Origin of the sequence: Paraburkholderia sp. 22099, from assembly GCF_052045835.1 — a bacterium.
GTDB lineage: Bacteria > Pseudomonadota > Gammaproteobacteria > Burkholderiales > Burkholderiaceae > Paraburkholderia > Paraburkholderia terricola.
In genome coordinates this window covers 171459-227779 of the sequence record NZ_JBQEPU010000007.1, presented here as the reverse complement: position 1 = coordinate 227779, position 56321 = coordinate 171459, and the positions used below count along the sequence as shown (strand labels likewise).

General features: G+C 64.4%; 52 protein-coding genes (1 of these 52 only partly in view). 23 read left to right on the top strand and 29 right to left on the bottom strand.

Features of this window, described 5'->3' with window-relative positions; translation table 11 throughout:
* On the top strand, positions 1–347 hold the 3' portion of the coding sequence (locus ACTJLC_RS09725) for an aspartate carbamoyltransferase (RefSeq protein ID WP_073427326.1). Its footprint begins 946 nt before the window's first position; 347 of the gene's 1293 nt are visible here — the last part of the coding sequence; the start codon falls outside the window, past its left edge; it ends in the stop codon at positions 345–347.
* 107 nt (positions 348–454) lie between these two features.
* Here ACTJLC_RS09725 and ACTJLC_RS09720 read toward each other — a convergent pair whose 3' ends face one another.
* Positions 455–1231: an NAD(P)H-dependent oxidoreductase gene (locus tag ACTJLC_RS09720; protein WP_310318410.1), complete on the bottom strand. Its 777-nt coding sequence runs from the start codon at positions 1229–1231 to the stop codon at positions 455–457.
* A 96-nt stretch (positions 1232–1327) separates the two neighbouring features.
* On the opposite strand from ACTJLC_RS09720, the gene ACTJLC_RS09715 reads away from it, so the two are divergent.
* On the top strand, positions 1328–2221 hold the full coding sequence (locus ACTJLC_RS09715; RefSeq protein WP_374709889.1) for a LysR family transcriptional regulator: 894 nt from the start codon (positions 1328–1330) through the stop codon (positions 2219–2221).
* A gap of 49 nt (positions 2222–2270) precedes the next feature.
* On the opposite strand, the gene ACTJLC_RS09710 is transcribed toward ACTJLC_RS09715, so the two are convergent.
* Together ACTJLC_RS09710 and ACTJLC_RS09705 are read right to left on the bottom strand one after the other, a co-directional pair.
* Positions 2271–3452, bottom strand: a complete 1182-nt coding sequence (locus ACTJLC_RS09710; RefSeq protein WP_114164267.1) for an acyltransferase family protein — start codon at positions 3450–3452, stop codon at positions 2271–2273.
* 152 nt (positions 3453–3604) lie between these two features.
* Positions 3605–4489: an aldo/keto reductase family oxidoreductase gene (locus ACTJLC_RS09705; protein ID WP_310318407.1), complete on the bottom strand. Its 885-nt coding sequence runs from the start codon at positions 4487–4489 to the stop codon at positions 3605–3607.
* A gap of 103 nt (positions 4490–4592) precedes the next feature.
* On the opposite strand from ACTJLC_RS09705, the gene ACTJLC_RS09700 reads away from it, so the two are divergent.
* From ACTJLC_RS09700 to ACTJLC_RS09685, 4 genes are all read left to right on the top strand, one after another.
* The gene (locus ACTJLC_RS09700; RefSeq protein WP_114164266.1) at positions 4593–5531 is read left to right on the top strand and encodes a LysR family transcriptional regulator; all 939 of its coding nucleotides are present in this window, start codon (positions 4593–4595) and stop codon (positions 5529–5531) included.
* A 278-nt stretch (positions 5532–5809) separates the two neighbouring features.
* Entirely contained in the window at positions 5810–7057 is a 1248-nt protein-coding gene (locus ACTJLC_RS09695) for a sensor histidine kinase (protein ID WP_114164265.1), read from the top strand.
* 117 nt (positions 7058–7174) lie between these two features.
* Entirely contained in the window at positions 7175–9145 is a 1971-nt protein-coding gene (locus ACTJLC_RS09690; RefSeq protein WP_310318402.1) for an acid phosphatase, read from the top strand.
* 333 nt (positions 9146–9478) lie between these two features.
* A complete protein-coding gene (locus ACTJLC_RS09685) occupies positions 9479–9859 on the top strand; it encodes a DUF2917 domain-containing protein (protein WP_310318399.1) in 381 nt (126 codons plus the stop codon).
* A gap of 73 nt (positions 9860–9932) precedes the next feature.
* Here ACTJLC_RS09685 and ACTJLC_RS09680 read toward each other — a convergent pair whose 3' ends face one another.
* The 9 genes from ACTJLC_RS09680 to ACTJLC_RS09640 all read right to left on the bottom strand — a co-directional run bounded on the left by ACTJLC_RS09680 (position 9933) and on the right by ACTJLC_RS09640 (position 19243).
* Positions 9933–10523, bottom strand: a complete 591-nt coding sequence (locus ACTJLC_RS09680; RefSeq protein ID WP_083081209.1) for a hypothetical protein — start codon at positions 10521–10523, stop codon at positions 9933–9935.
* 170 nt (positions 10524–10693) lie between these two features.
* Positions 10694–11896 carry a 3-oxoadipyl-CoA thiolase gene (gene pcaF, locus ACTJLC_RS09675; protein ID WP_073427318.1) on the bottom strand — a complete coding sequence of 401 codons (1203 nt, stop codon included), beginning with the start codon at positions 11894–11896 and terminating at the stop codon, positions 10694–10696.
* A 430-nt stretch (positions 11897–12326) separates the two neighbouring features.
* Positions 12327–13307, bottom strand: a complete 981-nt coding sequence (gene denD, locus ACTJLC_RS09670) for a D-erythronate dehydrogenase (protein ID WP_083081213.1) — start codon at positions 13305–13307, stop codon at positions 12327–12329.
* Between the two features lie 17 nt (positions 13308–13324).
* Positions 13325–14113: a 2-oxo-tetronate isomerase gene (otnI, locus tag ACTJLC_RS09665; RefSeq protein WP_310318396.1), complete on the bottom strand. Its 789-nt coding sequence runs from the start codon at positions 14111–14113 to the stop codon at positions 13325–13327.
* Between the two features lie 70 nt (positions 14114–14183).
* Complete coding sequence (locus ACTJLC_RS09660; protein ID WP_073427315.1) at positions 14184–15518, bottom strand: MFS transporter; 1335 nt, start codon at positions 15516–15518, stop codon at positions 14184–14186.
* 72 nt (positions 15519–15590) lie between these two features.
* Positions 15591–16253: a 3-oxo-tetronate 4-phosphate decarboxylase gene (gene otnC / locus ACTJLC_RS09655; protein ID WP_083081215.1), complete on the bottom strand. Its 663-nt coding sequence runs from the start codon at positions 16251–16253 to the stop codon at positions 15591–15593.
* The gene (gene otnK, locus ACTJLC_RS09650; protein ID WP_310318393.1) at positions 16250–17560 is read right to left on the bottom strand and encodes a 3-oxo-tetronate kinase; all 1311 of its coding nucleotides are present in this window, start codon (positions 17558–17560) and stop codon (positions 16250–16252) included. The genes otnC and otnK overlap by 4 nt, the downstream gene beginning before the upstream one ends.
* Before the next feature lie 15 nt (positions 17561–17575).
* Positions 17576–18511, bottom strand: a complete 936-nt coding sequence (gene ltnD / locus ACTJLC_RS09645; RefSeq protein WP_374709888.1) for an L-threonate dehydrogenase — start codon at positions 18509–18511, stop codon at positions 17576–17578.
* Between the two features lie 27 nt (positions 18512–18538).
* On the bottom strand, positions 18539–19243 hold the full coding sequence (locus tag ACTJLC_RS09640) for a FadR/GntR family transcriptional regulator (protein WP_083081219.1): 705 nt from the start codon (positions 19241–19243) through the stop codon (positions 18539–18541).
* A 208-nt stretch (positions 19244–19451) separates the two neighbouring features.
* Here ACTJLC_RS09640 and ACTJLC_RS09635 point away from each other — a divergent pair, with 208 nt between their 5' ends.
* A complete protein-coding gene (locus tag ACTJLC_RS09635) occupies positions 19452–20276 on the top strand; it encodes an IclR family transcriptional regulator (RefSeq protein ID WP_073427310.1) in 825 nt (274 codons plus the stop codon).
* A gap of 54 nt (positions 20277–20330) precedes the next feature.
* On the opposite strand, the gene ACTJLC_RS09630 is transcribed toward ACTJLC_RS09635, so the two are convergent.
* Complete coding sequence (locus tag ACTJLC_RS09630) at positions 20331–21521, bottom strand: M20 aminoacylase family protein (protein ID WP_310318388.1); 1191 nt, start codon at positions 21519–21521, stop codon at positions 20331–20333.
* Positions 21522–21706: 185 nt separating this feature from the next.
* On the opposite strand from ACTJLC_RS09630, the gene ACTJLC_RS09625 reads away from it, so the two are divergent.
* Entirely contained in the window at positions 21707–22615 is a 909-nt protein-coding gene (locus ACTJLC_RS09625) for a LysR family transcriptional regulator (RefSeq protein WP_073427308.1), read from the top strand.
* A 6-nt stretch (positions 22616–22621) separates the two neighbouring features.
* On the opposite strand, the gene phnN is transcribed toward ACTJLC_RS09625, so the two are convergent.
* Genes phnN through phnF form a run of 3 tightly spaced genes read right to left on the bottom strand, consistent with a single transcriptional unit; the run spans position 22622 to position 24655 of the window.
* On the bottom strand, positions 22622–23176 hold the full coding sequence (phnN, locus tag ACTJLC_RS09620; protein ID WP_073427307.1) for a phosphonate metabolism protein/1,5-bisphosphokinase (PRPP-forming) PhnN: 555 nt from the start codon (positions 23174–23176) through the stop codon (positions 22622–22624).
* A gap of 7 nt (positions 23177–23183) precedes the next feature.
* A complete protein-coding gene (locus tag ACTJLC_RS09615; protein WP_440843724.1) occupies positions 23184–23900 on the bottom strand; it encodes a DUF1045 domain-containing protein in 717 nt (238 codons plus the stop codon).
* Positions 23897–24655 (bottom strand): phosphonate metabolism transcriptional regulator PhnF, encoded by a 759-nt coding sequence (phnF, locus tag ACTJLC_RS09610; RefSeq protein WP_073427305.1) that lies wholly within the window; start codon positions 24653–24655, stop codon positions 23897–23899. Before phnF ends, ACTJLC_RS09615 begins: the two co-directional genes overlap by 4 nt.
* Before the next feature lie 159 nt (positions 24656–24814).
* Between phnF and phnG the strand changes: the two genes are divergently transcribed.
* Genes phnG through ACTJLC_RS09575 form a run of 7 tightly spaced genes read left to right on the top strand, consistent with a single transcriptional unit; the run spans position 24815 to position 30716 of the window.
* Positions 24815–25300, top strand: coding sequence for a phosphonate C-P lyase system protein PhnG (gene phnG, locus ACTJLC_RS09605; RefSeq protein WP_073427304.1), 486 nt, complete (start codon positions 24815–24817; stop codon positions 25298–25300).
* Complete coding sequence (phnH, locus tag ACTJLC_RS09600) at positions 25300–25923, top strand: phosphonate C-P lyase system protein PhnH (protein WP_310318381.1); 624 nt, start codon at positions 25300–25302, stop codon at positions 25921–25923. The genes phnG and phnH overlap by 1 nt, the downstream gene beginning before the upstream one ends.
* Positions 25923–27068 carry a carbon-phosphorus lyase complex subunit PhnI gene (locus ACTJLC_RS09595; protein WP_114164261.1) on the top strand — a complete coding sequence of 382 codons (1146 nt, stop codon included), beginning with the start codon at positions 25923–25925 and terminating at the stop codon, positions 27066–27068. The genes phnH and ACTJLC_RS09595 overlap by 1 nt, the downstream gene beginning before the upstream one ends.
* Entirely contained in the window at positions 27065–27997 is a 933-nt protein-coding gene (locus ACTJLC_RS09590) for an alpha-D-ribose 1-methylphosphonate 5-phosphate C-P-lyase PhnJ (RefSeq protein ID WP_310318378.1), read from the top strand. The genes ACTJLC_RS09595 and ACTJLC_RS09590 overlap by 4 nt, the downstream gene beginning before the upstream one ends.
* Entirely contained in the window at positions 27994–28764 is a 771-nt protein-coding gene (phnK, locus tag ACTJLC_RS09585) for a phosphonate C-P lyase system protein PhnK (protein WP_083081245.1), read from the top strand. Before ACTJLC_RS09590 ends, phnK begins: the two co-directional genes overlap by 4 nt.
* Before the next feature lie 8 nt (positions 28765–28772).
* Positions 28773–29525, top strand: coding sequence for a phosphonate C-P lyase system protein PhnL (gene phnL / locus ACTJLC_RS09580; RefSeq protein WP_083081247.1), 753 nt, complete (start codon positions 28773–28775; stop codon positions 29523–29525).
* A 57-nt stretch (positions 29526–29582) separates the two neighbouring features.
* Positions 29583–30716: an alpha-D-ribose 1-methylphosphonate 5-triphosphate diphosphatase gene (locus tag ACTJLC_RS09575; protein WP_083081249.1), complete on the top strand. Its 1134-nt coding sequence runs from the start codon at positions 29583–29585 to the stop codon at positions 30714–30716.
* A gap of 56 nt (positions 30717–30772) precedes the next feature.
* On the opposite strand, the gene ACTJLC_RS09570 is transcribed toward ACTJLC_RS09575, so the two are convergent.
* The 4 genes from ACTJLC_RS09570 to manD form a co-directional block, all read right to left on the bottom strand.
* Positions 30773–31609 (bottom strand): GntR family transcriptional regulator, encoded by an 837-nt coding sequence (locus ACTJLC_RS09570; protein ID WP_083082934.1) that lies wholly within the window; start codon positions 31607–31609, stop codon positions 30773–30775.
* Between the two features lie 92 nt (positions 31610–31701).
* Positions 31702–32994, bottom strand: a complete 1293-nt coding sequence (locus ACTJLC_RS09565) for an MFS transporter (protein WP_083081251.1) — start codon at positions 32992–32994, stop codon at positions 31702–31704.
* A 105-nt stretch (positions 32995–33099) separates the two neighbouring features.
* Entirely contained in the window at positions 33100–34146 is a 1047-nt protein-coding gene (locus tag ACTJLC_RS09560) for an L-idonate 5-dehydrogenase (protein WP_083081252.1), read from the bottom strand.
* 101 nt (positions 34147–34247) lie between these two features.
* Entirely contained in the window at positions 34248–35456 is a 1209-nt protein-coding gene (manD, locus tag ACTJLC_RS09555) for a D-mannonate dehydratase ManD (protein WP_083081253.1), read from the bottom strand.
* 237 nt (positions 35457–35693) lie between these two features.
* Here manD and ACTJLC_RS09550 point away from each other — a divergent pair, with 237 nt between their 5' ends.
* Entirely contained in the window at positions 35694–37181 is a 1488-nt protein-coding gene (locus ACTJLC_RS09550; protein ID WP_083081255.1) for a mannitol dehydrogenase family protein, read from the top strand.
* Between the two features lie 18 nt (positions 37182–37199).
* Here the strand turns inward: ACTJLC_RS09550 and ACTJLC_RS09545 are convergent, their stop codons facing one another.
* Positions 37200–39014: a GGDEF domain-containing protein gene (locus tag ACTJLC_RS09545; RefSeq protein WP_073427293.1), complete on the bottom strand. Its 1815-nt coding sequence runs from the start codon at positions 39012–39014 to the stop codon at positions 37200–37202.
* Positions 39014–40084: an extracellular solute-binding protein gene (locus ACTJLC_RS09540; protein WP_374709887.1), complete on the bottom strand. Its 1071-nt coding sequence runs from the start codon at positions 40082–40084 to the stop codon at positions 39014–39016. Before ACTJLC_RS09540 ends, ACTJLC_RS09545 begins: the two co-directional genes overlap by 1 nt.
* Positions 40085–40561: 477 nt before the next feature.
* Here ACTJLC_RS09540 and ACTJLC_RS09535 point away from each other — a divergent pair, with 477 nt between their 5' ends.
* The 4 genes from ACTJLC_RS09535 (at position 40562) to ACTJLC_RS09520 (ending at position 44793) form a co-directional block, all read left to right on the top strand.
* Complete coding sequence (locus tag ACTJLC_RS09535) at positions 40562–40807, top strand: hypothetical protein (protein ID WP_227470446.1); 246 nt, start codon at positions 40562–40564, stop codon at positions 40805–40807.
* Between the two features lie 358 nt (positions 40808–41165).
* Positions 41166–41948, top strand: coding sequence for an ABC transporter substrate-binding protein (locus ACTJLC_RS09530; RefSeq protein ID WP_073427291.1), 783 nt, complete (start codon positions 41166–41168; stop codon positions 41946–41948).
* Positions 41949–42207: 259 nt separating this feature from the next.
* On the top strand, positions 42208–43323 hold the full coding sequence (locus ACTJLC_RS09525) for a succinylglutamate desuccinylase/aspartoacylase family protein (RefSeq protein ID WP_083082937.1): 1116 nt from the start codon (positions 42208–42210) through the stop codon (positions 43321–43323).
* Between the two features lie 306 nt (positions 43324–43629).
* Positions 43630–44793 carry a porin gene (locus ACTJLC_RS09520; RefSeq protein WP_073427290.1) on the top strand — a complete coding sequence of 388 codons (1164 nt, stop codon included), beginning with the start codon at positions 43630–43632 and terminating at the stop codon, positions 44791–44793.
* A gap of 137 nt (positions 44794–44930) precedes the next feature.
* Here ACTJLC_RS09520 and ACTJLC_RS09515 read toward each other — a convergent pair whose 3' ends face one another.
* Together ACTJLC_RS09515 and ACTJLC_RS09510 are read right to left on the bottom strand one after the other, a co-directional pair.
* Entirely contained in the window at positions 44931–45791 is an 861-nt protein-coding gene (locus ACTJLC_RS09515; protein ID WP_083081259.1) for an SIS domain-containing protein, read from the bottom strand.
* Between the two features lie 137 nt (positions 45792–45928).
* Complete coding sequence (locus tag ACTJLC_RS09510) at positions 45929–46081, bottom strand: hypothetical protein (protein ID WP_161553726.1); 153 nt, start codon at positions 46079–46081, stop codon at positions 45929–45931.
* 286 nt (positions 46082–46367) lie between these two features.
* On the opposite strand from ACTJLC_RS09510, the gene murQ reads away from it, so the two are divergent.
* The 3 genes from murQ to ACTJLC_RS09495 all read left to right on the top strand — a co-directional run bounded on the left by murQ (position 46368) and on the right by ACTJLC_RS09495 (position 50121).
* Entirely contained in the window at positions 46368–47321 is a 954-nt protein-coding gene (gene murQ, locus ACTJLC_RS09505; RefSeq protein ID WP_208645260.1) for an N-acetylmuramic acid 6-phosphate etherase, read from the top strand.
* Between the two features lie 2 nt (positions 47322–47323).
* The gene (gene murP / locus ACTJLC_RS09500) at positions 47324–48787 is read left to right on the top strand and encodes a PTS N-acetylmuramic acid transporter subunit IIBC (RefSeq protein ID WP_073427287.1); all 1464 of its coding nucleotides are present in this window, start codon (positions 47324–47326) and stop codon (positions 48785–48787) included.
* A gap of 158 nt (positions 48788–48945) precedes the next feature.
* Positions 48946–50121 carry a porin gene (locus ACTJLC_RS09495; RefSeq protein WP_440843714.1) on the top strand — a complete coding sequence of 392 codons (1176 nt, stop codon included), beginning with the start codon at positions 48946–48948 and terminating at the stop codon, positions 50119–50121.
* A 16-nt stretch (positions 50122–50137) separates the two neighbouring features.
* On the opposite strand, the gene ACTJLC_RS09490 is transcribed toward ACTJLC_RS09495, so the two are convergent.
* The 5 genes from ACTJLC_RS09490 to ACTJLC_RS09470 form a co-directional block, all read right to left on the bottom strand.
* Positions 50138–50362 carry a hypothetical protein gene (locus ACTJLC_RS09490; RefSeq protein ID WP_073427285.1) on the bottom strand — a complete coding sequence of 75 codons (225 nt, stop codon included), beginning with the start codon at positions 50360–50362 and terminating at the stop codon, positions 50138–50140.
* Positions 50363–50422: 60 nt separating this feature from the next.
* Positions 50423–51715 (bottom strand): NAD(P)/FAD-dependent oxidoreductase, encoded by a 1293-nt coding sequence (locus ACTJLC_RS09485; protein WP_073427284.1) that lies wholly within the window; start codon positions 51713–51715, stop codon positions 50423–50425.
* 98 nt (positions 51716–51813) lie between these two features.
* Positions 51814–53364, bottom strand: a complete 1551-nt coding sequence (locus tag ACTJLC_RS09480; RefSeq protein ID WP_083081263.1) for a DHA2 family efflux MFS transporter permease subunit — start codon at positions 53362–53364, stop codon at positions 51814–51816.
* Positions 53365–53377: 13 nt separating this feature from the next.
* On the bottom strand, positions 53378–54592 hold the full coding sequence (locus ACTJLC_RS09475; protein ID WP_114164257.1) for an HlyD family secretion protein: 1215 nt from the start codon (positions 54590–54592) through the stop codon (positions 53378–53380).
* A 16-nt stretch (positions 54593–54608) separates the two neighbouring features.
* Positions 54609–56129, bottom strand: coding sequence for an efflux transporter outer membrane subunit (locus ACTJLC_RS09470; protein WP_073427281.1), 1521 nt, complete (start codon positions 56127–56129; stop codon positions 54609–54611).
* Positions 56130–56321: the final 192 nt, after the last annotated feature.

Below are 56321 nucleotides of genomic sequence, written 5' to 3'. Positions count from 1 at the left end.
CGCGCATTCAGAAAGAGCGTTTCACCGACGAATCGTTCGAGGGCTATACGCCGGATTTCCAGATCAATCAGGCGCTGGTGGACAGCGTGTGCGGCACCGATACGCTGATCATGCACCCGCTGCCGCGCGACAGCCGGCCGGGCGCGAACGACCTGAGCGTCGATCTGAATCACGATTCACGGCTGGCGATTTTCCGGCAGACCGACAACGGCATTCCGGTGCGGATGGCGATTTTCGCGGTGCTGCTGGGCGTCGAAAAGCTGGTCCAGCATTCGATGCGCGACGCCGCATGGCGCCCGCCCGCGTATCTCGGCCCGGACGACGCCGTGTTTCACGGCATCGATTGATACGGCAGAGCGCATGTCGCAGGCGGCGAGCGTGAACCGCGCATCGCGAACGGTGCGACGCTCCGGTTGCGCTTGAGCGCCCCGACAAGAAGCGACACCTGTCACGTTCAGGCGACATGGGCCGCGAAACCGGTCTGTCCCGGCGCAATCTCGTCCCGCAGCGTCAGCGCCGGAATCCTGTACGCGCCGCCGTTCTGTGGCCGGAACGGTATCGGCGCGGTTGTGCCCAATGCGTCCAGACGTTGGCCGAGCGCATCGCGCGCTTCTGCGTATTTCGCTTCGTCGATCCGGCTCGTCCGATAGATCACGAATGGCGGCAACACGTCGAAGCCGGGGTAATACAGAATGCCGTGCTGAATCGGAAACAAGATATCGTCGATCGGACCATTGATGCCGCGCGGACCATAATGCGACTCCCATCCGCCCGTCGTGACGACCAGCATCGCGCGCTTTCCCGCCAGCGTGCCTTCGCCGTAGCGTTCGCCCCAGCGCGTGTCGGAGTGCTCCCCCACCCCATACGCGAAGCCGTATGCATAGACGCGCTCCACCCAGCCCTTGAGAATCGCCGGCATCGAAAACCACCACAGCGGAAACTGCAGGATGACGGCATCGGCCCATCTGAGCTTTTCCTGTTCGAGCGCGATGTCCTGACTCTGCGAGCCATTCTCGAACGCATGCTTCGAGTCGAGCGATGGATCGAAACGTGCGCCGGTCTGCCTGCCGGGAAAATCGTCCGCATCGAGCGACGCTTTCCAGTTCATCGCATACAAATCGGATACCTGCACGACGTGCCCCGCACGCTCGAGACGTTTGACCGAAAAGTCCTTGAGCGACCCATTCAACGATTTGGGTTCGGGGTGAGCGTAGACAATAAGAACATTCATGATCGTGGCCTTCATTGCTGATCGTGGTGAGAAGCAAACACGATAGTTCCCGCCACGGTATATTGGAAATGAATTACCGATATTGCAGGTATTGCAATGAATAATCTCAGAAGGCTCGACCTCAACCTGCTGGTCACGCTCGACGTGTTGCTCTCCGAGCACAACGTCACCCGCGCGGCGGAACGTCTGAACTTCTCGCAGCCGTCGGTCAGCGTGCATCTCGCCAAACTCAGGGATGTCCTCGGCGACCCGCTGTTGCTGCCGGGACCGCGCGGCATGCGGCCCACGGCGCGAGCCGAGGCGCTGCGCGAACCCTTGCGGCAAGCGCTGGAGGCGCTCGAACGCGCGGTGGCGCCCGCCAGGCCTTTCGATCCCGCCGAGGCGACCCACACGTGGCGCCTCGCCGCCACCGACTACGCCGAATCGACCATCGTCCTGCCCGCGTTGGCCGGCCTGCGGGCGGCCGCCCCCGGCACGCGTCTCGCGGTCGTGGAAGCTGTCCCGCCGCGCATCGCGAGGCAAGCGGAACAGGGCGAGATCGACCTCGCATTCCATACGAGCGAAGGGTCGCCCGCCGGGCTGCGAAGACGCGTGCTCTTCGCGGAGCGGTATGTGCTCGCGGGCCGCGCCGGCCACCCGCGCTTGAAGCGCCGGCCGACGCTCGCGCAGTTCCGCAAGCTGGAGCATGTGATCGTGTCGCCGGATGGCGGCGGCTTCGTCGGCATCACGGACCAGGTGCTTGCAAAGGCCGGCCTCACGCGCAAGGTCGTGCTGTCGGTGCCGCACTTCCTGTTCGCGATCTCCGCGCTGGCGAGCACGGACCTCGTGGCGATGGTGCCCGCGCGGCTGGTACGCGGCACCGGCGCGCTGCGAACCGTCGAGCCGCCCGTGGAAGTGCCGGGCTATGAGATGGCGATGCTATGGCATGAGCGCGCGCATCGCGACCCGGCGCATCAATGGCTGCGGGAACACATCGCGGCCTCGGTTTGAGAGCGCGCCACGCACGGCGTGTCAGCCAGCGCGCCGCCCTTCGATCGGATCAACCGGAGTCCATTCCGTGCGTCGGTCGAGCCACGGACTGCCCCGGCTTGCCGACGGAAAGCGGTGTCATCACCCTCGCGAGGCGCGCCTTGAGGCGCCTGCGCATCGGCTCTTCGTATAGTTTGAAGCAGAGCAGGCTCGCCACGATGCAGAACACGATCACCATCCAGCCGTTCGACGGTCCGAATCCAAGCATCAGCGACCAGAGCGCGAGGGGCATGTGAATGAGATACAGCGAATAGCTCGCGTCGCCCAGCCGAACGAGCGGCCGCCAGTTCAATAGGCCCACGACCGGCCGCTCCAGCAACGCGAGGCCGAGTATCAGCGCGGCGAACAACGGCGCGTCGAGAAAAAATGACGGCGCCGCCGGCCGCCATGCGCTGAGCCCCGTCAAGGCAAACGATGCCACGCCGATCAGCACCACGCCTCTACCGTGTTGCGACGTGCCGCTCGCCCGAAGCCGCAAATAGAAAATGGCCGCGGCGATCCCCATGACAAACTCGGAGAGCCGCGACAATGGCATCGAGTAGATCATCGCGCCGCTGCGCGAGACCGGCATATAGGCATGCAGAAGCGCGATCCACACGCCCGTCGCGAGCCACAGCGCGAGCGAGACAAGCGCGATCCGCGCTGCGCGCATGCGCGTGATCCGGCGCAGCAGAAACGGGAACAGCAGATAAAAGAACACCTCGCAGGAGACGCTGTCGGACGGCCCGTTCCACGGCTGCTTGATCGCCGAAAACGGAAACCAGCCGTTGATCAGCAGTAACTGGCATACGAGGCTAACGACGAGCGCCGGATAGACCGCTTCCTTGATTGCATACCACTTCAGCATCAGGGAGGCGTCGCCGGTATAAAGAAGATAGGCCACCACGGGAACGCACAGCAGCAGACCGAGCAGGATCATCGGATAGATCCGCGCGATCCGCGCTTCGTAGAACGTGCGCACGCCGCCGTGCCCGAGTTTGTCGCGATACGTGAAGGTGAGAATGAAGCCCGACAGCACGAAGAACAACGACACCGCCGAACGGCCGCCGTCGATGAAATCGAATATCGCCGACGGCAACGGCAGCAGATTGTTTTCCGAGTAGTGAGAGACGACGACCGCGAATGCCGCGATGAACCGGATACTCGTCAATGCGGGAAACGCACTGCCCGACTGATTTGAGTCCATCGCCATAGACCTCGCCTCCCGATTGCGCGCAACTCAATTTACCATTCGCAGCCGGGAAAACTCAGGCGCCGCCAAGTCATTCTTGCAGCAATGGCGGTAACGCCTGGTAGTTTGGCGTGACGCGGCTATCGGCGTGCGTCGGACTTCGCGCGGCGCGATTACGCTTTGTGGTCGGCTTTGCCGATTGCATCGAGTTCCGCATACACGTCATCGGTCAAACGCAATTGCGCGGCCTGCAGGTTTTCGTGCAAATGCTGGACCGACGACGTGCCTGGAATCAACAGAATGTTGGGCGCGCGATGCAGAAGCCATGCGAGCGCGGCCTGCATCGGCGTCGCGCCGATCGCTTGCGCGATGCCGGACAACGCCGACGATTGAATCGGCGTGAAGCCGCCCAGCGGGAAGAACGGCACGTAAGCGATCTCCTTGCCCGCCAGATCGTCGATCAGCGCATCGTCCTCACGATGAACCAGGTTGTACTGGTTCTGCACGCAGACGACCTCCGCGATCCGCCGCGCCTCGTCGATCTGTGCGGCGGTCACGTTGCTCAAACCGATATGGCGAATGAGCCCCCGCTGTTGAAGCTCGGCGAGCGCCGTCACCTGCTTTTCGATCGAGCCTTCGGCGGGAGCGTGCACGCTGCCCATGATCCGCATATTGACGACGTCGAGCACGTCGAGCCCGAGGTTGTGCAGATTGTCGTACACCCCGCGCTCGATATCTTGCGGCTCGGACGCCGGCAGCCACGCGCCGTCGCTGCCACGCACCGCGCCCACCTTCGTGACGATCGTCAGGTTGTCCGGGTAGGGATGCAGCGCTTCGCGAATCAACTGGTTGGTGATGTGCGGTCCATAAAAGTCGCTGGTATCGATGTGATCGACGCCCGACGCCACGGCTTCGCGCAGTACCGCGAGCGCCGCGTCGCGATCTTTCGGCGGCCCGAAGACGCCGGGCCCGGCAAGTTGCATCGCGCCGTACCCCATGCGCCGCACGGGTCGGCCGGCAAGCGAAAAGGTGCGGGTGGCGGAAGTGAAATTCGGCATGGCGCTCTCCTTGATGAACGATTGAGCGGCAGTATGAGCCGGTTGCGTTGTTAGATAAATCGGCTTAACGTGCACGGGTTGTTTAAAAATATGCACAATCGCCATGGAACTGAACGACCTTGCCGCCTTCGTTTCAGTCGCCCGCGCCGGCGGCTTTCGCGACGCCGCGCGCAGCAGCGGCGTGTCGGCATCGAGTCTGAGCGTCGCCGTGCGCCGTCTCGAGTCGAAGCTCGGCCTGCGCCTGCTGAACCGCACCACGCGCAGCGTGGCCCCGACCGAAGCCGGCCTTCGTCTCATCGAAAAGCTGACGCCCCTGTTCAGCGAAATGGAAGCCGCGCTCGACGTTCTGAACGGCTTCAGGGACAAGCCCACCGGCACGCTCAAGCTCAACGTTCCGCTGAGCGCGGCGCGCATCGACTTGCCCGAGGTCATCGCGCCGTTCCTGAAGGCGTACCCCGACATTCGCGTGGAAGTCGTGGTGGAAGACGGCTTCGTCGACGTACTCTCGATCGGCTGCGACGCCGGCATTCGCTACGACGAGCGGCTCGAACAGGACATGATCGCGGTGCCGATCGGACCACGCGCGCAGCGCTTCGCCACCGCCGCCGCGCCGGGCTATCTCGACGCGCACGGCCGGCCCGGGCACCCGCGCGAGCTGCTTTCGCATGCCTGCCTGCGCGTGCAATTCGCGGGAGGCGCCACGCCGGCGTGGTATTTCGAGCGCGACGGCGAAGTGCTGCAGTTGAATCCGTCGGGGCCGCTGCTCGTGCGCCCCAGCGCCGCGATCGACCTGGCGATCGATGCGGCCATCGCGGGCGTGGGCGTGATTCATCTGTTCGAGCACATGCTGCGCCCGCATCTCGACAGCGGGGCGCTGGAGCCGATGCTCGAGCCCTGGTGGCAACGCTTTTCGGGGCCCTTTCTGTACTATCCGGGGCGCCGTCATCTGCCCGCGCCGTTACGCGCGTTCGTGGATTTTCTAAAGGCGCGTGACGCCGACGCGCACGCGCCCGCGGTGATCCACGCTGCAAGGCGCGCTTGAGCTCGCCCATCGCGGGCGGCGGAGTCGAACCTCATCGCGGTTGCGTCACCGCCACGCGAGCGCTGTTCCGCGAACGCCCATTGCGGCGATAATGACGCCAATCATCGGCGGCGGCGACGCGCTCTCGAACACCGGAGCGCAGCGCCCGGCGGCCAGGCGCCCACTCATCCCAGCCGAAAGTGCTTGCTCGCGAGGCGTCATGACCCGCCTTCCGTTCGACGCGTCCGGTGTGGTTCGAGCATAGACAAGTAGTAGAAACCCGATCCCGATGCATCATCATGACCGACACACGCGTTAGCCCGCTGCACCAATTCGCCGACTTCGTTCGCTCGGAGCGGACCCGACTGACCGGGCAATGGATGAAAGCCGTGTTCGGCGACGCCGACCTGGTCGAAGCGGACAAACTCACTTATCAGCAACTTGCGGATCACCTGCCCGACATTCTCGACGGTCTGTGCACCGCGCTCGATCTCGAGGATCTCGAACGGGTCGAGCCGGCGATCGAACGCAATGCGAGACAACACGGCAAGGTCCGCTGGCGCCAGGGTTACCGGATCGAGGAACTCGTGCGTGAGCTCGATCTCTTCCACCAGGTGCTCGTGGAAGCGCTCGAACAATTCGCCGAGCGTGACAGCACGTTCACGCGCCGCCACGAAAGCCGCGCCCGTCGCCTGATTGCGGAGACGCTCAGCATGGTCACGCTCACGTCGATCCGCGAGGTGGTCAGCGAGCGCGACCGCAAGATCGACGAGTACACCGGCCGGCTCGAACGCGCGAACCACGAACTGACGCTGAAACAGCGGCTCGTCAGCGATCTTTATGAATCGAGGATGCAGATCACGCGTAGCGTGGTGCACGATCTGCGCAACTTCCTGAATGCGTTTTCGATCGCGCTGCAATTGATCGAACGCGCGCCCGCCAAGGCCGACACCGCGTTGGCGCTCGCCAATCGCCAGGCCGCCGACATGAAACAGCTCGTCGACCAGATGGTCGAGTACTCCGTCGTACTCGGCGACGGCGCGCCGCTCACCCTGGAGCAGGTCGAACTGCGCGAGCTTTACGACGAGCTCGCCGCCGCATCGCGCCCGGCGATCGAGGCCAAGGGGCTGGTGCTGCGCACATCGTTCGATCCGGCGCTGGGCGCGGTCACGTCCAATCGGCTCAAGCTGAAGCAGATCGCGGTCAACCTGTTGTCGAACGCGACCAAGTACACGACCTCGGGGCAAATCGAATTCAGCTTCGCGCTGGCCGGCGCCGATCACTGGTCGATTCGCGTGTCGGATACCGGCGTGGGCATCGCGCCTTCGGACAAGGACCGCGTATTCGACGAATTCGAACGCGCCGCGGGCGAGGACATTCCCGGCACGGGACTCGGGCTCGCGATCGTCAAGGAGCTGTGCCGCGTGCTGAACGGGCAGATCGATTTTGCGTCCCGCCAAGGCGTGGGCACCACGTTCGAAATCCGCTTCCCGTTGATGATCGTCGAGCCGCCGGTGGTGGATGCGCCAGCCGTCGATCCCCGGTAAAACCGCGGCGTTCATGCGGCCTGCAAGGTCCGGGATGCGTCGGCAAGTGTAACGTTAGCTTCATGCGGCCCCGCTAGACTGCGCGCTTTCTTGCGCAACCTTACGGACACGGCCACCATGCATTCGTCGCAATTCCTTCGCTTCAGTCTACTGCTCGTCGCCACGAGCTCCGCACTTCTGCTCGGTGCCTGCGGCGGCGACGGCATCGACGACGGCACCCGTTCGGCCGCGACGGTCGCGGCCGTGCCCGCTGCGCCCGCCGACCCCGGCTTTGTCGACAGCGCGCCGGTACAAAGTTCGGTGGCCGCGTTCGTCGACAACGCGTTCAGCAACCAGCGCGGCGACGCGCGCTACGCGACGATGGAAACCAACGCGGGCGTGCGCGTGCTCAACGGCTTTCGCACCTTGTGGCAACCGTTGACGGATATCGTCGACGCCGGCGTCAGCGCGCCCGCCGTGGGCAGTTTCCCGGCCGTCGTGGCTTCCACCTGGACCGGCGTGCCGAGCGACGGCACACCGAACGGCACCGCGTTGAACCCCACGGTGCTGAACGCGAACGTCCAGTATGTGGTCACCGCCACCACGCAGCGCACGGCCGCGCAAGCCGAGGCCGCGTATTACGACGACCGCCGCGGCAAGGGCTACAGCGTCTCCGACGGCATGGGCCCGCTCACCGCCGCATGGCGCAGCGCCGCGCAGCAAACCAGCAGCATCACGAGCATTCCGGCGAACGCGACCACCACCGTGTACAACGACAGCGGCAACAATACCGGCGTGAGCGGCACCGCGAATGCGCAGTTCGGCTCGGTCGTCAGCTTCATCAATGCGATCGGCACCAACGGTTCCACGGAACCCGCGAAGCGCTTCTACAAATATGCGCGACCGTACCGCTGGAGCAGCAGCGTGATCGTCGCGCCGACGCTCGTGCCCGCCGAGAGCGCCACGCCGTCGACCGATGGCGGCTTCCCGAGCGGCCATTCCGCCGAAGGCGTGCGCGACGCGCTCGCGATGGCTTACGCGTTGCCCGAGCGCTACCAGGAAATGCTGAGCCGCGGCCTCGAACTGGGCGAGAACCGCATTCTCGCCGGCATGCATTCACCGCTCGACGTGATCGGCGGACGCATCCTCGGCGAAGCGGTGGTCGCCGCGAACCTCGTCGATCCGAACAACGCGACGCTCAAGCAGGCGGCCTTCAGGCAAGCGCATGACACGCTGTACACGCTGACCGGCACGAACGCCGCCACGTTCCGCGCGTTCGCCGAATCGGGCACGCCGGCGAGCGACCGCTTCGCGGATTACGCGGCCAACAAGGCCAACTATCTGCGCCGCCTGACGTTCGGCTTCGCGCCGAGCGCCGCGACCACCACGCCCGCCGTCGTGCCGAAAGGCGCGGAGGTGCTGCTCGAAACGCGCCTGCCGTATCTGAGCGCCGACCAGCGCCGCGTCGTACTCAAGACCACCGCCCTGCCGTCCGGTTTTCCCGCACTCGATGACGCCGAAGGCTGGGGGCGTCTGAACCTGTTCGCCGCCGCCGACGGTTATGGCGCGTTCGCGGGCAACGTCGTCGTGTCGATGGACGCCGCGCAAGGCGGCTTCAACGCAGCCGACACGTGGCGCAACGACATCTCGGGCGCCGGCAAGCTGACCTTCAACGGCACGGGTTCGCTCACGCTCGCGGGCTCGAATACGTATGGCGGCGGCACCCAGGTGCAGGGCGGCGTGCTCGTGGCCGGATCGGCAAACGCATTCGGCACGGGCGACGTGTATGTGAGCGGCGGCACCGTGGCCGTGAACGCAACGTCGCGTGTGAAGATCGGCGGCAAATACACGCAACTGGCGGGCGGCACGCTGGAAATCAATCGCGGTGCCGGTGACCAGGGACGGCTTGCGGTAGGCGGGCAAACGTCGATCGTCGGCGGCACGCTGCATGTGAAGTTCGCCGCCGGCTTCACGCCGAAGGTTGGCGACACGATCGCCCTGCTCGATTGCAACGGGCTGCAAGGCCGCTTCTCGACGGTCACGGTGGACGGCTTCAAGGCCACCGCGCTTTATAGCGCGTCGGGCTTGCAGATTCATCTCGACGCGTGAGCACAAGCATTCGCGGGCAACTCGACTGCACCGCGACATATCCCCGACATGGATTGTTGCAAGCCGCGGCGCGCGCGCCGATGAACGAACTACGGCAATCTGTCATTGACAAGCCATGCGGCAAAACGGCACACTCGTTTTCATGTTGACGCACACCTCCATCGCCCTAGCGATTAAAAACCCAAAGCGAGCCATCATCGGCTGGCCATTGGGAGCATGTGCGCGTTAGCAGTCTGAATCTGCGACACAAGACCCCAAAGGCCCCGCCGGTAACGGAAGGGGCCTTTTGTTTTGTGGGCGCCTCTGTCTGCCGGCTCAATGACGGAGAGCAAGATGGATCAGGCAAGCCCGCAGTGCATGGACGACGATTCGAGTCTGTATGCGTGTCAGCGGGACGAACGTCTGCCGAAAGTGGTGGTGCATTTTTCCGTGATGCCAGGCGCCACGCTGACATGGCGCGTCGACGCCGACAGCACGCTCGCCGTACAGGGCGCGCGCCTCTGGCTCACCCGGGTCAGCTCCCCTTACGATCATTGGCTCGGTCCCGGTGAGGAGTTTCGGCTGCAACGCGGCGAACGCGTTTGGCTCAGCACGGACGGCGAACGCGCCGCGCGCGTCTCGCTCACGAGTGCGCTGCCGGCGAAAACCGGTGCGTTCAGGCGTTGGCTGGGGCGTCTCGCATGGTTGAGCCTGGGCCCGCCCGCGCCGCGTTAGCCTGCCCGGCGCACCGCGAATCGGTGCGCCTTATGGGCGGCCCTATGGCGTCTCATTGCGACTTATGTGCGCCTCATTGCGCCGCTTGTTGCGGCGTCACCTGCACGGCCGCAGCCGAGACGAATACCGCGTGTATCGTGTCGCCGGCCTTGATGTCTGCCAGATCGACCTCGGGACTGACTTCGAGCGTTTGCGTCCGGGATGCGCCGCGCAGCGTGACGAGTCGCCTGGTCCGATCGATCTTCTGCACGGTGGCGAGTGTTTCGATCTCGCGCGTCGAATCGAGACCGCCCGAGGCCGGCGCGTATGCCTGCGTATCGACGCGCTCACGACTGCCCTTTCCCTTGCCCTTCGCGGTCACTTTTTCCGCCTTCACGAGCAGGGCATTCTTGTAGAGCACGTCTACCCGATCGCCCACCTTCAGTTGATCGAAAGCGGCGACTTGCTGGCCCACCAGCACGATCACCGTGTTGCCTTGCGGACCCTTGAGCGTGAGCGCACGGCTGCCCGGATCGATGCCGACGATCTCCGCCTTCACGTGCACCGGCTCCACGGCGAGCGCGTGTCCTTGCGCGGCGCTGGCCATCGCATCTTGCGCGCACGCCGGCTGAGCCACCGCGAGCGCCGCCGCTATCAGCGTTGCGGTAATCGTCGCTAGTTTCATTGACGCTCTCCTTGAAAAATCGGTTCGATCCGGCATGATGGCGATCGTGAATCAAGCATAGATCCATCGAGCCGCGAACCCATGCGCCGCATCAAATGAAACAGCCCCGTCGCATGCGTGACGGGGCTGTTCAATGAGGCTGCGCTTCGGCTCGAATAACGCCTAAACCATCACACGCGTTCAATAGCAATCGCAATGCCCTGGCCGACGCCGATACACATCGTGCACAGCGCGAACCGGCCCTGCGTGCGCTGCAACTGATACATCGCGGTGGTCACCAGACGCGCGCCGCTCATGCCAAGCGGATGGCCGAGCGCGATCGCGCCGCCGTTCGGGTTCACGCGGGCGTCGTCGTCGGCAACGCCGAGCGTGCGCAGCACCGCAATGCCTTGCGAGGCGAATGCCTCGTTCAGCTCGATCACGTCGAACTGGCCGATGCTCATGTTCAACCGCGCGAGCAGCTTTTGCGTAGCGGGCGCCGGGCCGATGCCCATCACGCGCGGCGCGACGCCGGCGGTTGCAATGCCCAGCACGCGCGCGCGCGGCGTGAGGCCGAAGCGCCTGGCCGTTGCTTCGTTGGCGAGCAGCAGCGCCGCCGCGCCGTCGTTCACGCCCGACGCATTGCCCGCGGTCACCGTGCCGTCCGCGCGCACCACGCCCTTCAGTTTGCCTAGCGCTTCGAGGCTGGTTTCGCGCGGATGTTCGTCCTGCAACACCGTGATCGGATCGCCCTTCTTCTGCGCGATCGTCACGCCGACGATTTCCTGCGCGAGCGTGCCGTCGCGTTGCGCGCGCGCCGCCTTCTGCTGGCTGCGCAGCGCGAACGCGTCCTGATCGGCGCGGCTGATCTTGTAATCGGTCGCGACGTTTTCGCCGGTCTCCGGCATCGAATCGACGCCGTACATCTGCTTCATCAACGGGTTGACGAAACGCCAGCCGATCGTGGTGTCGTGAATGTCGGCCTGGCGCGAAAACGCGCTGGCCGCCTTGCCCATTACGAACGGCGCGCGGCTCATGCTTTCGACGCCGCCCGCCACCATCAACGCGGCCTCGCCCGACTTGATCGCGCGCGCGGCGATGCCGACCGCGTCCATGCCCGAACCGCACAGGCGGTTCACCGTCGAGCCCGGCACGTCTTGCGGCAAACCGGCCAGCAGCAGCGACATGCGCGCAACGTTGCGGTTGTCTTCACCGGCCTGGTTCGCGCAGCCGTAGATCACGTCGTCGATCGCGCTCCAGTCGACGTTCCGGTTGCGCTCCATCAGCGCCTTGAGCGGCACGGCGCCCAGGTCGTCGGCGCGCACCGACGACAGCGAACCCGCATAGCGGCCGATGGGGGTGCGAATCGCGTCGCACAGGAATGCTTCGGTCATGTGATGTCTCCAGTTGATAGGCTGCGTGCGCCGCGCCGTGATGGACCCGCACCCCGGACCCGCACCCCGCGGTGCGAGAGGTAAGCACGGCGGCGCGGGCGAGATGCGCCGACGTACCGGCTCCGCGAACGCAACGGAAATCGGCTGCGGGGCAGCGGTGACGTTGGATCAGCTTAGCGCAGGATGGTGGGCGACGCGTTCGGGATTTACCAGAAAGTTCGTTATATGAACGCAATGGCCGTATATCGAACAACTTGGCACGATAATAGGCGCGTGGCCGAAAGCATGTCAAGCGCGGTCAGGCCCGCACCAGGGAATACGTGCGGGCCGTCTATTGTTGTGACGAGAGTCGGAGAAGGATCGGAAGATCGACGCGTTCGCGCCGGCGAAAGTGCGCTCAGGGCCGCCGGCACGAAGCTTTTGAAGTGTTTCAGCGAATCTGAATCTGTTCGTCCGCGATATAGCTGCGGATCACGTCGGCAAAACTGCGCTCGCCGGTGAGGCCCAGGCTTTCGGCGCGCGACGTATCCCACCGCCCTGGCCAACTGCCGACGATCTTTTCCACGCGCGCATCGCGCTCCCACACGATCCGCTTCACGGCCTCCTCGCCCGCGACCTCGCGCAACGCGGCCACCATCTCGTCGACGCTCACCGAGATGCCCGGCAGGTTCAGCACGCGCTGGTTGCCGAGCAACGCGGCGTCGAGTTCGAGCCCGGCGATCAGGCTCTCGATCGCCTTGCGCGGCGACAGCAGCCACAAGCGCGTCGCGCCCGCCACCGGACACACGGCCGCCTCGCCGTTCAACGGCTCGCGAATGATGCCGCTCGCAAACGACGACGCCGCCGCGTTCGGCTTGCCCGGCCGCACGCTGATGGTGGGCAGCCGCACCACGCGGCCGTCGACGAAACCGCGCCGCGCGTAATCGTTGAGCAGGAGTTCCGCGATCGCCTTCTGCGCGCCATACGACGACTGCGGCTTCAACGCGGTATCGTCCCGCACCATATCGGGCAACTCGCCGCCATACACCGCCACCGAACTCGTGAAGAGCACGCGCGGTTGGTGCCCGCGTTGCCGGCAAACTTCGAGCAGCAGCCGCGACGCATCCAGATTGATGCGCATGCCGAGATCGAAATCGGCTTCGGCTTGCCCGCTCACGATCGCGGCCAGATGAAAGATCGCCGAGGTCCGCTCGTCGATCACGCGTTCCAGCACGCTACGCTCGGCGATGTCGCCCACTTCCGCGCGCACGCGGCTGTCGCCGAAATCGCTTGCGCGCACCACGTCGAGCAGCACGAGTTCGGTAATGGCTTGCGGCTTGCCGTCCGCGCCCTTCAACGAACCGCGCGCCAGCAGTTCACGTGCGAGGCGCTGGCCGAGAAAACCCGCGCCGCCGGTAATCAGTACTTTCATGATGTTTTTCGTCTCTCTTAACAGGCGTTATGCAGATACGGTTTCAGCCAGCCGAGGCCCGCTGACGTGCCGGCGCGCGGCCGGTATTCGCAACCGATGTAGCCGTCATAGCCGAGCGAGTCGATCAGATCGAACAGGTACGGGTAGTTCAATTCGCCGACGTCGGGCTCGTGCCGCTCCGGCACGCCGGCGATCTGAATGTGGCCGATGCCCGCCATATCGCGTTTGAGTTTCACCGCGAGATCGCCTTCGACGATCTGGCAGTGATAGCAGTCGAACTGCACCTTCAGATTCGGCGCGCCCACTTCCGCGCAAATCGCCTGGGCGTCGTCCTGACGGTTCAGGAAGAAGCCGGGGATATCGCGCGTGTTGATCGGCTCGATCACCACCGTGACGCCGTCGGCTTGCGCGGCCTTCGCGGCATGGGCGAGATTCTTCAGATACACGTCGCGATGCCGGGCGCGCGATTCGTCCGCGCCGATCAGCCCGGCCATCACGTGCAGTTTGCGATTGCCGATGACTCGCGTGTAGTCGAGCGCCGTATCGACGCTGCGGCGAAATTCGTCCTCGCGGCCCGGCAGCGAGGCAATGCCGCGCTCGCCCGCGGCCCAGTCGCCGGGCGGCGCATTGAAGAGGGCCTGAGTCAGATGGTTCGCATCGAGCCGCGCCTTGATTTCGCCGGCGCGGAAATCGTAGGGAAACAGAAACTCGACCGCCTTGAAGCCGTCTTTTGCCGCGGCGGTGAAACGGTCGAGGAAGGCGTGCTCGTTGTACATCATCGTCAGATTGGCGGCGAAGCGAGGCATGGCAGCAACTCCTTTGAAACGGATCGGCGCGCGGCAACGAAAACGATCGGTGCGCCGCGCGCGACCCGGTTTAGCGATTGACCAGTTTGGCCGGCGTGAGCCAGGTGGCGATCGCGCCGATCACCAGCATGCCGGCCAGCACATACATGCCGGTTTGCGTGCTATGCGTGAGGTCCTTCAGATAACCGATCATGTAAGGACTCGCAAAACCCGCGAGATTGCCGATCGAATTGATGATCGCGATGCCGGCCGCGGCGGTCGCACCCGACATGAAGGCGGTGGGCAGCGACCAGAACAACGGCGCGCAGGTCAGCACACCAGCGGCGGCAAGCGAGAGAAACGTGATCGACACCACGGTGTTCTCCGCGAACGAAGCGGCCACCGTAAAGCCGATTGCACCGAACAGCGCCGGCACGATCAGATGCCAGCGGCGTTCACGGCGCTTGTCCGCGCTATGTCCCATCAGGTTCATCACGACGATCGCGCACAGGAACGGAATCGCGCTCAACAGGCCGATATTGAACGCACCGCTCACGCCAGTCGATTTAACGAGCGTCGGCATCCAGAACGTCAGGCCGTATTGCCCCGTGACGAACGCGAAGTAGATCAGCGACATCCACCACGTGCGCGGATCGCGGAACACCGCGCCGAGCGAATGCGCTTGCGTTTTCTCTTGCGGTTGCGCGGCGGCGATTTCATCGGTGAGCAGGCGCTTTTCGCGCTCGCTCAGCCACTTCGCGCTGGCAATGCCGTTGTCGAGATACAGGATCGTGGCGATGCCGATGGCGAGCGCGGGCAGCGCTTCGATCAGGAACATCCATTGCCAGCCGGCGAAACCGCTGCTGTTGTGGAAGCGCTGCATGATCCAGCCCGACAGCGGATTGCCGAAAATGCCCGAGACCGGAATCGCCGACATGAACACGGCAATGATCTTCGCGCGCCGATGCGACGGGAACCAGTACGTCAGATACAGGATCACGCCGGGATAGAAACCCGCTTCGGCGAGACCCAGCAGGAAGCGCAAGGTGTAGAACTGCATCGGTGTTTTCACGAACACGAACAGCGCCGAGAGCAAGCCCCAGGTAATCATGATCCGCGCGATCCAGATTCGCGCGCCGATCTTGTGCATCAGAATGTTGCTCGGCAATTCGAACAGGAAGTAGCCGATAAAGAACACGCCGGCGCCGAGACCGAACACGGTCTCGCTGAACGCGAGATCCTGCGACATCTGCAGCTTCGCGAAGCCGACGTTCACGCGGTCCAGATATGCGACCACGTAGCACAGCATCAGAAACGGCACGATGCGCCAGAACACTTTCTTGTAAGTGCGCTCGACTTCGTCAGCGCCGGGTTGCCCCACGGCCGCTGCAAGCGGGCGGCTGGATGCGGACTGATAGGAACTCATGCATTGTCTCCTTCGATGTATTGCCGTGCGCACCGCATCGCGGTGTCGTCCGGCATTGTGTATGTCAGGTTCTTACCAGCGCGCGCCGAACACGGTGCGCAGTTCTTCGAGCGCTGCTTCATCAAGCGGCGCGGGCCGCGGATTCGTCATCAACCACAGGCGCGCGGTCTCTTCGAGTTCTTCCAGCGCATAGGCGGCGTGCGCCACCGAGCGCTCCCACACCACCGGACCGAGCCGTTCGAGCAGAACCGCGCGCACGGTATCGGCAAGCGCGGCGATCTGTTCGGCCACTTGCGGGTCGCCTGGGCGTCGATAACGAATCAGGGGGACGTGGCCCACTTTCATCACGTAGTACGGCGTGATGGGCGGCAATACGTCGGTGTCGCGCCATACGCCCGCGAGCGTCAACGCGACCAGATGCGTCGAGTGCGTGTGGACGATGCCGCGCGCCTCGCCGTTGCGCGCATAAATGCCGCGATGCAGCGCGAGTGTTTTCGACGGCTTGCCGCCCGACACCGCGTTACCGTTGAAATCGACCTTGGCGATCTCGGCGGGATCGAGCCGGCCGAGACAGGCGTCGGTGGGCGTGATCAGCCAGCCGTCGTTCAGGCGCGCGCTGATGTTGCCGGCGGTGCCCACGGTGTAGCCGCGCTGATAAAGACTCGCGCCGCTCACGCAGATTTCCTCGCGGACCCTGGCTTCATCGTTGACGTGCAGTGCGGGCGCGCCGGTCATGGCGCGGCTCCTTCGAGATGACGCAGCGCTTTTTCGAAGAAATCGGTCGTGCCGAAGTTGCCTGATTTCAACGCGAGCGCAAGCGGTTCCGCGCCGGTCGTCGCGGTAGCCGGCACGCCCGGGTCGATTTGCGCGCCGATGCGCAGCGTGCGCACGTCGAGCGCCTGCACCACCGCGCCGGATGTTTCGCCGCCCGCCACCACGAACTTGCGCACGCCGCGTTCGCGCAAGCCGCGTGCGATCGACGCCAGCGTCGTTTCCACCAGATGCCCCGCTTCGTTGACGCCGAGTTCGCGCTGCACCGCCTTGACTTCGTCGGGCGTGGCGGTCGCGTAGATCAGCACGGGTTGCGCCTTATCGAAGTGCTCCTGTGCGAACGCCAGCGCCTGTTCGACCACCGGCTCGCCGCGCGCGACCGCTAGCGGATCGATGCGAAACGACGAGCGCGTCTCGCGCCATGCCGCCACTTGCGCGTTGGTCGCCTTGGACGCGCTGCCGGCCAGCACGACCGACCAGCCTTCGACGCGCGGCAATTGCGCGGCGTCGGCCTGTTCCGCGAGCAAGCCGGCGCGCCAGAAATTCGCGGGCAAACCCAGCGCGACGCCGGAACCGCCCGTGATCAGCGTGAGGTCGGCGCAGGCTTCGCCGAGCACGTACAGATCCGCGTCGGAGACCGCGTCCGCGATCGCCATCCGCACGCCGTCGCCGCGCAGTGCGCCGAACGCTTCACGTACCTTAAAAACGCCCTGCGCGACGGCGTCGTAACGCACGAGACCGACCTTCGATTGCGTCTGCCGTTGCAGCACGCGCACGAGGTTCGCGTCGCGCATCGGCGTGAGCGGATGGTTTTCCATGCCCGATTCGTTCAGCAACGCATCGCCGACGAACAGATGACCGCGATAAATCGTGCGGCCGTTCTCGGGGAATGCCGGGCATGCAATCGTAAAGGCCGCGCTTGCCGCGTCGACGGATAACGCGTCGAGCAACGCATCCGTCACCGCGCCGATATTGCCGGCGTCGGTTGAATCGAACGTCGAGCAGTATTTGAAAAAGAACTGGCGGCAGCCTTGCGCGCGCAGCCAGTGGAGCGCGGCGAGCGATTGCGCGACCGCGTCGGCGGCGGGAATCGTGCGCGATTTCAGCGCGACCACCAGCGCGTCGGCTTCAATGGTTTCATTCGACTCGGGCACGCCGATGGTCTGCACCGTGCGCAGGCCGCCGCGCACCAGCATGTTGGCGAGATCGGTGGCGCCGGTGAAATCATCGGCGATGCAGCCCAGAAGCGCGCGTTTCGATGGGGACGTCATGGCTCGCTCCCGTGCTTACTGCGCCGCCGGCACGTCGATGCCGGGGAAGATCTTGATCACCGCGGAGTCGTCCTCGCCGCCGTGGCCGGCGGTCGACGCCATCATGAACATCTGATGCGCGGCCGCCGAAAGCGGCAGCGGGAATTTCGAACGACGCGCGGTATCGAGCACGAGGCCGAGATCCTTGACGAAAATATCGACCGCCGACAGCGGCGTGTAATCGCCCTTCAGAATGTGCGGCACGCGGTTCTCGAACATCCACGAATTGCCCGCGCTGTGCGTGATGACCTCGTACAGCGCGTCGGGATCGACGCCTTCGCGCAAGCCGAGCGCCATCGCCTCGGCGGCCACCGCGATATGCACGCCGGCCAGCAACTGATTGATGATCTTCACTTTCGAGCCGGCGCCATGCGCCGAGCCGAGGCGGTACACCTTGCCCGCCATCGCCGCGAGCACGTCCTCGCACGCGGCATAGGCGGCGTCGGGACCGGAGGTCATCATCGTCATCTCGCCCGACGCGGCGCGCGCCGCGCCACCCGAAACCGGCGCGTCGAGCATCTGCAAACCGGCCGCCTCGACGCGCTTGCCGAGTTCGATCGCGAAGTCCGGCGCGACCGTCGCGCTCGAAATCACCACGGCGCCTGGCTTCATCGCCGGGACCGCGCCCTGGTCGCCGAACAGCACCGCCTCGGTTTGCGCGGCATTGACCACGAGCGTGACGACCACTTCGCATTGCGCGCCGAGTTCGGCGGGCGTCGCACAGGCCACACCGCCTTCCGCGACGAACGCCTGCAGGACCTCGCTGCGCAGATCGCATGCGTGAACCCGAAAACCCGCGCGCAGCAGCGAGCGCGCGACACCCAGGCCCATTGCACCAAGACCGATGACACCGACATTTCTGGACATGCTTGACCTCTGAAAATTCGTTAACCGCTGATGCGCCCGCGGCACCTGGACCGGCTCAGTTCCGCGCTCGGTTCAGCAGATCCCCGCTTCCGCGAGACGCCGCGCCGCGTTGTACATGTGCGTGCGCGCCGCGTTGCGCGCCGCCATCGGATCGCCCGCGCGGATCGCGGCGGCGATCGCCGCGTGCTCCTCGCGCACCTGACGCGAAAAGTCCTCGCGCAAGGCTTCGTTACGCCGCGTCACGAACGTGCCGGCTTCGAGGTATTGATTCAGGAACGTGAGTGTCTTGAGGAAATACGGATTGCCTGTTGCCGCCGCGATCGCACGATGGAACGCCACGTCCTCGGCGACGCCCTCCTCGCCCTCGGCCACCGCCTGGTCGATTTTGGCGAGGGCGCTGTCGATCGCCATCATGTCGGCATCGCTGCGGCGCATCGCGGCCTCGGAGGCCACTTCCGCCTCGATCGCGCGCCGCAGCGCGAGGATCTGCACCACCGAGCCGGGCTCGACGGCTTCCGCGTAGTCGATGCGCAGCGGCCGGACCGCGCCGTGCGCCGCGATGAACACGCCGCTGCCCTGGCGCGGCTCGACCACGCCTTCGTTCTTCAGCCGCGAGATCGCCTCGCGAATCACCGTGCGGCTCACGCCGAACTGCTGCGCCAGCACGGCCTCGGTCGGCAGCTTGCCGCCGCGCGGGAACGCGCCTTTGTCGATCTGCTTGAGCAGCTGCTGGGCAACCGTGTCGCTCAGTGCCCGGGCAGGAATCTTGTCGAACATCGATGCCTCGATTTGTCATGTCGTCGGGTCATCATACAAATTTTCGATGCAGCGTGCATCCATGCAAACCCTGAGTGTTTTGAAGTAAGACGGCGCAAAGTTGGCGAAACGGAAGGCTTAAGCTATCGTCACGCCTTTGCGCCGCATCGCCGCCGGCCGAGTCCGCGCGATGCTCGCGCGCATTTCCTCGCACGCACTTTCAAGGCCCATGAGCAAAGCCCTGCCGCCGTCTTCCGCCGTTCCCGCCAGCGCCGAACCGGCCCCGGAGAAGCCGGGCGACTCGTATGTGCAGTCGTTCGCGCGCGGCCTCGCCGTGATCCGCGCGTTCGACGCCAGCCGCCCCGAACAGACGCTCACCGACGTCGCGACCGCCACCGGGCTCACACGCGCAGGCGCCCGTCGCATTCTATTGACGCTGCAAACGCTCGGTTACGTGGAAGCCGAAGGGCGGCTGTTCCGCCTCACGCCGAAGATTCTCGACCTGGGCTTCGCGTATCTGACCTCGATGCCGTTCTGGAATCTCGCCGAACCGGTGATGGAAGCACTGTCGGCGCGGGTCCACGAAAGCTGCTCGGCGGCCGTGCTCGATCGCACGGAAATCGTCTATGTGCTGCGCGTGCCGACTCACAAGATCATGACCATCAACCTGTCGATCGGCAGCCGCTTGCCGGCGTATTGCACGTCGATGGGCCGCGTGCTGCTGGCCGCGCTCGACGACGAAACGCTCGACGCGACGCTCGGCTCGACGCCGCTCTATGCGCACACGCCGCGCACGGTCACCGATAAAGAAGAGTTGAAGAAGCTGATCGCGCAGGTGCGCCGCCAGGGGTGGGCGATCGTCGATCAGGAACTGGAAGGCGGCTTGATTTCGCTGTCCGCGCCGATTCGCAACCGCCAGGGACGCGTGATCGCGGCGATGAACATCAGCGGCAATGCACAGCGCAATTCGGCCAAACAGATGGTGAAGGCGTTTCTTGAACCGCTGCAGCAGGCGGCGCAGACGGTGTCGGAGATGGTGGCGCGGCGCGGGTGATGGCGATGAAGGCGCGCGTCTCACGCGCGCCGCATGCAGGTCGCCCGTTGCCCTTCACTGACCGAGATACCGCTCCACCAGCCGCGCCCAGAACGCCGCGCCGACCGGCAGGTTACGGTCGTTGAAATCGTAATGCGGGTTGTGCACCATGCAGCCGTCCTCGCCCGCGCCGTTGCCGATGCGCAGGAACGTGCCCGGCCGCTTCTGCAACATGAAGGCGAAATCCTCGCTGCCCATCAGCATGTCGCTCTGCGCGATCACCTTGTCGTCGCCGACCAGTTCGCGCGCCACCTCCACCGCGAAATCCGTTTCCGCGTCCGAATTGACGACCACCGGATAGCCCTCGATGTACTCCACCACCGCCTTGCCGCCATAGCTCGCGGCCTGGCTTTCGGCGAGTTCGGTGATGCGCTTCTTCAGCAGCGCGCGCACTTCCGGGCTGAACGAACGCACGCTCAGCTCCAGCTTCGCGCTGCTCGAGATCACGTTGTTCGCGGTGCCCGCATGCATCGAGCCGACCGTCACCACGGCCGGCTGCGACGGATCGACGTTGCGCGCGACGATCGTTTGCAGCGCCATCACGATGCTCGCCGCCACCACCACCGGATCGACCGTCAGATGCGGACGCGCCGCGTGGCCGCCGACGCCTTCGATGGTGATGATCGCCTTGTCGCCCGCCGACATGAACGGCCCCTTGCGAAACAGCAGCACGCCCGGCTGTTCGCCCGGATGGTTGTGCACGCCGAACACGGCGTCGCAGGGAAAGCGTTCGAACAAACCGTCGTTGATCATCTTCAGCGCACCGCTGTCGATGCCGCTTTCCTCGGCCGGCTGGAAATACAGATGCACGGTGCCCGAGAAATTGCGCGTGGCGGCGAGATGCTGCGCGGCGCCGAGCAGCATGGCCGTATGGCCGTCGTGGCCGCATGCGTGCATCTTGCCGTGCGTGCCGCTCGCGTACGGCAGGCCGGTTTGCTCGATGATCGGCAGCGCGTCCATGTCGGCGCGAATGCCGATGCTGCGCTTGCCGTCGCCCACCTTCAGCGTGCCCACCACACCCGTTTGGCCGACGCCGCGCGTCACCCGCCAGCCCCATTGTTCGAGCCTCTCCGCCACCAGCGCACCCGTTTGCACTTCCTCGTAAGCCAGTTCCGGATGGTGATGAATGTGGTGGCGAATCTCGCGCAGGCTTTCGGCGGCGGGCATCAGGTCGGACACTTCGGTAAAACGCGCGGCTTCGCTCATCTATTGCTCCAGGGATACACGCCGCATGAGGCGGCTAAACGGTTGACGAAAGGGGTGACAAATCGGCTGACAGGCAGGCAAAAAGCGGGCAAAAGCAGGCAAGCACTATAGCCACGCCATTTTGTTCGAATAAGATGCTGTTTTTTTCACCCCGATAAACAAGTTTTATATACGGGCTTACCCTCATGAAGCTCCAGCAGTTGCAAGCGTTCGTCGCCGCCGCCCATCACCGCAGCCTGCGTGCCGCCGCGCGCGAACTCGGCGTGACGCAACCGGCCGTCACGCATACGATCCGCGAGTTGGAGAGCGCGCTGAATGCCGAACTGATGGTGCGCAGCGTGCGCGGCATCGAGTTGACCGCATGCGGGCACGCGCTGTTGCCGCGCGCCGAGCAGTTGCTCGGCGACGTGCGGCGCACGGTTGAAGCGGTCGAACAGGTGAAGGGCGAACTCGCCGGCAAGGTGAGCGTGGGGACCATGCCGTCGATCGCGTTAACGGCGTTGCCGCATGCCGTCTCGAAGTTTCGCCGCGCGATGCCGCTGGTGAATCTGCATCTGGAGGAAGTGACGATACCGGACGCGGTTGCGCGCCTTCGCAACGGCGCACTCGACATCGCGGCGATTCATCACGTGCAGGCGCTCGACAGCGATCTGGTGCAAGCGCCGCTCTACTCGACGCAATTCGTCGTCGCGATGCGGGCCGGGCATCCGCTTGCGAACGTCACGCGTCTTCATGAACTGCTCGACGCGGAGTGGATCGCAACTGTCGGCGCCGATCATTTTCCGCACAGCGTGATGATGGCGATGTTCAACGCGCACGGCTTGCCCGTGCCGAAGCGGCTGCTGCGCGCGCCGTCGTCGTTCGCGGTGACGCTGGGGCTGGTGTCGCAAACCGACGTGATCGGCTGCTTCACGCGGCCGCTCGCGGAAAGGGTCGCGCCGCTCGGCATACGCGTCGCGCAAATCGAAGAGGCACTGCCGAATTACGACCTCAGCATCATTTCGCGGCGCGATCTGCTGCCCACGCCCGCCGTGCTGCAATTCGTATCGTGCTTGCAGGAAGCGACCAGGGAGCGCATGGCGGCCGCGGCGTAACGCGTTTTATCGAACGTCGGCTTCCGACTTGAGAAATGCGATCAGCGCATGCCCCGCTTCCTCGAGCGCGCCGGAATTGTCGATCGTCGTGCAGCGCACGCCGCTGGGCAACGAAAACGGCGCGCGGCGCGCGAGCCGTGCCGCGACCTGTTCCGCCGATTCACGCGCCCGCGCGCCGAGCCGCGCTTCCAGAATATGCGGCGCGGCGTCGACGTGCACGATCTCCGCACGCGGATAGCGCGCCAGCGCATGCGGTACATGCTGCCGCGACCCATTGACGACCACCGTGCAACCGCGCGCGAGCCACGCATCGAGTTCGATGCCGATGCCGTAACGCAACGAGTGACTCGACCATTCGAGCGCGAACAGACCGAGCACGGAGCGCTCGGCGAATTCCTCGATGCTCAGCGCCACATGCTCCTCGCCATTGCCGCTCGGCCGCGTGATATAGCGATGCGCGAACAGAATCGGCTCGCCCATCAAGTGCTTGCGCGCGAAGCTCAGCAACGAATCCTTGCCCGCGCCGGACGGGCCCATCACATAGATCAAACGACCTGTCATTGTTATTTCACCTCGCGGGTCTGAACGGCACGCGCTGCCACAGCACGAACGGCTCGCCTGGCGCCGGTTCGACGAAAAACGCGGCGTGGTCGATCGAAAGCGGCCCGAGCACCGGCGTTTGCGCCTGCCACCAAGCCACCAGCGTCGCGCGCTCATCGATGTCGGCGAGCGAACCGGATAGCGTCATGTGAAAACGGAATTCGTCCAGCACATACGGATAACCCCATTCGATCAGCAACGCGCGTTGCCGTTCGCTCAACGGCGCGGCGAGCCGGCGCGTAAGATCGGCGGCGGATGATCTCGCGCGCAGTGCGCCGAGCGTGTGCAACGCGCTGGCGGCGACGGCGCGCAGGTTCGCCTCGCCTTGCTGATCGGCGGGACGCAGCGCGACGAAATCGCCGAGCGTCGCCGCTTCCACCGGCAGCATGAAGGGACTTTGCGTCTCGGCCCATGCGCGCGTTGCGTCCAGCACATTGTCTTGCGTGACGCCGTCGGCGAGCCGAAAGGGAGCGACGAGCGTGCCGTGCCAACCATAGCGGCGCGGCGCTTCCGTCAACTCTCGCAGCGGACGCGTCAAGCCTTGCGGCTGCGGCGGCTCGCACGGCTCGCCGCTTTCCGCGTCGCGGCCGAGCCACGTTGAGCCGGCGCGCCACCATGCCGACTCACGCGACGGCGCGTAATACACGGCAAAACGCGCGCCCTTGTTCCACGCCGCGCCGCTCATACGTCGTGCTCCACCAGCAGTTGCACGCGGTCCGCGGCGAAATGCGTGAAGCCGTATTTGACCGGCGTGCCTTGCAGATCCACGTCGACGTTCTCGACCCACAACACCGGCTGCTGCCGGTTGATGTTCAAACGCCGCGCCACCTCTGGATCGGGCAGCACGCTGCCGATACGGCTCCACTTGCGCAGGTAGTCGTTCACGCCGAATTCGGCCATCGACCTGGTGATACTGCCGGTACGTTCGAGCACAGCGGGCAAGTCGGCAAAACGCGTGGCGGGATACCAGTTGCGCGCGAACGTGATCGGCACGCCGTCCGACTCGTGCAGCGATTCGATCCGGTAAACCGGCGCACCGGCGCGCAGGCCCAGCGCCTTCGCGACAGTCGGCTCGGCCTTCACACGCACGGCCGATAACATCTTGCCCGCCGCCGCATGATTCTGCTGACGCAAGTTTTCTGTGAAGCGCGTGCGTCGGCCAATCGAATAGTCGATCGCGCCGGGTTGCACGAAGGTGCCGCGCCCCTGCTCGACGCTGATGAGTCCCGATGCGGCAAGACCCAGCATGGCCCGGCGCACGGTGTGCCGGTTCACGTCGAAGCGTTTCGCCAGTTCCCCCTCGCTCGGCAAGCGCCCTTCTTCTCCGAAACCGCTGGCGGCGATTTCGGCGGCCAGAATCTGCTCGATCTGCCGCCAGACGGCAACGCCCGCGCCGCGTTCGAGCGTCGTGCCCGGCGTCGCGCTGTCGTTCGATGTCATGGTGCTGTCATTCCCCTGGGTTCAAATATTCGCCATGACGTGCATTGTAGTGCGCAAGCGGTGATGGAAATATGAAACGTCGATGTACGCGCATAGACGTCTAGACGTTTAGATGAATAAGTGGTCAAATGAGCACTCGCTGGATCAACAGGACATTCGATGAGCGCCACTTCCGCCTCGCCTTCCTCCGCCATGCGGCGCGCCTGGATGGCCGTGCTGGCCCGCACGCCGCGCGCCGATCTCGAAGCCGCATTCGAGCGCGCGTTGCAAGGCGTGGCCGTCCCCTCGTACGACTGGCTGCGTCCTCCTGAAATCGGCCTCGCGATGGTGCGCGGCCGCGTCGGCGGCAGCGGCGATCCGTTCAATCTCGGCGAAGCCACCGTCACGCGCGCCACGCTGCGTTTGCGCGTGGCGGGCAATGCCGCGCCGGCCGTCGGCGTCGCGTGTCATCTGGGCCGCGACCGCCGCCGCGCCGAACTGGCCGCGCTGGCCGATGCGTTGCTGCAAACGCCCGAGCATCACGCGGCCTTGCATCGGCAGTTGATCGAGCCGTTCGCAGCGCGGCAGGCGGCTCTGCGCGCCGAGCGGCGGCGAGACGCCGCGGCCACGCGCGTGGAATTCTTCACGATGGTCCGGGGCGAATGATGGAAAACTCGCGAATGGCATTGGCCGCCTCATTAGCTGAATTGACGCCGGGTTTCGCGGACCCTGTCCACGATACGCAAGCGGTATTCCGCACGCTGCTCGACGCGTTGTCGCGACCGGGCACGGTCGGTGTCATCGAAAACGTCTTGCCTGACGCGCGGGCGACGCGCGCCGAGTTCGCCGCATTTGCCGCGCTGCTGACGCTATGCGACTACGCCACGCCCGTATGGCTCGCGCAACCGGACGCGGCGCTGGCTTCCGCATTGCGCTTTCATACCGGCGCGCCGCTCGCCGACGAAGCCGCGCAAGCCGCCTTCGCGTATATCCACGACGCCGACACGATGCCGGCGCTCGAATGCTTCGCACTCGGTTCAGCGGAATCGCCTGAACAGTCGGCGACGTTGCTGATCCGCGTGGACGCGCTAACAGGCGGAACGCCGATCGTATTGAGCGGCCCCGGCATTCAGCACACGCAGACCATCGCGCCCGTCGGACTACCCGCGCGTTTCTGGCGCGAACGCGCGGCCCTCGCGCCGCTCTTTCCGTGCGGCATCGATTGCTATCTGCTTTGCGGCGCCGAATTGATCGGCCTGCCGCGCACAACTCAAGCGAAGGTGAACTGATGTACGTTGCCGTCAAGGGTGGAGAGCGCGCCATTGAAGCGTCGTGGCGTCTGCTCGACAAAGCGCGCCGCGGCGACACGCGGCTCGCCGAACTCAGCGCCGCGCAGATTCGCGAGCAATTGCGCCTCGCCGTCGCGCGCGTGATGACCGAGGGCTCGGTCTACGATGAAGAACTCGCCGCACTCGCGATCAAGCAGGCCGCCGGCGATCTGGTCGAAGCGATCTTCCTGTTGCGCGCCTACCGCACCACGCTGCCGCGTTTCGGCTATACGCAGGCGATCGATACCGAGGCGATGCAGGTGGAGCGCCGCATTTCGGCCACGTTCAAGGACGTCCCCGGCGGCCAGTTGCTGGGCGCGACTTACGATTACACGCAGCGTCTGCTGGATTTCGCGTTGGTCGCCGAGGGTCACGCCGCGACGGATACGGGTTCAAGCCCTGCCTGTTCACCGCAAGCACCACCGCCCGAAACGGAGACGATGCCGCGCGTCGTCACGCTGCTCGACAACGAAGGTCTGATCGAACAGGAACGCCCCACGCCGGACGCGCCGCAACCGCACGATCTGACGCGTGAACCGCTCGCCTTTCCCGCGAGCCGCGCCACGCGCTTGCAGAATCTCGCGCGCGGCGACGAAGGCTTCCTGCTTGCGATGGGTTACGCGACACAGCGCGGCTACGCGAACTCGCATCCGTTTGCGGGCGAGATACGCTTCGGCACGATTGCCGTTGAAATGGAACTCGACGAATTGGGCGAATCGGTTGAGATCGGCGACATCGACATTACCGAATGCCAGATGATCAACCAGTTCGCCGGCAGCAGCGAGGTGCCGCCCACGTTCACGCAAGGTTACGGTCTTGCATTCGGCCACTCGGAGCGCAAGGCGATGGCGATGGCGCTGGTGGATCGCGCGTTGCGTGCCGAGGAACTCGGCGAAACGCTCGGCTCGCCGGCGCAAGACATCGAATTCATGCTCTCGCATAGCGATAACGTCGAGGCGTCCGGCTTCGTTCAGCATCTGAAATTGCCGCACTATGTCGACTTTCAGTCGGAGCTGGAACTCGTGCGGCGCTTGCGAGCGCGGCACGCCACGCGCGATCAGGGTGAAAGCGTGAACGGATCGAACGATCAGGAGCAGGCAGCATGAACGCGCCCGACTCGATTCATGCCACCGCGTCATACGACAGCGCCGCGCACGGCTACAACTTCGCCTACCTCGACGAACAGACCAAGCGCATGCTGCGCCGCGCGTTGCTCAAGGCGGTGGCCGTGCCCGGTTATCAGGTGCCGTTCGCGTCGCGTGAGATGCCGTTGCCGTTCGGCTGGGGCACGGGCGGCATTCAGGTCACTGCGGCGATCATCGGCAGGCGCGATACGCTGAAGGTCATCGACCAGGGCTCCGACGAAACCACCAACGCGGTCAACATCCGCCGTTTCTTCGCTCGCACGACCGGCGTGGCGACCACGCGGCGCACCACCGAAGCGACGATCATCCAGACACGTCACCGCATTCCCGAAGCGCCGCTCACCGACAAGCAGATTCTGGTCTATCAGGTGCCGATGCCCGAACCGCTATTCCGGCTGGAGCCGCGCGTCGCCGAATGCAAGAAGCTGCATGCGCTCGCCGATTACGGCCTGATCAGCGTGAAGCTGTACGAGGACATCGTGCATCACGGCAGCATCGCCACCACCTACGATTACCCGGTGATCGTCAACAACCGCTATCTGACTTCGCCCTCGCCGATCCCGAAGTTCGACAACCCGAAGTTGCATATGAACCCCGCGCTGCAATTGTTCGGCGCCGGCCGCGAACGGCGCATTCATGCCATTCCGCCCTATACGCCGGTGCGCAGTCTCGACTTCGACGATCATCCGTTCGAGGTGCAGCAATGGCAACATGCGTGCGCGCTGTGCGGATCGACGGAAAGTTTCCTCGACGAAATGATCGTCGACGATGCGGGCAAACGCATGTTCGTCTGCTCGGATAGCGACTACTGCCACGAACGCCGCGGCGATCGCGAATTCGCGCTGCCCGCGCCCGAAGCATCTGATGCGCGCGAAGGAGAATCCGCATGACGCCGCTGTTGAGCGCGCGCGCGCTGAGCAAACAATACGGCGGCCGCAACGGTTGCAGGAACGTCAGCTTCGATCTGTATCCGGGCGAGGTGCTGTGCATCGTCGGCGAATCGGGCTCGGGCAAGACCACGCTGCTGAATACGCTCGCATTGAAAACCGCGGCCGATGGCGGCTCGCTCCATTACACCGCCACGCATGGCGAGAAGCTCGATCTGCTGGCTTTGTCGGAACCGCGCCGGCGTCTCCTAATGCGCACCGAGTGGGGCTTCGTCCAGCAGAACCCGCGCGACGGATTGCGCAGCGGCGTCTCAGCCGGCGCGAATATCGGCGAGCCGCTGATGGCCGTGGGCGCGCGCCACTATGGCGATATCCGCCACGCGGCGACGCAATGGATGGAGCGCGTCGAACTCGATGCCTTGCGTATCGACGAATTCCCCGCCGCGTTTTCGGGCGGCATGCAGCAGCGTTTGCAGATCGCGCGCAATCTCGTCACCGCGCCGCGCCTCGTTTTCATGGACGAACCCACGGCGGGGCTCGACGTGTCGGTGCAGGCGCGTCTGCTCGATCTGCTGCGCACGCTCACTTCCACGCTGCATCTGTCGGTGCTGATCGTCACGCATGACATCGGCGTGGCGCGCTTGCTCGCGCATCGTCTGATGGTCATGCAAGGCGGTGAAGTGGTCGAGGCGGGATTGACCGATCAGGTGCTCGACGATCCGCAGCACCCTTACACGCAAACGCTGGTTTCCTCGGTTCTGCCGGTTTGAGGCTCACAATGCGATCCATCGAAACAGGCGCGCACTCGCAGCCATTCATCGACAACCGCGCGTTGATGCTGCGCGCCGTCGGCCTCGGCAAGACCTTCACGCTGCACGGCCAGGGCGGCGTGCGGATCGAAGCGCTCACGGGCGTCTCGCTCGATGTCGAGCGCGGCGAATGCGTGGTGCTGGTCGGACCTTCCGGCGCGGGCAAGAGTACGCTGCTGCGCTGCCTGTACGGCAATTACCTCGCAAGCCGCGGCTCGATTGCGATTCGCGACGCGGCGAACGATGGGCAACCGGTGTCGCTGACCGGCGCTGAACCGCACGACGTATTGCGTCTGCGCCGCGCGGTGGTGGGCTACGTGAGCCAGTTTCTGCGCGTGATTCCGCGCGTGCCGACGCTCACGCTGGTCGCCGAGCCGCTGCTCTCGCGCGGTGTGGCGCAAGACGAGGCGCGGGCGCGCGCCGCTGCGCTGCTCGCCCGGCTGAACGTGCCCGAGCGGTTGTGGACGCTCGCGCCCGCCACCTTCTCGGGCGGCGAGCAACAGCGCGTGAACATTGCGCGCGGCTTGATCGCGGAGCATCCGCTCCTGCTGCTCGATGAACCCACCGCCTCGCTCGACGCGGAGAATCGCGACGTGGTCGCGGATCTGATCGTCGAGGCGCGCGAGCGCGGCGCGGCGATCGTCGGCATCTTTCATGATGAAGATACGCGCCACAAGGTCGCCACGCGCCGTCTCGAACTGAGGCCGCCTCTGCGTCAGTGAGCGGCATCAAACGGTACTACACTGGCATTCAAAACGGACTCACCACGGAGCCACTCGATGTTGATCAGAAACGCTCGCATCGTGACGCGAGATGAAGTTTTCACCGGCATGATCCGCGTCGAGCACGGCGTGATTCGCGGCGTCGAGCGCGGCACGACCGCGGCGCTCGAAGCGGAAGATTGGGACGGCGATTATCTGTTGCCGGGCCTGATCGAATTGCACACGGATAACCTTGAGAAGCATCTCGCGCCGCGTCCAGGCGTGCAATGGAACACCGATGCCGCCTTCGTGATTCACGACGCGCAAGTGGCGGCCGCCGGCATCACCACCGTGTTCGACGCGCTCGCCATCGGTTCGCGTTCGAACGTCGGGCTGCGTGGCCGCGATCTGCAAACGCAATGCGCCGAGGCGCTCACGCGCTTTTCCGAGCGCAATCTGCTGCGCGCCGAACACTTTCTGCATCTGCGCTGTGAAATCGCCACCGCCGACGTGGTCGAAGTATTCGATTCGTTATGCGCGCATCCGCTGCTGCGGCTCGCCTCGGTGATGGATCACACGCCCGGTCAGCGTCAGTGGCATGACCGCGAGCAATGGCGCCGCTTTCAGGAACGCGACGGCAAGCTGAGCGACGAACACGTCGCGACCGCGCTCGCTGAACTGTCGATCGAGCAGGAGCGCTATGCCGACGCGCATCGCCGCGAGATCGTCGCGCGCTGCAAGCAACTCGGCATTCCGGTCGCGAGCCACGACGACACGTTGATCGAGCACGTCGAACAGGCGAGAGCCGAAGGCATCGTGCTCGCCGAATTCCCGACCACGCGCATCGCCGCGCAAGCGGCGCGCGAGCACGGCATTTCGACCATCATGGGCGCGCCGAACATCGTGCGCGGCGGCTCGCATTCGGGCAACGTGTCGGCGCTCGAACTGGCGCAAGCCGGCCTGCTCGACATCCTCTCGTCGGATTACGTGCCGTCCAGTTTGCTGACCGCCGTGTTCGAACTCGTCGACAAGGCCGGCTGGAGTTTGCCGCGCGCGATGGCGACGGTCTCCGCCGAACCGGCGCGCACCGCCGGCTTGCAGGATCGCGGCGCGATCGAACCGGGTTTGCGCGCGGACTTCGTGCGCGTGACGATGCTCGGCGCGTTACCGGTGCCGCGCGCGACTTATCGCGCCGGCGCACGGATCGTTTGACGCGTTGGAGCAGGGAGCGTGGTTTTGCGGCGCGTGGCTTGTCGCCACGCGTTCGATCAGATCGACAGCGGCACGCGCTCCGGCTCATCCGCTTCGAACCACGCGGGGTTGCGCTCGGCAATCGGCCCGAGCGACGTCAGAATCTCGCGCAGATGGCGGCGCATCGCATCTTCAGCCGCGGCCGGATCGTGAGCACGCAGGCCGGCGAGAATCTTCGCGTGCTGCTTGATCAGCAGATCAAGCGGCGACACGTCGGGCAGGCTCAGATAGCGCACCCGGTCCATTTGGGCCTTGATGTCCTGAATCGTCTCCCATGCGGCCGTGCAGTCGATGGCCTGGGCGATCGCGTAATGAAACGCCTCGTCGAGTGCGAGGAATGCGGCGGTATCGTTCGATTTCGCGGCGAGCTTCTGGTCACGGAGGTTGTCGGCAAGCGCCTGCAACTGCGCGTCGGTGATCGAAACGGCCGCCTTGCGCACCACCGCGGTCTCGATCGCCTCGCGAATGAAGCGGCCTTCGCGCACCTGGCGCGGCGAAATGCGCTTAACGAAGGTGCCGCGTTGCGGCAGCACCTGCAACACGCCGGCTTCGACCAGTTTGATGAACGCCTCCCGCACGGGCTGCCGCGACACCTGAAACATGTCGGACACTTCCTTCTCCGAAAGCGGCGTGCCCGGCACCATCTGTCCGACGAAAATCGCCTGCCGCAATGCGCGGAAAATCTGCTTGCCGATCGGCTCGTGCGTATCGAAAGAAACGTTGGCAGTGAGATCGGGCAGGGTGGCACGCGCGCCTGCCTGCACGCTCGACCGGCGTCGTGTGCGAGGCGCGGCGCCAGGCGTTGCATTGGCGGAAACAGAAGGCTTGGCGGCGTGGACGTTCTTGGTCGGCATGTCGAAACAGCGAAAAGCGGCGAGTGATTTCAAGTGGGACGTTGCGCGCCGCGAAAATTCATTCCGTGGTTTCGCGCGAACGTCGCACCATACTACCATGCACTTTTCATGCTCAACGCACCGGCGCGCGGCTCGCGAATCCATACCAGGGAACACAGCGCGCCGAGCACCGCAATCGCGCCCGCCAGCACGAACGCACTGCCATAAGCGCCATGCGTCGCCTCGACGATGAAGCCCGTCACCGCGGGTCCGATCACGCCGGCCAGATTGGCCAGCAGATGCACGAAGCCGCCCGCGCCGCCCACGTGTTCGCGCGGCACGGTGTCCTGAATCACCGCCCAATACACGGCGCCCGTCACATACAGGAAGAAGATCGATACCGACATCAGCGCAACCGCGCTCTGTGTGCTGGCGACACGGCCGGCCAGCGCGACGCATACCGCCGCGGCGCCGAGGCAGGTGCTCAGCACGAGCTTGCGCGAGAGCAGCGGCTTGCCGGTCAGGCGCAGGATGAAGTCCGAGATGAAGCCGCCGGACGCGAGCCCCACGCTGCCGAGCACCCAGGGAATCACCGTCGCGATGCTCATGTCGCGCAGGCTCAGGTGATGCGCCTCGGTCAGATACGTGGGAAACCACGACAGAAAGAAGAACAGCACGTAGTTATACGAGAAGAATGCGAAGGCGGTCGCGAGAATGATCGGCTTGCGCAGGAAGTGGCCAAGGCCGAGCTTCGCGCCGTCCGCCGAATGGGCGATCACATGTTCGTCCGCCTGGCCCGCGCGGATGAGTTCCGCCTCGCGCGGCGTCACGCGCGCGTTTTCATGCGGATGTTCGGTGGTCATCGCGGCCCACACGACGAGCCACACGAGTCCCAGCAGCATGATCGCGACGAAGGCCCAACGCCAGCCGAACCGCACCGCCATGAAACCGACCACCGGCCCCGCCAGCGCGCCGCCGAGCGGCGTGCCGGAACTGATCACGCCGATCGCGCTCGCCACTTCCCTGCGCGGGAACCAGTTGTTGACCATCTTGCTGTTGGACGAGCTGAACGGCCCCTCGCCCATGCCGAACAACACGCGCAGCACGATCAGCGAACCGATGCCGGTGGCCAGCGCGGTCGCGCCGCAGAACACCGACCACACGCCCATCGCGGTGCCGAACACGCGTTTCGCGCCGATCTTGTCGGACAACACGCCGCCGACGAAATTGAACAGCGCATAGCCGACGAAAAAACTGCTGAACACGATGCCCATTTGCGCATGCGAGAAGTTCAGGTCTTTCTGGATCAACGGCGCCGCGATCGACAACGCGGCGCGGTCGAGATAATTGATGACGCCGGCCAGAAACAGCAGCGCGACGACGAACCAGCGTTGACTCTTGATCATTGGGTGTCTCCTTCAGTTCGCCTCTTCACGGGCGTTTGAACGGCTTGATGATGTGATTCGCCGTGCAAGGCATCGCCAACGCAATGCCTGTGCAAGCGCCGGGATTCAGTCGAAGTTCAGATGCACCTTCATCGACTGCGCGCGGTCGAGCGCGACTTCGAATGCGTGATTCGCCTCGTTCATCGCGAAGGCGTGCGTCATCAACGGCCGCAAGTCGATCTTGCCGGAAGCGATTTCGTCGGCGGCAATCGCGTATTCGCCGGTGAAGCGAAACGAGCCTTGATAACAGAGTTCCTTGGACATCACCAGGTTCGCCGCCACCGGCGATTGACCGGCCGGCAGATTGCCGACCTGAATCACCGTGCCGCCCGCGCGCGCCGAGCGCAGCGCCGTATCGAGACCGGCGGGACTGCCTGACGCTTCGATGACGACGTCGAATGTGCCGCGCTCCGCGGACCAGGGGTCGATCGTGGCGGTGTCCGCCGCGTTCACGGCCTCGTCCGCGCCGAGTTGACGAGCGACCTGCAAGGCCCGGTCCGACAGATCGAGCGCGACCACGCGGTGCGCGCCGGCGCGGCGCGCGACCGTCAGCAGAATGCCGCCGATCGGACCGCAGCCGACCACGAGCACGCTCGCGCCCACCAGCGAACCGGCCTGCTTCACCGCATGCAGCGCGACGGCGAGCGGTTCGGCCATCGAGGCCTGAGCGAAGTCGACGCCGTCCGGCACGGGCACGCACTGCCGCGCCGCCACGACGATGTATTGACGGAACATGCCCTGCGTGTGCGGAAAGGTCGAGGCACTGCCCATGAAGCGCATGTTCAGGCAATGGTTCGGCATCCCGCTCACGCAAAAGCGGCAAGTTCCGCAAGCCAGCCCCGGATTCACGGCGACACGTTGGCCACGCGTCAAGCGACTCTCCGCGCTCACGCCCTCGCCGAGCGAATCGATCTCGCCCGCCACTTCGTGACCGAGCACGAAGGGCTCGCGCACCGCGAAATCACCGCTCTTGCCTTTGAAGTAGTAGGACAGGTCGGAACCGCAAATGCCGCCGGCGCGCACTCGCACCCGCACCTGGCCTTTGCCGGGTTCGGGCGGATCGACTTCGTCGATGCGGATCAGTTTGGGTTCGTGAAGCACGGCTGCGAGCATGGTGGACTCCGAATCGCAAAAGGTGGCGCGTTCAATACCGCGCGAGAGAAGAAGATGGCGAGGGCGTGAAGGCTATGAGGGGATTACTCGAACGGGTCGGCTCACCAGTTCCACAATGTCCCGTCCTCGAGACGCGCCACCGGCAGATACGCCGGGTCGTACGGATAACGGGCGGCCACCGCTTCGTCGATGTCGACGCCGTGGCCGGGCGCCTCGCCGGGATGCATCATGCCCTTGTCGAAGCGCCATGCATGCGGGAACACGTCGAGCGCTTCCTTGGGAAAGCCCATGTACTCCTGCACGCCGAAATTCGGCACCCACAGATCGAAATGCAACGCCGCACCCATGCACACCGGCGACAAATCCGACGGCCCGTGACAACCGGTGCGCACCTGATACAGCGAAGCGAAATCAGCGATTCGCCGCAGATGCGTGATGCCGCCCGCGTGCGTCAAGGTCGCGCGAATGTAGTCGATCAACTGCTCCTCGATCAACTGCTTGCAATCCCAGATGCTGTTGAACACCTCGCCCACCGCGATCGGCGTGACCGTGTGCTCGCGAATCAACCGGAAACCGGCCTGATTTTCAGCGGGCGTGGGATCCTCCATCCAGAAGAGACGATACGGTTCGACCGCTTTGCCGAGGCGCGCGGCTTCGATCGGCGTCAAGCGGTGATGCACGTCATGCAGCAAATGCGTGTCGAAGCCGAATTTGTCGCGCACGGCCTCGAACAGCTTCGGCACGAAGTCGAGATACGTTTCCGACGACCAGCTCTGCTCCTCGACCGCGCCCTTGGTGGCCGGCTCGTACATGCCGCTGCCTTTCGACACGCCGTACACCGAGCGCATGTTCGGCACGCCGCTTTGAATGCGAATCGCCTGGTAGCCGGCCTCGATATGTTCGGCGTAACGGTCGAGCGCTTCGGGAATGTCGCGGCCGGTGGCATGGCCGTACACCATCACGCCCTCGCGCGACGCGCCGCCGAGCAGCTTGTAGAGCGGCATGCCCGTCACCTTGCCGAGAATGTCCCACAGCGCCATGTCCACCGCGGCGATCGCCGTCATCGTGACGGGACCGCGGCGCCAGTAAGCGCCCTTGTAGAGATACTGCCAGGTGTCCTCGATACGGCCGGGGTCGCGGCCGATCAGAAGCGGGCACACGTGGTCTTTCAGATACGATGCGACCGCCAGTTCGCGGCCGTTCAGCGTGGCGTCGCCGATACCGTGCACGCCTTCGTCCGTGACGATTTTCAGCGTGACGAAATTGCGGCCGGGGCACGTGACGATCACGTCGGCGCGAACGATTTTCATGACATCCTTCCTTGCAGAAACGAGTTGCGAAACGTGCCGGACGTGCTGAGCGCGGGGCATGCAACTCGCGGTTTTCGTGACGGTTCCGAACAGCGGCCCAGATGAAGAACAACCTTGCCGACGCTGTCCGGCGTCGTTTGAACGATGCTACCATACAAGTATTGCTAATCGTCAAATCAGGGTTTTCCCGTTGCACGACGTTATTCCCAGCTCTTTTCACACGACGGATTTCCTTCCATGCCCTCGCCAGCCAACTTGCCTCGCCTCACCCGCTCCGTATTGCCGGCACTGCAAACGCATGTGCTTTCTCCTCGATGGCGCGAGCCGGCTATCGGCATCGTTCATCTGGGCATCGGCAATTTCCATCGCGCGCACCAGGCGCTCTATACGGAAGAAGCGATGCTGGCGGCGGGTGGCGATTGGGGTATTTGCGGCGTGACGCTGCAAGGCGACGTCGGCAAGCGCGACGCGCTGATGGAGCAGCAAGGTTTGTACAGCGTCGTCGAACGCGGTCCCGACGGCGCACGGGTCACGGTCGTGCGCGCCCTGCGCGAGGTGCTGGCGATGCCGCACGATCACGCGGCGCTATTCGGGCGCCTCGCCGATCCATTGGTGCGGATCGTCTCGCTCACCGTCACGGAAAAGGGCTATTGCCGCGACGCGAAAACCGGCGACGTCGCACTCGACGATCCGGGGGTCGCACACGATCTCGCTCATCCGCTCGCGCCGCGCACGGTGCCCGGCATTCTCGTCGCGGCATTGCGCGCGCGGCGCGACGCCGCCGGCCAACCGTTCACCGTGCTTTCGTGCGACAACCTCGCACACAACGGCGCGGCGCTGCGCCAGGTGGTCTGTTCGTTCGCGCGGCGAGTCGATGCCGCGCTGGCCGACTGGATCGCCGCCGAAGTCGCGTTTCCGTCGACGATGGTCGATCGCATCGTGCCGGCCACCACCGACGCCGAGCGCGCCACCGTCGCCGAACAACTCGGCTATCGGGACGCGGCGCCCGTACCGTGCGAGCCGTTCAGGCAATGGGTGATCGAGGATCGTTTTGCGGCGGGACGTCCCGCGTGGGACGCTGTCGGCGCGCAACTCGTCGACGACGTCACGCCGTTCGAACTGGCGAAACTGCGCATGCTGAACGGCACGCATTCGACGCTGGCGTATCTCTCGATGCTGGGCGGCTTCGCCACCATCGACGCCGCGATCGCGGACCCCGCCATGCACAAGCTCATTCACGCGATGATGACGCAGGAAATCGCGCCTACACTCACCCTGCCCGCGTCGTTCGATGTCGCCGGCTATCGGGACGCCTTGCTGGCGCGTTACGCCAACCCCGCGCTCAAGCATCGTTGCGCGCAGATTGCAATGGATGGCAGCCAGAAGATTCCGCCGCGCCTGCTCGCCACGATCGAGGCGAGAATCGACGCGGGACAGCCGTTCGCGCGTCTTGCGCTGGCGGTAGCGGCATGGATGACGTTCTTGCGCGGCCATGCGGACGACGGCACGCGCTACGAGATCAGCGATCCGCTCGCGGATGACTTGAAGGCGCTCGCCGCCTCCGCGCAAGGCGAACCGCAAGCGCTGATGAACGCGCTGCTGTCCGTGCGCGACGTGTTTCCGGCACAGCTCGCCGCGCGCCCCGAGTTCAGAACGGCGCTGCAAGGAGCGTTGCAATTGCTGCGGAAAAACGGAGCGCGTCGCGCCGTTGCCGCCATGCAATGAAGCGCGACCGCGCTCGCGTCACGCCAGCGGCTCGGCCTCGTGCCCTTCTGTGGCCCCTTCGCTCGCCTGCGCCCGCGCCTGTTCGAGTTGTTCGAGCCGGCGCGCTTCGAGCAGATCCTGGTAACGCAAATAGGCGCACCGTCCGCCGGATTTAGCCGCGTACATCGCCGCGTCGGCGTTGAGCAGCAGTTCCTCCGCCGTGCCGCTGTCGTCGGGGAACTGACTGATGCCGATACTCGCGCCCACCGCCATGTTGTGCCCATCCATCAGCAGTTCCTCGTTCAGCGTGTCCACGATGCGCGAGGCGATTGCCGGCGCCGCTTCCGCGGCACGCGGTCCCTCGATCAGCACGATGAATTCGTCGCCGCCGAGCCGCGCCACCACGTCGGCGGTGCAGAGCACCTGCTTCAGCCGGCGCGCCACGACCACCAGCACCTTGTCGCCGACGGAGTGCCCGAACTGGTCGTTGATCTGCTTGAAACGGTCGAGGTCGACGAACAGCACCGCGAGACTTTCCTGACGCCGCGCCGCTTCCTCGATCGCGTTCTCGAGCTTCTGCATGAACAGCATGCGGTTCGGCAATCCCGTCAGCCCGTCGTGCGTGGCGAGATGCACGAGTTCAGTCTGCTTGTTATGGAGCGTGTCCATTTGCGACTTGATCTCGCGGCGCAGACGATCGAAGCAGCGCGCCAGCACGCCGATCTCGTCGGTACGCTTGAGCGGCAGCGTTTCCATCGCGTGCTCGGCGAACAGATGCGTGGCCGCGTACGCGAGAATGTGCAACGGCTTGGTGAGCGCGCGGGCGAACAGAATCGCGAGCAGCACCGCCAATGCGCTGAACACGAGCACCATGCGAATGATCCGGTTGCCGAGCAGATCGGCGTCGGACAATACGTCCTCGAGCGGCTTGGCGAGACCCAGCACGATGAAGCGGTTGCCTTCGGACGCGCCGAACGGCCTGCGCACGAACGAGAGCACCTGCCCCGCCGCCTGCCGCGGATACGTCAGGCCGTTCACCAGCACTTCGCTTTGCGACTGCTCGAAGAGCGGCTTGGTCACCGAGAAACTGTCCTGCATCAGCACGCGCCGGCCCTTGTCGAAGCCGAAGGTTTTCGAACTGTCGGGATGCACGAGGAAATCGCCCCATTCGTTCGCGAGATACACCTGATAGTCGCTCGGCAAATCGCTCTGCAAGCGTTTGAGCAAGCCGGCCAGATCGACGTCGATCACGACGACGCCCACCACCTGCCCCCTCCCGTTCGCCACCGGCGTGCCGAGCCGCAGCGTCGGCCTGTTTTCGGCGGCATGGGCGCCGTACTCGTGATTGACCGAGATCGGCGACGCGTACAGGCGGCCGGGCGAGAACGCGAGCGTGTCGAAAACGTAGGCGAACTGGCCTTTTTCCTGCAGCCGGTTGCCCTCGACCCGCACGAGGCCGTCGGCGTCGCGGTCAAAACGGATCAGTTCGAGCCCGTAATGCTGACGGGTAATCAGGCGAATCTGCAGATAGTCGGGATGATGGACCATGAAGCTCGAATACACCTGCGCGAGCCGTTCGCGCGCCGCATTCTCGCCGAGCCCGTCGTCGGTCTGGGCGATCTCCGCCGAGGACGGCATGCCCGCGAGCACCAGCGCGTCGGCGCCGATGTCGTCGATCGCGACGGAAAAGCGCTGCCCCAGTAGTTCCGTCGAGGTCAGCAGGCTGCGCCCGGCTTCGTTCACCAGCATCGCGCGGTTGGCGCGATACGCGTAATAGCCGGTCGCGCCGGACGCGATCACGCCGATGCACGCGAGCAGCACCGATAACTTGAACGTTAAGCCTGGGCGTATCATCAAAAACGCTCCGACCGGTCTCCGGACACGATTCGGGTCCACAGTTCCTCGCGCCGCTGGATATCTTCCACCGGGCCGATCCACATGATGCGTGCGTTAGCGTTGTTGTCCACGGGCGCCGTCAACGTGTTGGCGAGTCCCTGGCGTTGCGGCAACAACCCGCTGACTTCCGGTTCGAGCATGTAATCGATCCATGCGAGCGCGAGCGTGCGATCCGAGGCCGAGCGCGTCATCGCCCAGCAATCCAGCCACGCAAGCACGCCTTCGTCGGGAATCACATAGCCCACATCCGCGCCCGCGCGGCGCAGCAATTCGACCTGCTGCGTGCCGTAATTGCCGAACATCAACGCGACCTTGTGTTCGATGAAGAACGCGGTCGCCTCTTCCGGCAACGTGTAGTAGGTGAGCAGATTGCGGCGCAGCGCGATGAGCTTCTGGGTAATCACGCGCATCTGCGCGGCGTCGAGCTGAAACGGATGCGCGTAGCCGAGCGCCAATGCGGTAAACGAGAAATTGTGCTGCGCGCTATTGAAGTCCAGCACCTTGCCGCGATACCGCGGGTTCCACAATTCGAGCATCGAGCGCGGCGCGACGGGGATCTGCTTGCGGTCGTAAATCAGCCCCATCGACGAATACGTGAATGGGATGCCGTACACCTGGCCCGCCGAGGTGAGCCCCTCGATCGACGACAACGCCTGGAAACGCGGCAACTGTCTTTTCGTGTTCGGCAGGCTCGCGAGGTCGAGCGGGGCCAGCAGATCGGCGCGCGTATAGCGCTGGATTTCGGCGGTATTGGCGGCGAGCACGTCGAAAGGCGGCGTGTCTTTCGCGTGCATCTGGGCCCACAGCGCCTCGTCGGAATCCACCATCGTGACTTCCACTTTCGCCTGGTAGCGGGCCTCGAAACCGCGCACCACGTCGGCGTCCGCATAGCCCGGCCAGGCGAGCACGCGCAGCACTCTGTCGCCGGCCGCGACCGGCCCTGCGAGCAGCAGCCCGCAGCAGAAAAACGCCGTGATCAGAAGCGCCGGACCTGCGCGAAAAACGGCTTGGCGAAGCGCGCACGGCATGAGGAGTCGCCCACGAACGGACCGTATGCCGCAGCGCATCTCATCTGCCATCGAAATCATGTGCATATGCAACACCGTTTAGCAGAAGGCCGTTTGGACGAGCGCGGCAGAACCCGCGGCGCTTGGCTGCGGGGCGCGTTGCTCGATGACTTTCTTCAGACAGATGCACTCGTTATGCTGCGTTGTGAGCGCGGGGAGCATCGATGATAGCGCCAAGCAATGCGTTTTTTGGTTTTTGGCGTCGCCGGAGTCCGAAAAACACGTTCCGGCGTGATTTAACAAACGCGCTCATCTGTATTTAACGGCAATCGGTGTGAAATCTTTAATGGCCGGCGGCCGATTAAAACGCGTGCGGCGCTGCAACTCAAGAACCCGCGCGCCGCTGCCGATAACGATGACTTGCCCCGACCCGCCGCCGGCGGCTGTCGGCGGACCGCGAAGCACGGCCTGCCCGGCGGGCAATTGAAGGTGAAACCGATGATGCGCTTGAGGAAAACAGACTGGATGCTGGTGCTTGTCGTGGCCGGATCGATTGCGGGCTTCGGCAACTGGCTCCAGGGCGAAATGAACCGCGCATCACTCGCGCGCGTTCAGCGTCAGGCGCAAGACTCGCGCGGCGTCTGCGCGGGAATGAGCACACGAGACGCGGAGATGATGGACAAAGGCGAACTCTGGTGCGGCAGCATCGACCCCGCACGCGCGGATTCCTTGAGTAAGGAGTAGCCGCGCTGGTTGATCGACTCGTAGCCGGGCCACGGCCGGCGAGCCAATTGCATTACTAACGCATTACAACGCAACGCACAGCGCGGCACGCGGCCGGAGCCGCGATCCAATTCGCTTAAACCACGCACTGCGGCGGCGCCCTCCGCCCACCCCTGCACAACCCGGCTTTAGAAGCTATCCTCATGCGCCATCCGGTGTTTCACTAGCTACCCAATTTTTTTGAACTGATAAGCTTGGCGCGCGCTGCTGGCCGCCCCGGCCGGCAGACTCAACCCAAGCCCGGTCGTCAGTCGCGCCGGGCGTCCCGCGGCGGCACAACCGCAGGCGGGCGTATTTGAACCACACGAGGAGTTAAACAGTGAAAAAACTGCTAGCGGCTTTGACGGTTGCTCTGCTTGCCACCGTCTCGATCGGCGCACACGCTAAAGATTGGACGACCATCCGTTTCGGCGTCGACGCCAGCTATCCCCCGTTCGAGTCCAAGGGTCCGGATGGCAAGCTCGTTGGCTTCGACATCGACCTCGGCAATGAGATCTGCGCGCGCCTGAAGGCCAAATGCGTGTGGGTCGAAAACGACTTCGACGGCATGATCCCCGCACTGAAGGCGAAGAAGTTCGACGGCGTGCTGTCGTCGATGTCCATGACGCCGCAACGCGCCGAGCAGATCGCTTTCTCGTCGAAGCTGTTCAACACGCCGACGCGCCTCGTCGCAAAGAAGGGCTCGGGCATCCTGCCGACGGCCGAATCGCTGAAGGGCAAGACGGTTGGCGTCGAGCAAGGCACGATCCAGGAAACCTACGCGAAGACCTACTGGGAAGCGAAGGGCACGAAGGTCGTGCCGTACCAGAACCAGGACCAGGTCTACGCCGACTTGCTGTCGGGCCGTCTGGACGCGGCATTGCAAGACGCGGTGCAGGCTGAAATCGGCTTCCTGAAGACGCCGCGCGGCGCGGGCTACGACTTCGTCGGCAAGAATCTCGACGATCCGAAGATCCTCGGCAACGGCGCCGGCATCGGCATGCGCAAGGAAGACACCGATCTGAAGGCGAAGGTCGACAAGGCGATCGCCGAGATCATCAAGGACGGCACGTACAAGAAGCTGGAGAAGAAGTACTTCGACTTCGACGTGTACGGCAGCTAAACAGGCTGCCATGCCCGCCGCGCGCATCTGAAGGCGCGCCGGCGGGCTCGCAGGCAACGGGCTCCGCCACACGCGGAGCCCGTTTTGTTTGCGGGCCGCATAAGACCACGCGGCCCGCCATATCGGCTAAGATCGTGCGATCGAGACGCCGCGAAATACGCCCCGGCCGGCCCGCCATCAACCGGACCAACGGCACGCTTTCCTCCTGTAATCAACGACATAGCGCGGCATGCCCGACTTGCCCGCGGATTTGAAAACCATGCAAACCCAAACCCATCCGCTGATTGCCCCGACGCTCGGCACCGCCCGCAACCTGACGAGTTTTCACTACGGTCCCGGCGGCGGGCAGAAGATTTACATTCAGTCGTCGCTGCATGCCGACGAGTTGCCCGGCATGCTGGTGTCATGGGCGCTGCGCCGCAAGCTGGCCGCGCTGGAGGCCGCCGGCAAGCTGCGCGGCGAAGTCGTGATCGTGCCGGTGGCCAATCCGATCGGCCTGAATCAGCACTTTCTCGGCCACCTGACGGGCCGTTTCGAAACCAACACCGCGCAGAATTTCAACCGCAATTTCCACGACCTGGGGGCGCTGGTGCAGCCGGTTATCGAGGCGCGCCTGAGCGACGACATCGACGCCAATCGCAACGCGATCCGCGCGGCGATGCGCGAGGCGCTCGACGCGGAGAAGCCGCAAACCGAACTGGAATCGCAACGTCTCGCGCTGCAAAAACTTTCCTACGACGCCGACGTCGTGCTCGATCTGCATTGCGACTGGGAAGCCGCGATGCACCTCTATACGAACCCCGACCTGTGGCCCGAAGTCGAGCCGCTGGCCTGCTATCTGCACGCCAGGGCGTCGCTGCTCGCGCTCAATTCGGTGGGCAATCCGTTCGACGAGATCCACAGCTTCTGCTGGTCCGATCTGCGCGGCCGCTACGGCGAGCGCTTCCCGATTCCGAACGGCTCGATCTCGGTCACGATCGAGTTGCGCGGCCAGCGCGAGGTGTCCTACGAGTACGCCGAGCACGACGCGCAAGCCATCATCGAATATCTGACCGTGCGTGGCGTGGTCGACGGCACCCCGGCGCCGTTGCCGCCGCTCGAATTCGCCGCTACCCCCCTTGCCGGCGCCGAACCGCTCGTCGCGCCGATCAGCGGCGTGCTGGTGTACCGCTGTGAAGTCGGCACGTGGGTGGACGCCGGCCACGAGATCGCCGATATCGTCGACCCGTTGACCGATCGCGCGGTCACGGTCAAGAGCAGCGTGGCCGGCGTGCTGTACGCGCGGCATCTGACGCGTTTCGCGACGGCGGGGCTCGAATTCGCGCGCATTGCCGGCGCGAAGGCGTTCAGAAGCGGCTCGCTGCTGAGCAATTGAACGGACAACAACTTAACGCTGGCAACGGCTTCGCAAGGCCGTAGCTTCACCTCCCAACATCGCCCGCTTTTCAGCGGGCGATCTGCTTTGACACGCCGATTGCCGATCCCGCCCGCACGACGCCTTGCGTGATGTCCGCTTGCAAAAGCCACGTAAAGCCACGCGCATGTCGCGCCGGCGCGACAGATTCCAAAAAATTTCGGCCTGTCACATACCTTACTCTGCGGTCCCTTAAATTTCGGGCCATCGCGCGACCTGACCAAAGAGCACGGCGCTGCGATTGCCTAATCTTTATTGGAGAAAGTCTTGAACAAGAAACTATTGACCGCCGCTACCCTCGCCGTTTTCGCAAGCGCCGCCCACGCGCAAAGCAGCGTCACGCTGTATGGCGTGATCGATGCCGGTATCAGCTACGTGAACAACTCGAAGACCGCTACCGGTCACGACAACCTCTTCAAGTACGACGACGGCGTGGCCCAAGGCAGCCGTTGGGGCCTGCGCGGCACCGAAGACCTCGGTGGCGGCCTGAAGGCGCTGTTCGTGTTGGAGAACGGTTTCAACAGCGGCAACGGCACGCTCGGCCAGGGCGGTGCGATGTTCGGCCGTCAGGCGTATGTCGGTCTGTCGAAGAACGACATCGGCTCGCTGACGTTCGGCCGCCAGTACTCGTTTTCGACGGACTATCTCGGCGGCAACTACTCGACCGGCGGCCAGACCGTCGCGGGTAACTACGCTTATCACATCAACGACGTGGATCAACTCACGTCGAGCCGCATCAACAACGCGGTCAAGTTCAGCAGCGCCAACTTCCACGGCTTGACGTTCGGCGCGATGTACGGCTTCTCGAACCAGGCCGGCGCATTCGCGGGCGCGCCGGCAAGCGGCACGACGGCTGCACCGGTTGCAGGTTCGTCGCGTGCGTACAGCTTCGGCCTGAACTACGCGAACGGCCCGTTCGGCATCGGCGCGGCGTACACGGACATCCGTTACCCGAGCCAGTCGACCCCGTCATTCTCGACGACCATCGCCAACGTCGCGACCGGCAACGTCCGCGATCTGCGCACGTTCGGTGTGGGCGGCCGCTATTCGATCGGCGCGGCGACGCTGTGGGCGTTGTACACGAACACGCGCTTCGAGACGATCAGCGGCGGCGCGACGACGTTCGCCGCCTATGAAGCGGGCGCGAAATACGCGTTCACGCCGGCCTTGACGGCAGGTGCGGGCTACACGTACATGCACCTGAGCAATGCGAACCGCGGCCACTGGAATCAGGCTGACCTGAGCATCGACTACGCGCTGAGCAAGCGCACGGACGTGTACGCACTGGGCATCTACCAGATCGCCGCCGGCCGCAACGGCACCCAGGATCTGCAAGCGCAGATCGGTTCGAGCACGAGCTACTTCAACACGTCGGGCACGGGTGCGGACAACCAGCTGGCGTTCCGCGTCGGTCTGCGTCACAAGTTCTAAGCGGGTCTTGCAGGCGAGGAACGTAGGTTCCTTGCCGTCGCGAGGTTGTGAAAAACGCCCCTGCGGGGGCGTTTTCATTATTTGCGCGAGCGCGGAACGGCGGCTGAGCACCCAACGATAAATCGCATACTGAACGATTACATAAGTTCGTCGATGAGCGACTGCGTGTCTCGGATCAGATCGTTTCGCCATGACTGAGTTTGTATCAGCACCATGAAGATCAAATCAGTCAGCGCGTTTTGCGCCGTGCGTGAGGAAATGGCGGAACTGCGCCACTGATCCTCTTCCGCCAACGTGACGAGAGACAAGTCGGCCAGCGCACGAAGAGGATTCTCCACCGGATTGGTCAAGGCGATGACGCGGGCTTTGCGCTGCTGAGCGACGCGTGCGGCGTCGAGAATCTCTTTCCTGCGCCCCGAATAAGAAATCGCCACCTGAATGTCCTGCGGACCCAGCGTATTGGCGATGCTGAGCTGGGCATGGCTATCCGGGTCGATCAGGGCGATCACTCCGATTTTAAGGAGCTTGTGCGCAAAGTCGCTCCCCACTGTCATGGAGCCACCGAGCCCGGTAATGTGCACGAACCGCGCTTCACTCAGCGCCGTCACGATCTTTCCCAGGATCTCGTAATCGACACTACCGGTGGTCTCGACCAGTGCGCGAATCTTCTCCTGCATCAATTTTCGCGCGATCGTGGGCGCGTCGTCGTCGCTGTTGATCGCGTTGTGCAGCGGGAAGTTCGTTGCCACGGGAAGCTGGATGGCTTGCTGGCGACCCGACTCCTCGCTCAGCGCGAGGCGAAAAGCCGTCATGCCCTTGAACCCGATCTTCTGGACGAACTTGACGATGCTGGACTGGCTGACCGCTGCTAACTGAGCAAGCTCACTGGACGAAATTTTGGAAATGCGTTCCTGGTGAGCGAGGATGGTCTCGGCGATCTTCAGTTCGCTGGGTGAAAATTGACTGCGAGACTGAGCGATCTGGTTGATTATCTTCATCGGATCAGGTGCTGGTTGCGCGGGATGCCGCGTGTCGTATTTGTGCTTGCCCTAAGCGACGGTCGATTCGCGTGCTCTGCTGCTGGTGCCTTCAGCGGTAGGGCGATGTTAACACGGCAACCGAGGGGCGCCGGTCCCTATGCATAGCTGGTAGCGGCACGAAAAACAGACAATTGCCGGCGCACGACGCGGCTCTTTTCCTTGCGCCATGAAGCCATGTTTGCGGTGATGCCGTGATGCGTTGATTGCGAAGCGATGCGCCAGCGCCGAAGCGAGATCGTGGCAAGCACTGCGATTGCGCTTCCTCACTGGCGACACCGATCCGCCTCGACAACGATCTGAAAGACGCAGCTAACTTCAACGCGTTTAAACCTCCCCGCTCCCCACGACCTTGAACGGGTGCCCCGCGTGCCTTGCGCGGGAATGCCGCGACTGCTTGCCGGGCGATTTCCATGCTCGCGCCTCGGCGCTCCTGGCATCCCTGACACTCGATCCACACTTTTAATGTTTACCTTGCCCGGCTCAAGGAATAAACTATTCCATATGAACGAATAATGGAATAACAGGACTATGGACATGCCGCGGATTCAACTACATGACTTGATCACAGAACAACGCAATCCGGCCAGCGAGCAGATCGATCGCGTGGATACGCTGGCCATGCTGCGCATCCTCAACCATGAGGACCAGAAGGTCGCACTCGCCGTTGAGGCAGTTCTACCGGCGGCCGCGGCGGCGGTCGATGTCATTACCGAAGCCTTGTCGCACGGCGGCCGCCTGATTTATGTCGGCGCCGGCACGTCGGGACGTCTGGGCATTCTGGATGCCAGCGAATGTCCGCCTACCTTCGGTGTCGCCCCGTCGGTCGTTCAGGGACTGATAGCCGGCGGCACGGCTGCCATGGTGGGCGCCGTCGAGAATGCCGAGGACGATGCCGAAGCGGGCCGGCGTGATCTCGAGCAGATCCGATTTTCTGAGCGAGACATTCTTGTCGGAATCGCTGCGAGCGGACGCACGCCGTATGTCATCGGCGCCATGAAGTGGGCGGCCTCACTGGGCGCCCGCACGATCGCCGTCACTTGCAATCCGACCGGCCCGATGGTCGCGCTGGCGGATATCGCCATCACCCCCGTGGTGGGTCCCGAGGCGGTCACCGGCTCATCCCGCCTCAAGGCCGGAACTGCTCAAAAGCTGGTTTTGAACATGCTGTCGACGGGCGCCATGATCCGATTAGGCAAGGTGTTCGGCAACCTCATGGTGGATGTCGAAGCGACCAATGCAAAGTTGGTCGAGCGACAAATCCAGATCGTCATCGCGGCCTGCGATTGTTCCCGCGAGCGTGCGCGCGAGGCCGTCAATGAGAGCGGCAGACAGTGCAAGACAGCCATCGTGATGATTCGCGCCGGAGTCGATCTCCATGCGGCGAAAGCGGCGCTGGCCCGGACGAAGGGGCACGTTCGAGCCGCCCTGCTGGCCCTCGATGCAAATCGACCACATTCCAAAAGCACAATCCACAGAGAGAAGACCTGACGATGCAAAGCATTAACGAAACAACAGCACAAGAAATATTAGATGCTATTGGTGGGCCGGCTAATGTGGTTCGTTGCAGCAATTGCATGACTCGCCTTCGCTTTGTTTTGGGCGGGCAAGACCGCGTTGACACGGCAGCATTAAAACGGATCGCCTGTGTCCAGGGCGTACTTGCCGCCGCGGATCAATTGCAGGTCGTCATCGGGGCGGGCAAGGTGCAGCGCGCCGCGGACCTGGTCAAGGAACTGCTGGCGAAGCACGAGTCAAGGGCGGCCCCCGAAGCGCCTGTCGACAATGCCGCGGATCAATTGGCCGCGGTCGCGCGCGATAACAAGAAGGCCATGAAAGCGCGCCACGGAACGCGGATTCATCAGTTCCTGAGCAAATTCGCGACTATTTTTACGCCGCTGATCCCCGGCTTTCTTGGTGCGGGGCTGTTGCTAGGGGGCGCGACACTCATCGAACAGGCGATGCTGGCGAATGTCCTCGATCGGAATCCCACGATCGTGCATCTGGTCGCATACATGAACGTGTTCGGCAAGGGACTGTTCGGCTTTCTGGGAATTCTGGTCGGCTATAACACCCAGCAGGCCTTTGGCGGTTCAGGGGTAAATGGCGCGATCCTCGCGTCCCTGTTTCTGCTCGATTACGGTTCGACCGGCAGCGGCAGTTTTCATGCGGGAATCCAGGACTTCTTCGGTCTTCAGATCGATCCGCGCGGAAGCATCATCGGCATTCTGATCGCGGGCATAGCGGGTGCATGGATCGAGCAGCAGATAAGGCGGCGAATGCCCGCCAACCTCGACATGATCCTTACCTCGCTGCTCACATTGCTCATTGCCGGGGCGTTGACGTACGTGGTCATCATGCCTGTCGGGGTCCTGCTATTCGACGGCATGTCGTGGTTATTCGGGCATCTGAACGACAATCCGATTGGTGCCGCGTTACTGTCGGGGCTGTTCCTGATTGCGGTGATGTTCGGCGTCCATCAAGGTTTTATCCCGGTGTATTTTGCCTTGATGCAAAGTCGCGGCTTCAATTCGTTGTTCCCGATTCTGGCGATGGCGGGCGCGGGTCAGGTGGGCGCCGCCATCGCGCTTTATGTGAGAGCGCCGCGAGAATCGGTTTTGCGCAAGCAAATCAAAGGAGCGATCGTGCCCGCATTACTCGGTGTCGGCGAGCCGCTCATTTACGGCGTCACGCTCCCTCGCGTCAAGCCCTTTATTTCCGCCTGCTTTGGCGGTGCGGTTGGCGGCTTTGTAATCGGGTTGTTTGCATGGTTTCATTTCCCGATCGGCCTCAATACGGTATTCGGCCCCTCGGGCCTCGTATCGCTGCCGTTGATCACATCCGATCACGGAGCCCTGCCGGCCATGGCTATTTACCTCGTCGGCATTTTCTCCGCTTACCTCGCCGGATTCGCGTTTACGTACGCGTGGGGATGTCGCGACGTCGACATGACGTGATCGATCGGCCTCCGCACATCGCCCTCCTTTCCTTCCATTGAACGCTTGAATTCATCACCTGGGTGCGGGTGTGATTTCAAGCGGGCTCCTGCTGGCCCGGGCATGCAAATGAATTGGGCCCGCGCTGCAAATACAAACAAATTAAATCTGGAGATAGTTTGAAAAAGATAGTGTTCCTGGTTGGCATCTCGAGTCTGTCGATCCCCGCAATGTCCCAAACCGCACCGAATAGTTCCATGACGTTTTATGGCGTGGCGGAAGCACAGTTTGGAAGCTTTCGGAACCTCGTTGCGGCGCCGGTATCGTCAGCCAATCCGTTCGGTGTGACGGCGTCTCCGACGGCGAGCATCGGTGCGATCCCCTACGGCATCAATGCGTCGAGGTTCGGCATCAAGGGCGTCGAGAATCTCGGCAACGGAATGTCCGCCACGTTTGTGCTCGAAACACAGAACTCGCTCGCGGACGGCTCCATGCCTGCGCGTCTTTTTCATCGGCAAGCCAATATCGGGCTCACGGGGGGCTTCGGTCAGATTCGTCTGGGTCGCATCTACTCCGCCTGGAATGACGTCGCATCCAACGCGGCGCCTGGTTACGGAGACACATACGATCCATTCGTGCGCGTATGGCGAATCGCGGGGCCGGTTCCGCTCGGTTCACCGGTTCCGAGCGCCAGCGGGCAAGTCACGGGGTTATCAGGGGCTGTTGGCGCCAACAACGTTGTTGGAGACCCAAACAATTGGTCGCATGTGCGGATGGATAACTCCATTCGCTACGATTCACCGAACATGGGTGGGGTCACTTTATCCGCTCAGGTCGGCATGAATGATCCGAGGAAAACAATTACCGCAAGCACCTTTGCCATCGTCTATGCGCGCGACCGGATCCGCGCCGGCCTCGGCTATTTTCGCCAGTCGACCGCGAGCAATTACGACCCCGCCACGCAACGCTATGATCCAAACCGGTTGAAGACGGGAAATCTGACAACGCTTACCGGTGCGTTCAACTACGACTTTGGCGCCTTCACATTGATGACAATGGCAGGGCAGTCCCGATACGACCTGTACTCCCTGGGCGAGCGGGTTTCGTCTACGGAGTGGTCGATTGGGGCGAGTGTTCCACTGGGTCAGTGGGTATTGAAACCGAGCGTGGCGGGCAGTAACAGCAAGCGTCTTCCGAAGAGCGACATCGGGGCGGGAATGGAGGCCATCTATAACCTGTCAAAACGCACGTCGCTCTACGCTGCCTATAGCTATAGCTACTACGGCGAACTGCTTCATGGACAGCCCGTGAAGTCCAGCTATATTTTCGCAACGGGTGTTCGTCACTTCTTCTGAGCGGCGCGTCGCCGCTTCAGCGTTGCGGGTCGGGCCATCTGTCCCACCATGCCTCGCGCATCGCGCGTTCGAGGTCGTCCACGTAGTCGGTCACCACTTTTTCGTATTCCGCGGTGTTCGCTTCGCAGTCGGACGGATTGCGTTTGCCCTGCGCCTTGCGAATAGCGGAAACGCTCGTGTGCAGCACCGTCATCTCGTCCCACATCGCGCGGGAACGGCGGGTGTCGTCGTCGTTCATCATGGCTGATCCATCTGGAAGCGCGGCATGCCGGGCCGCTGCGTTAAAACGGGCAATGCGTCATCAACTCAGCCTGATCTTCGGCTGAACCAGTGCGTTGATCTGCTCGGCGGTCCACATTAGCCCCGCTCTGCCGAAACCGTGAAGCGCCTGCTGATGACGTCGATAGAGCATGGCATGGCTCAATTGCGCGAACCGTCCGCGAATGAAGCCGCCGGGGAAGAAGCCGAACCGTCCGAGTGTGCCGAAGGCGCCGTAATCGCTTAGCGACACGAGCGAGCCGAAGTCCCGAAAAGCGAACTCCGGCATCGGCGCGCCCGTCAGCCATCCAGGCAGATGACGGGCCAGATGCTCCGCCTGCTGCGTGGCCACCTGGGCGGTGGGCGGCAACGGCCGCTCATGATTCTCCGGCGTCAAGCTCGCGCAATCGCCGAGTGCGAACACGTGGTCGTCGCGGATGGACTGAAGCGTTGCGCCGATCACGATCTGATTCGAGCGGTTGGTTTCCAGCCCGGCCAGTTCGCTCAGGAAGTCCGGCGCCTTGACGCCCGCCGCCCACACCATCAGATCGGCTTTCACCAGACGATCGTCGCCGTGACGGAATCCGTCCTCCTGCGCCGCCGTGACGCGCACCGAGGTGAGCACGCAAAAGCCGATGTGTTCGAGTTGCTGCTGGGTCGATGCGGAAATCGCCGGCGGAAACGAGGCGAGCACGCGCGGGCCGCTTTCGAGCAGCGTGAGACTCAACCGGCTGCGCAGCGTGGGATCGCCGTAGCCTTGCGCGATTTCGAGCACCCGGCTCAGCTCGGCGGCGAGTTCGACGCCGGTGGCGCCCGCGCCGACGATCGCGACGCGCAGTCTTTCGTCGCGCACCACCGCGCGCAGCATGCGCGCGCGCAACACGCCGTTGAAGGCTTCGGCCTGCTGCTGGCTGTCGATGAAATGACAGTGCTGCCTCACGCCCGGCACCCCGAAGTCGTTTGCCCGGCTGCCCAGCGATAGCACCAGCACGTCGTAGGGAACCGCTCGCGCCTCCAGCACCAGCTCGCCTTCGGGCGTCCTGACTTCGTTGAGCAGGACTTCCTTGCGTTGCCGGTCGAGTCCGCCCATCTCGCCCGGCTGCCAGGCGAAGCGGTGCGCGCTCGCATGCGCGAGGTAGCTCACCTGCTGTTGCTTCACATCGCGCGTGCCGGCCGCGATGGTGTGCAGCATCGGCTTCCAGATATGCGTGTGGCTGCTGTCGATCAGCGTCACGGACGCCTCGTGCGAATGCGCGAAATGGTTGCCGAGCCGCGTGGCGAGCAGAATGCCGGCGATCCCGCCGCCGACGATGACAATGCGTGTTGCGTTGGACATAACCGTTCCGTGTTGATTACGGCTCGCGAATTCCGCGCGAGGGCGAAAGACGCATGCCGCTTCGGTGCAGCTTCAGTGCGCAGCTTCGGTGTGCAGCTTCAATGCGCCTGCGACGTATCGGCGACCCGCGTCGGTTTCGGCGCGAGCCACACCGCCAGCGCGGCGAAAATGAAACATGCGCCTGCAATCGTGAAGAGCTGATTGGTCGCGAGCATCACGGCCTGCGACTGCACCACGTCGCTGATCTGCGCCTGCGCCTGACCCGCGCTCCAGCCCGAATTCGTCAGCATGGTCGAGAAGTGGCCGGCCTGATCGACGAGTCCCGACAACTCCGCCCGGTCATACTTCGTGCGGTCTTCCCACCCGGTATTGACCAGCGACGTCGCAATCGCGCCGCCGAAGGTCCGGCAGAAATTCATGAGCCCCGCCGCCGATGCCGTTTCGGGTTCCTCCACGCTGCTCAGCGCGAGCCCCGTGAGCGGCACGAAGAAGAACGGCAAGCCGACGCCTTGCAGCAGCAGCGGCAACGCCACTTGCCAGAACGTCATGTCGGTGTTCGCGTGCGTGCGCCACAGCGTGACCGCGCCGAGCCACATCACGCCGGCGAACACCAGCCAGCGTCCGTCGAACCGGGACGACAGGGTGGCCGCGAGCGGCGCCGAGAGCACGGCGAGGATGCCGGTCATCGCCGTGGCGCACCCCGCCCACGTCGCCGTGTAGCCCATGTAGCTCTGTAGCCACAGCGGCGTCAGCACGGTCGCGCCGAAAAACGCGCCGAACGCCAGCGTGATCGTGATCACGCTCGCACTAAAGCCGCGATGACGAAACACCCGCAGATCGACCACGGGATGACGGTCCGTCAGCTCCCAGATCAGGAACGACGCGAAGCCGATCGCCGCGATGATTGCGAGCACGCGGATTTCCGTCGACGCGAACCAGTCGTGATCCTTGCCTTCATCGAGCAGGATTTGCAGCGCGCCGACCCATACGACGAGCAGCGCGAGACCGATGGCGTCGATTGGAACGCGCATCAGGCTTGTCTCGTAGCGCTTGAGCAAACGCCAGCCGAGATACCCGCAGATCAGCGCGACCGGAACGTTGATGTAGAAGATGTACGCCCAGTGCATGCGGTCGCAGATCACGCCGCCCAGGATCGGGCCCAGCACCGGCGCGACCAGCGTCGTCATGCTCCACAAGCCGATCGCCGCGGCCGCTTTCTCTTTCGGGAAAATGCGCAGCAGCAGCGTCTGCGACAGCGGCATCAGCGGCCCGCCGGCGAGTCCCTGAAACACGCGGAACAGCACCAGCATTTCGAGCGAAGTCGCCATGCCGCACAGCGCCGAACACAGGCCGAACATGATCAGCGACGTGATGAACACGCGCACCGTGCCGAAACGGTTTGCCAGCCAGCCGGTCAGCGGCACCGTAATCGCTTCGGCCACCGCGTAGGACGTGATGACGTAGGTGCCCTGGCTGGACGACGCGCCGAGCGCGCCGGAAATGGTCGGCACCGACACGTTCGCGATCGTCGTGTCCAGCACCGCGACGAAGTTGGCGGCGGCCAGCAGCAACGCCGCGCCGATCAGCATGCCGCCGCTCAGCGGCGGCAACGGGATGTCCCGCGTTTGATGCGTTTGACTGGATGACATGGTCGGCGCGGCCTCAGCTTGCGGGCGTCGCGTTGTCGACGCCGCCGTCGCGCGTATCCACGGTCGCTTCCATCGACAGGCCGACGCCCAGCGGATGCGCGCGCAGATCGGCCGGGTCGATCGCGACCCGCACCGGTAGCCGCTGGACCACCTTGATCCAGTTGCCGGTCGCATTCTGCGCGGGAATCATCGCGAACGCGGAGCCCGCGCCGCCGGCCAGTCCGGCGACCTTGCCGTGATAGACGATCTTGCCGCCGTACAGGTCGGACGTCAGTTCCACCGGCTGACCGATGCGCACCTTGTCGAGCTGAACTTCCTTGAAATTCGCGTCGACGTGCAGCGAATCCACCGGCACGACGGACAGCAGCGACGCGCCCGGCTCGACCCGCTGACCCACCTGCACCTGGCGGCGCGCGACGACGCCGTCGACCGGCGCACGCAACACCGTGCGTTGCAGATCGACGCGCGCCTGGTCCCGCTTTGCGCGCGCGAGCAGCACTTCGGGATTGGTGTCGACGGTGGTGTCGGCGAACAGCACCTTGTTGGCGTCCTGTGAACCGATGGCCGCCGCACGGCTCGCCTGCGCCTGCAAGGCGTTGGCGCGGGCCGCCATCAGCGCCGCCTGGGCGCTCGCGAACGAGGTCTGCGCGTTGCTGAGTTCCTCCCCGGACACCGAGCCGGAATGCGCGAGCGCTTCGCGGCGCTTCAGGTCGATCGCCGCGCGGTCGAAATCGGCCTTGGCCGACGCGATTTGCGCGTTCATGCGCGCTTCGTCGGCGGCGCGCGCCGCCACCTGGGCGGCGAGCCCGGCGTCGGTCGCGAGGTAGCCGCGCACCTTGCGCTCGGCGCGCCCCACTTCGGCTTCGGCCTGTTCGAGCGCGAGCTTCGCATCGGTGTCGTCGATCACGACGAGCACGTCGCCCTTGCGGACATGCTGCGTGTCGACCGCGGCGACGCGCTGCACGATGCCGCTCACCGACGGGGTGATCGACGCGATCTCGGCCGCGGTGTACGCGTTGTCGGTCGACACGTAACGCGAGCCGATGAAGTACCAGTAGCCGCCATACGCGAGACCGGCCAGCACGATGACGGCGCCCAGCAAGGCGAACAGCTTCTGGCGGCGAGCGACGGGCGCGGCGGCCGTTGTGGTCTTCTCGCCGGCATAGGTCGAATGGTCGGCGCTCGGCATGGACGGCGCGTCGGCCGCGGGGGAATGGCTTTGAGACATGTTCTGGTCCTTGGGATCAGCTTTGATTTTTCGGGTTCGCTTGGGGGTTCGCTTCGGGGTTCGTTGCGGCGGCGGACGGCGTGGTGGTTGGTGCATTGGCCGGTGCGTTGGCCTGCGCGTCAACCTGATAACCGCCGCCGAGCGCGCGCACGAGCGAAACGTCGAGCGTGAAGGTGCGCGAGCGCATGTCGGCGAGCTGGCGCTCCGCGCTCACCAGCGTGTCGGCGGCGCTCAGCACGTCGAGATAGCCGGACAGTCCGCCCTGATAGCGCTCGAGCGCCACGCGATGCGATTGCGCGGCCGCGTCGTACGACGCTTGCGTCGCCTGCAACCGGTCGGTGAGCGCGCGTTTGCTGACGGCGACATCGGCGACGTCGCGCAGCGCCTTGGTCAGCGTTTCGTCGTAGTTGGCGACGGCTTCCTCGTAATTCGCGCGCGCGCCGCGCAACTCGCCGCGCAAGCGGCCGCCGTTGAAGATGGGCAGCGTGACGGCCGGTCCGACATTGCCGACCGCCGAACCCGCGCGCGTCAGCATGTTCAGGCCGAGCGACTGGAAGCCGATCATCGCGGAGAGGTTCACGTTCGGATAGAAGCCGGCCTTGGCGACGTCGATCCGCTTGCTCGCGGCTTCCGCGCGCAAGCGGGCGATCACGACGTCGGGACGGCGGCCCAGCAGGCCGAGCGCGAGGTCGGCGGGCATGCCGGCCGGCTGCGCCAGATCCACCGCCGGACGGCCGATGGCGAGGCCACGGTCGGGACCGTCGCCCATCAGCGCGGCAATCCGGTTGCGGGTGAGCGCGATCGATTCGTCGAGTTCGAAAAGATCGGCGCGCGCGCTTTGCTGCTTCGATTCCGCCTGCTTGACGCCGGCCTGCGTCTCCAGTCCGTTGGCGAAGCGTTCGGCGAACAGTTGCGCGGACTGCGTGCGTACCTTGACCGCCGCTTCTGCGCTGTCGCGTTCGGCGAACTGGCGCGCGAGATCCGCATACGCATCGGCAATCGACGCCGCCAGCACCATGCGAGCCTGGGCAGCATCGGCGCGCGCCGCGTCGAGCTCCGACGTGGCGGCGGCAAGCGACGCGCGATTCTTGCCCCAGAAGTCGATCTCGTAGCTGAAGTTGAGTTCGGCGGAGCCGTATGGACGCCAGCCGCGCGGCACGAAGGCGGGCGGCACGCCGTTGTTGTAACTCTGCTTCTGCTTTTCGACCGACCCTTGCGCGCTGACTTCAGGCAACAGCGCGGCGCCCGCTTCCTGCGCCGACGCTTCGGCATTGTGCAGACGCGCCTGCGCGGTGGCCAGGGTCGGCTCGCCCTTCAACGCTTCGGCGATCAGCGCGTTCAACTGCGCATCGTTGTAGCGCAGCCACCATTGTTCCGTGGGCCATGTGGATGGCGCGTCCTCGCCCGCGCCCGTGCCGAAACTGCGCGCGCTCTCGTAGCGGCCCGCATCCTTTGGCGACGGCTTTGGCGGCATGTCGGGAAATTGCGCGCACGCGCTCGCCAGCACGCTGACGACAAGCGCCGCGACGAGCGTCATGGCCGGTTTCGCGGTTCGTGCCGAACGCGCCCTCTCTCCGATTACCGCAGCTTCTTTCACGATCTCAGTCTCGTCCTTAACAATACCGTGCAGTTTAGTTATGCGGATGTTGGCGTGTCAACTAAAATAAACTGACCGGTTCAGTTTTTAGGGGCGAAGTCCGGCAACGGCCTTTGGTAACATCACGCACGG

What these genes read in the sequence shown, in the direction of transcription:
- ACTJLC_RS09720 (WP_310318410.1), bottom strand. Translation starts at nt 1,231, where the DNA reads ATGAATGTTCTTATTGTCTACGCTCACCCCGAACCCAAATCGTTGAAT.
- ACTJLC_RS09715 (WP_374709889.1), top strand. Translation starts at nt 1,328, where the DNA reads ATGAATAATCTCAGAAGGCTCGACCTCAACCTGCTGGTCACGCTCGAC.
- ACTJLC_RS09710 (WP_114164267.1), bottom strand. Translation starts at nt 3,452, where the DNA reads ATGGCGATGGACTCAAATCAGTCGGGCAGTGCGTTTCCCGCATTGACG.
- ACTJLC_RS09705 (WP_310318407.1), bottom strand. Translation starts at nt 4,489, where the DNA reads ATGCCGAATTTCACTTCCGCCACCCGCACCTTTTCGCTTGCCGGCCGA.
- ACTJLC_RS09700 (WP_114164266.1), top strand. Translation starts at nt 4,593, where the DNA reads ATGGAACTGAACGACCTTGCCGCCTTCGTTTCAGTCGCCCGCGCCGGC.
- ACTJLC_RS09695 (WP_114164265.1), top strand. Translation starts at nt 5,810, where the DNA reads ATGACCGACACACGCGTTAGCCCGCTGCACCAATTCGCCGACTTCGTT.
- ACTJLC_RS09690 (WP_310318402.1), top strand. Translation starts at nt 7,175, where the DNA reads ATGCATTCGTCGCAATTCCTTCGCTTCAGTCTACTGCTCGTCGCCACG.
- ACTJLC_RS09685 (WP_310318399.1), top strand. Translation starts at nt 9,479, where the DNA reads ATGGATCAGGCAAGCCCGCAGTGCATGGACGACGATTCGAGTCTGTAT.
- ACTJLC_RS09680 (WP_083081209.1), bottom strand. Translation starts at nt 10,523, where the DNA reads ATGAAACTAGCGACGATTACCGCAACGCTGATAGCGGCGGCGCTCGCG.
- pcaF (WP_073427318.1), bottom strand. Translation starts at nt 11,896, where the DNA reads ATGACCGAAGCATTCCTGTGCGACGCGATTCGCACCCCCATCGGCCGC.
- denD (WP_083081213.1), bottom strand. Translation starts at nt 13,307, where the DNA reads ATGAAAGTACTGATTACCGGCGGCGCGGGTTTTCTCGGCCAGCGCCTC.
- otnI (WP_310318396.1), bottom strand. Translation starts at nt 14,113, where the DNA reads ATGCCTCGCTTCGCCGCCAATCTGACGATGATGTACAACGAGCACGCC.
- ACTJLC_RS09660 (WP_073427315.1), bottom strand. Translation starts at nt 15,518, where the DNA reads ATGAGTTCCTATCAGTCCGCATCCAGCCGCCCGCTTGCAGCGGCCGTG.
- otnC (WP_083081215.1), bottom strand. Translation starts at nt 16,253, where the DNA reads ATGACCGGCGCGCCCGCACTGCACGTCAACGATGAAGCCAGGGTCCGC.
- otnK (WP_310318393.1), bottom strand. Translation starts at nt 17,560, where the DNA reads ATGACGTCCCCATCGAAACGCGCGCTTCTGGGCTGCATCGCCGATGAT.
- ACTJLC_RS09640 (WP_083081219.1), bottom strand. Translation starts at nt 19,243, where the DNA reads ATGTTCGACAAGATTCCTGCCCGGGCACTGAGCGACACGGTTGCCCAG.
- ACTJLC_RS09635 (WP_073427310.1), top strand. Translation starts at nt 19,452, where the DNA reads ATGAGCAAAGCCCTGCCGCCGTCTTCCGCCGTTCCCGCCAGCGCCGAA.
- ACTJLC_RS09630 (WP_310318388.1), bottom strand. Translation starts at nt 21,521, where the DNA reads ATGAGCGAAGCCGCGCGTTTTACCGAAGTGTCCGACCTGATGCCCGCC.
- ACTJLC_RS09625 (WP_073427308.1), top strand. Translation starts at nt 21,707, where the DNA reads ATGAAGCTCCAGCAGTTGCAAGCGTTCGTCGCCGCCGCCCATCACCGC.
- phnN (WP_073427307.1), bottom strand. Translation starts at nt 23,176, where the DNA reads ATGACAGGTCGTTTGATCTATGTGATGGGCCCGTCCGGCGCGGGCAAG.
- ACTJLC_RS09615 (WP_440843724.1), bottom strand. Translation starts at nt 23,900, where the DNA reads ATGAGCGGCGCGGCGTGGAACAAGGGCGCGCGTTTTGCCGTGTATTAC.
- phnF (WP_073427305.1), bottom strand. Translation starts at nt 24,655, where the DNA reads ATGACATCGAACGACAGCGCGACGCCGGGCACGACGCTCGAACGCGGC.
- phnG (WP_073427304.1), top strand. Translation starts at nt 24,815, where the DNA reads ATGAGCGCCACTTCCGCCTCGCCTTCCTCCGCCATGCGGCGCGCCTGG.
- phnH (WP_310318381.1), top strand. Translation starts at nt 25,300, where the DNA reads ATGGAAAACTCGCGAATGGCATTGGCCGCCTCATTAGCTGAATTGACG.
- ACTJLC_RS09595 (WP_114164261.1), top strand. Translation starts at nt 25,923, where the DNA reads ATGTACGTTGCCGTCAAGGGTGGAGAGCGCGCCATTGAAGCGTCGTGG.
- ACTJLC_RS09590 (WP_310318378.1), top strand. Translation starts at nt 27,065, where the DNA reads ATGAACGCGCCCGACTCGATTCATGCCACCGCGTCATACGACAGCGCC.
- phnK (WP_083081245.1), top strand. Translation starts at nt 27,994, where the DNA reads ATGACGCCGCTGTTGAGCGCGCGCGCGCTGAGCAAACAATACGGCGGC.
- phnL (WP_083081247.1), top strand. Translation starts at nt 28,773, where the DNA reads ATGCGATCCATCGAAACAGGCGCGCACTCGCAGCCATTCATCGACAAC.
- ACTJLC_RS09575 (WP_083081249.1), top strand. Translation starts at nt 29,583, where the DNA reads ATGTTGATCAGAAACGCTCGCATCGTGACGCGAGATGAAGTTTTCACC.
- ACTJLC_RS09570 (WP_083082934.1), bottom strand. Translation starts at nt 31,609, where the DNA reads ATGCCGACCAAGAACGTCCACGCCGCCAAGCCTTCTGTTTCCGCCAAT.
- ACTJLC_RS09565 (WP_083081251.1), bottom strand. Translation starts at nt 32,994, where the DNA reads ATGATCAAGAGTCAACGCTGGTTCGTCGTCGCGCTGCTGTTTCTGGCC.
- ACTJLC_RS09560 (WP_083081252.1), bottom strand. Translation starts at nt 34,146, where the DNA reads ATGCTCGCAGCCGTGCTTCACGAACCCAAACTGATCCGCATCGACGAA.
- manD (WP_083081253.1), bottom strand. Translation starts at nt 35,456, where the DNA reads ATGAAAATCGTTCGCGCCGACGTGATCGTCACGTGCCCCGGCCGCAAT.
- ACTJLC_RS09550 (WP_083081255.1), top strand. Translation starts at nt 35,694, where the DNA reads ATGCCCTCGCCAGCCAACTTGCCTCGCCTCACCCGCTCCGTATTGCCG.
- ACTJLC_RS09545 (WP_073427293.1), bottom strand. Translation starts at nt 39,014, where the DNA reads ATGATACGCCCAGGCTTAACGTTCAAGTTATCGGTGCTGCTCGCGTGC.
- ACTJLC_RS09540 (WP_374709887.1), bottom strand. Translation starts at nt 40,084, where the DNA reads ATGCCGTGCGCGCTTCGCCAAGCCGTTTTTCGCGCAGGTCCGGCGCTT.
- ACTJLC_RS09535 (WP_227470446.1), top strand. Translation starts at nt 40,562, where the DNA reads ATGATGCGCTTGAGGAAAACAGACTGGATGCTGGTGCTTGTCGTGGCC.
- ACTJLC_RS09525 (WP_083082937.1), top strand. Translation starts at nt 42,208, where the DNA reads ATGCAAACCCAAACCCATCCGCTGATTGCCCCGACGCTCGGCACCGCC.
- ACTJLC_RS09515 (WP_083081259.1), bottom strand. Translation starts at nt 45,791, where the DNA reads ATGAAGATAATCAACCAGATCGCTCAGTCTCGCAGTCAATTTTCACCC.
- murQ (WP_208645260.1), top strand. Translation starts at nt 46,368, where the DNA reads ATGCCGCGGATTCAACTACATGACTTGATCACAGAACAACGCAATCCG.
- murP (WP_073427287.1), top strand. Translation starts at nt 47,324, where the DNA reads ATGCAAAGCATTAACGAAACAACAGCACAAGAAATATTAGATGCTATT.
- ACTJLC_RS09490 (WP_073427285.1), bottom strand. Translation starts at nt 50,362, where the DNA reads ATGATGAACGACGACGACACCCGCCGTTCCCGCGCGATGTGGGACGAG.
- ACTJLC_RS09485 (WP_073427284.1), bottom strand. Translation starts at nt 51,715, where the DNA reads ATGTCCAACGCAACACGCATTGTCATCGTCGGCGGCGGGATCGCCGGC.
- ACTJLC_RS09480 (WP_083081263.1), bottom strand. Translation starts at nt 53,364, where the DNA reads ATGTCATCCAGTCAAACGCATCAAACGCGGGACATCCCGTTGCCGCCG.
- ACTJLC_RS09475 (WP_114164257.1), bottom strand. Translation starts at nt 54,592, where the DNA reads ATGTCTCAAAGCCATTCCCCCGCGGCCGACGCGCCGTCCATGCCGAGC.
- ACTJLC_RS09470 (WP_073427281.1), bottom strand. Translation starts at nt 56,129, where the DNA reads ATGACGCTCGTCGCGGCGCTTGTCGTCAGCGTGCTGGCGAGCGCGTGC.